The organism is Alicyclobacillus hesperidum subsp. aegles (assembly GCF_027923525.1).
In the GTDB taxonomy this organism is placed as follows: domain Bacteria; phylum Bacillota; class Bacilli; order Alicyclobacillales; family Alicyclobacillaceae; genus Alicyclobacillus; species Alicyclobacillus aegles.
In genome coordinates this window covers 1-57671 of the sequence record NZ_BSBJ01000014.1, presented here as the reverse complement: position 1 = coordinate 57671, position 57671 = coordinate 1, and the positions used below count along the sequence as shown (strand labels likewise).

The following is a 57671-nucleotide window of genomic DNA, read 5'->3' as shown; positions in this document are numbered from 1 at the left end:
ATCCTGACAAATGGGTTGGACATCTTCCTCCGCCGACACGATGTTGTCGACGATGGTATTGAGCGCGATGGACGCGCGGGTGCCAAGTTCTTCTTCAAGCTGCGCTCGTTTAATGGCGCGGCGAACGTCTGGGGGCAAATTGGTTGAGGTCTCTGTAATCAATGCAAGTAGGCTTTCAAACGCTTTCGTAGTCACCAGAAATATCCCCTTTCGCAAACGGCGCGAACCTTATCTCCACCCACAAGTATATCACTTGCGGACAGAGACAGCGGGATCGCCCGTATGCAAAAGCCGGAAATTCTGTCATGTGCGCTTTGGTAACGGTAAGTCCCGACGCACTAAGTCAGCCCAAGTCTCGCGTTGGACGACGAGTTCCGCGCTACCGTCGCGGACAAATACGACCGCGGGTTTGGGAATGCGGTTATAATGGCTCGCCATCGAGTAGGTGTATGCCCCTGTCGCAAAGACGGCGAGGATATCTCCCGGTTGCGGATTGGGTAACGCTGCATCCCAAATGAGCATATCGCCGCTTTCACAACACTTCCCTGCAATCGACCAAGTGTCTTCCGGTGCAGCATCGGCGCGGTTGGCATAGACCGCATGATATTTCGCACCGTATAAGGCCAGCCGGGGATTGTCGGTCATACCACCGTCGATCGCGAGATAATTGCGAACACCAGGGATCTGCTTTTGGCTGCCCACGCGGTAGAGGGTCACTCCCGCCGGGCCCGCGATGCTCCGCCCTGGCTCAATCCAGATGGTCGGCACTGGCATGTGGCGGCTGCCAAAGGCCATCTTGACGGCGTCGATCACGGCCGCCAATATTTCGGTCGTCGGCGGCGCATCCTCGTCGGTATACTGAATGCCAAAACCCCCGCCGACATTGAGAATGCGGAAAGGCAGCCCCAGCTTTTGCAGCCCGTACTGATAAACTTCCGCCAGACGTTCAATCATCAACTGAAAGCCTTCGATATCGAAGATTTGTGAGCCGATATGCGCATGCACACCGACACAGCGCAGAAATGGTAAGTCTGTCAACTGGCGAAGCGCCGTTTGCACTTGCCCGCTTGCGAGGTCGAAACCAAACTTGCTGTCCTGCCGACCAGTCGCAATAAAATCGTGCGTATGCGCTTCGACGCCAGGCGCCACGCGGAGTAAGACGTCGACTTCGCGCCCGTACTCACGGGTCAGTTCATCGAGCAAATGGAGTTCGTAGAAGTTGTCGACGATGATGGCTCCGATTTCCGCCTCGAGTGCGTAGCGCAATTCCTCGACGGTCTTGTTGTTGCCGTGCATGTGGATAGCCTTTGCGGGTACGCCTGCACTCAGCGCCGTGTGTAACTCGCCGCCGGACACGACGTCGATGCCACACCCTTCCTCATAGACCAGTTGACACATGGCCAACGTGCAGAACGCTTTACTCGCATACGAAATTTGATACGGTACCCCCGCCTCGCGAAAGACGTTGTGGAATGCGCGAATCGTGCGACGCATGACGTCCTCGTCGTAGACGATAAGCGGTGTTCCGTAGCTGTTGACCAATTCCACAGCATCGCAGCCGCCGATGCGCAGATGATGTAGGGCATCGATCTCGACGTGCGCATCGACCCGCGTCGGTATCGTTGTCATGTCCTGAGCCACATTCTCCACTCCTGTCATGGATGTCTTCTTATTTCTCTATAAAAGCCCCCGCCACGGTTCGAAACTCTGCATAAAGATTCAGACATAAGTATAGTCGCATCTTCGTGCAACCGCCATAGCTAAGTCATGCTATCCGAAGATTCCCATTGCATACAAACGAACGGTCTCGATCACGCTATGCTTGTGCGGCGCTGAACTAGTTGGGGGGTGTACCCATGCGTTGGAGCGCGATCGACTGGATCGCTTGGGCGCTTATCATCATTGGCGGTTTGAACTGGGGACTCATCGGGTTTGCAAACGTGAACGTCGTTGACGCATTGTTTGGAACCACCACCCTTTCGCGTTTCGTCTATGGCGTGGTAGGGCTCGGAGCACTCTGGCAGCTGTTTTCGGTGCTCGCGAAAAGTCAAACGCCAAGAGCCTGACGATTTTGCGGCAAAATCGAGAGGGGCTGTTCCACGTATCGGTTTGGAACAGCCCCTTATGCTTCATAGCTTTGGCGTATCCTTTAGTACCCTGACGACGAAGTCGAAGTCGTGGTGGGATTCTCCAACTGGGTCAATACACTCGAATAAGTCGGATCCAGAATATTCACCTTGTCCGACTTGATGAGCTGGGCGACCAATTGAGGCTCGGACTCCGCGTTCTGTTGCTTGATGTCCTGAATGATGGCCGAACGTTCTTCTGCTAATGACGGCGTATGCGCCGGGTTTACGGCCGTACATTGCACAATCTCATAGCTACCGCTTACCGCGATGGGCTGACTGACCTGACCCTTGGCCAGCTTAAAAGCGGCCGTCGCGATGGCCGGTTCCGAAGCTGAGAGTTCGGCTTCGGAAAACGTCCCCATAGCTCCCCCCTTGGCCTTCGTCGATGAGTCGGTGGAATACGCTTTGGCAAGTTGTGCGAATGACTTCCCTTGCCGCAAATCATTTTCAATCTGCTCTGCCTTCGCCTTCGTCGCCACGACGATATCAGATAGCGCACGTGTCTCGGGAACGGCAAACGACGACTTGTTCTGCTTGTAGTAATTCTGGATCTCTTCGTCCGTTACATTGACCTTGGATTCGGCCAGCTTCTGCTCGAGAACCGAAACGCGAATCTGATCAAGCAATTGCGCTTTCGTCATATGATTCTGCGCGAGAACCGACGTCAATTCGGAATCGGAAGTAATGCCATTTTGAGCTTCGAGTGCGGCCAATTGCTGGTTGATTTCCGATTGCGTGGCCGTGATGTTCTTCTTCGCAGCCGCATCCTGAATCAGTTGGTTAGAAATCAACTCCTCCAACATGGATGCGCCCGCGTAGGCTTGCGTCTCGGCGAGCAATGCGGAACGCGTGATTGGTTTCCCACCTACCATCGCGATCACGGAACCAGATCCATGGACGATATATGTTCCAAACCAGACGCCCCCGACGATGACCGCACCTGCAGCTGCGCCGATGGCCGGTGATATCCACTTTCTTGCGTTCTTCATCTACGTCCTCCTCAGACTGACCATTCATCACCAATACTGTAACAAGGATGATTCTAAATTTGCTTGAAGCTCGTCCCGTATTCATACGTTGAAAGCTGCAAATCCAACGGAACCTTTGTGCCGCAAGCGACGGCGGCCCATGCAACATACGCGGACTCTGCATAAGGTGTACAGAGGAGGGAGACGTATGAGGCGAATCAGACTGGAACGGCTGCGCTGGCTGCCGATGCTTTTGCGCGCCTACTACGAGGCAGAACGCACAGTGAAGGCACAACCAAGTGAACAAACAACCACCGCGACGCATTCTGAAAAAAACAGCGGTCGCCAACTGCTTCGCCAGCCTGCAACCGCAAGAAAAAACAAGATCCAACAAGCACCGACAGTGCAGAAGCCGCCATCCAAACCGCCAGTGCGTCCTTCTCGCAAACCGGCGGCAACGCCCAATACGACTGCCCAACTCTATAGGGAATTGAAAGAGGCAAATCGGCGATTGGAGGAACTCGCCGCCATGCAGCGCCAACTAGAGAGCATCGGTGCCGCCATGGAGGATGTCAATCGAAAGATAGAGGCTCTCCGGTCAGAGGCGGATCGCACTGAACGAGCGAATGCAAAGCCACTTAACGCCCTTGAGCAGTCTCCGCCTCGTCCTCCCCAGACGTGGCTCTAAACGGCTATGCCAGCATATCGCGCGGTTCAATCTCGCGCAAGATATGCTTTTGTACCTTCCCCGTCGCGTTGACTGGGAGCGATCTGGCGATCACGATTTGCGACGGGCACTTGTGCTTTGCCAAATGTGTTGCGCAGAGTTCATGCAAACTCTCCCGCAACGCCTCGGCCTGCACTCGATCCGGATCTTGTGGCACGACCCAAGCGACAACACGCTCCCCGTACATCGCGTCAGGCAATCCTACAACGGCCGATCTCGCCACGTCCTCATGCGCATTTAGCACATCCTCAATCTCCCGCGGACTGAGCTTCTCACCGGCACGATTGATAATTTCCTTCGCGCGCCCTGTGATATAGACATACCCGTCCTCATCCTGATAGCCGAGATCGCCCGTGTAGATCCATCCTTCGCCATACCCCTCGTCTGGGGAAGGTTCCATCCCGACATACGCTTCGATGACGTTGTTGCCTCGAATTGCAATCTCGCCCAACTCATATGCCGGTAGCGGCCGATGGTCTGCATCGACAATCGCGAGTGACAGCCCATAGGGCTTGCCAACCGATCCGGATTTACGGACGCCTGGTGGAAGAGGATTCACGCAAATTTGTCCTGCTGCTTCGGTCATGCCATACGACTCGATCACCGGCACGTCGTACATCGCTTCGATCCTCGCTCCAATCGCTGGCGTGAGCGGCGCCGATGCGGATCGGAAAAAGCGCAGGCGCTTTGCCTCTTCCTTCGACGCATTCAACTTTGTGAGGATAGAGAGAATCGTTGGTACGCACGACACCCAGGTCACGCCGTGCCGCCGAATATCCTCCCAGAACGACGACGCGTGGAACTTGTCGCGCATCACCACGCGTCCCCCCGACAGGATTGTCGAGAGCAGAACAATGACCTGTGCATTGATGTGGAACAATGGCAAGATGCAGTACGCCACATCTCGCTCGCTCAATTCGTGACTGCCGATCACGTTGTTTGCGGCGGCGAACAAGTGACGGTGTTGTAACAACACACCTTTGGGCTTGCCGGTCGTGCCGGACGTAAACATCAGCACAGCTGGCGTGTCGTCGGACGGCTCCTCCATCGCGCTCAGACAAGGCTCTGCTTTTTGTGAAGACCAAGATTGAACCGAAAGCCGGGATAGACCGTCTGTATGATTGGTTTCGCACTTTACGAAGCCAGAGGCTTCAAGTTCGCCAGCCCAGGCGTCGCTCGCTCCTGCCACGACGAGCGCCGCCTGCGCTGTGAACCGTTCCATGACACGCGACAGTTCGGCTGCTGGGGTCTCCGGATTGATGGGTACCACCACCGCTCCATGGTACAAACAGGCTAAATAGCTAACGACGAACGCGTACGAGTTGGGCACAGCAACCATCACCTGCTCGCCAGAGGCGACCCCCATCCGAAACAGGGTTGCCCTTGCCGCTGCGATGTCTGCCTTTAATTGACCTGCGTCGTGCCAACGCTCCAGGTCAAAGACCTTGGCCACACCGTCGTTTTGCAGTGCGTCATCTAAAGCTCGTAGTAGTCTGGACATGATGGAACACCTCATTCTGTTTGCCGGTGGCAAACGTGAAATTTGCCGATTCGATGCGGCTAAAAACAAGGTCAAATCAAACGACATTAGATACTGGACGGCTCTTTTGCACGCGCGGCCAATTGGCCTTTTCACCGACGATATACCCGAGATACGGAATCTTGCCGATACAGTACGCTGCCCCGCCCGACAACACATACGTCAAGGCAATCCACAGCGGGACGAATGCAAAGTGTACAGCCAAGGGCCCGCGGACGAGCTGGCTCAACTTATCAACAAAATGCAAAGCGATAGGGTGAATTAAGAAGATACCAAAGCTGACGCCACCAAAGAAGCGAATCACTTTGCTCACGGCGTGCATATTCGGCTCTTTACTCACGTTCTGCCACTTGAGTCCAAGCAACCAAAGAACGAGCGCGACCACGAGACTATAGGGAACCATGATGGGTTGCAACGTATCAAGAACGCGCTGACCGACGAGCGCAAACGCAAAACGATTGAGAAAGTAGAATCCAAACAACGCGAGCCAAGCGCCGCACAGCACGGCAACAACCATTCGCGCATGGCTGAGAGCCCAAGCCTTAATTTTTGTATAATGAATAGCCATCAAGGCACCCGCTATAAACCAGAATTCGTACGTAAAGATAATGCGATCGCGATAGCGGACAAGGTCGCCAAGCCACGCAGGCAATTGATAAATATTCACAAACTGCAATGATGCCTGATTCCAAATCATAATGGCGATTTCAAGTGCAAAGCTAACAGCGAATATCCACACATGGAAACGCTCAAAGCGACGCATGAAGCGTACCATCAAAGGAAACAGAACATAGAGTTGCATGGACACGAGCAGAAAATACATGAAGAACTGATTGGCGGTGAGCAACCCGCCGGTAAATTCATGTATCAAGTATGAGCGCGTCCATTGGAACTTTGTCAGATACGTGCCCTCAAACAAAATGTAAATGGTGGTCCACGCCACATAAGGAATGGCAATCAGGAGCAGACGCTTGCGCCAAAATGACAAGACCGAAAACGAACGGTCGTAATAGGTGTAAAACAATACGAGACCGGTGATAAACATAAAGGCTTCACGGGTAAAGTGAAACGTCATGATAAGAATGCCAGAGGCGATATTCAGGCCCGAATTCGCTGGTGTTTTTACGTTAAAACCAGACAAGACGTGAACGCAGATAACCCCCAGGATAATACATGCACGCATCAGATCAATCTCATACAGGTGCGGCTTTTTCAGTTGAACCCCCTCCTTCCGCCTGCCGAGACGTATGACGAACCGAGTATATGGGATGGACATTGAATTGCCGTTGAAAAACATCAAAGTTTTATCAAAAACGATACACCAAGTTTACATTGGATCCAGGTCCATGTGCCACAATACGACGTGCAGGCAAGATCAATCGAAATTCGCGAGATGAACTTTCGACGTAAAAACACAATTTTAATCCGAATTTGAGACAGTTGTGTCAACCTAATGCTTAGGTAAGGTAACCTAAGCGCGATCCCGCTGCGCAGGAGGCACTTGAGCATGAAGCAGACATTTCGGAATTGGGCATTGACCACTGGCCTTATGGCCTTCGCAATCCTGGCGCCCATGCGTCTTGTGCATGCTGCCGAGCCTTCGTCGACGCCACCTGAGCATGCGTCGGCATCCCTCCCATCAGGTCCTTCCGCATCGAATGCAACGGCACCTGCCGCCCCTAACAACGCGGAGGCCATGCGCGTTCTCATCATTGGATCATCCGTCGCACGCGGGTGGAAGGACAATCCACAAGAGGGCGGCTACCTTCAACGTGCGTTTGACGCCATGTCCGTCCTGACGCCAACCACCTACGAAGTCATCGACAAGGCACAACCGGGCCGCGGCGTCCTGACCATCCGCGACTCGTACGTCGACTGGTTGGATACATACCGGCCGAATTTTGTCGTGATCGCATGGGGAGGACTCGACGACTTGGCGCAAAAAACCCCGTTCGCCGTGTACGACGGTGAGATTCGCTGGCAAATCAGCGAAGCACTTGCGCACCATGCAAGCGTGCTGCTTGTCACGACACCGGTTTCAAAAGCCTCGTATACCACCTACCGCGTGGCACAACAAAACCTGATGAACAGCGAGATACAAGTGGCAGACAGCTTCCATAGCCCCAACGTGTACGTATTTAACGTATTCGATCAGATGAAGCAGTATCTGTCGGCTCATCATGAAAGCATTGTCTCGTACATGGGCGACGGTTGGCATCCAAATGCAAACGGCCACGCTCTGGCTGCACAACTGCTCGTCCGCGATATGATGTCGAAGCTTCCTGTTGCGTCCCCTGTCGTCATTCCATCGAAACATTCACAAACGACAACCGCGTAAATCGTACAACATTATTTATCGAAAACGAAGATCGATTTCCGACCAGCGCGCTATAATAGATGGAAATCCAACAGATGGGACGAAGCCAATGAAACAACGGCATAACGCGCGCTTTACGGCCGTTGTAGTCGCGTTGACAGGGGTTATCTGTGCGTCTTTGACGGGTTGTGGGACTTCCCAGCAGGCGGCGCCATCGACGCGCGTGCACGCGACGCAACCGACTACAACGCTGAACACAACAGGCAATCCAAAACCAGCCTTCACGGGTCCAACTGCCCAGCCAATCACCGTCATGGCGGTGGGGGGATCGGTCGCGCACGGATGGGACGACAAAACGGGTGGCGGATACCTCGCCAGGGCATTTCAAACGTTGACTGACGAAGGCCCTGTCTCCTTTGCATTCGTCAATAAATCGATTGAAGGCGACGGCCCAACACAAATGGCTGCGAAGTACCCTGGTTTCCTTGCGGCACTGCGACCGCGCGTGGTGGTGATATCGTGGGGAATGCTGGACGACATCGCGAACAAGACGCCGATACCAGCGTTTAAAAAGGCCATTCAAGACGAAATTAGCCTGGCGCTCAAGGCAAATGCGGACGTGATCGTCGTGACGCCGCCGCCGACAGGCGCGTCGTACGGTCATGATGTCCAATCCGAGGCCAACTTGATTAACATCGAGGTTTCACTCGCGCGAAGCTTCCACAGTCAACATGTCTACGTCTTCGATCTGTTTACGCAAATGAAACAATACCTCGCATCGCACCATCAATCCATCAATCAGTACAGCGCCGACGCTTGGCACCCGAACACACTGGGTCATGAACTCGCAGGAGAAATCCTCGCAGGCGATTTGGCAACCCAGTTTGTCAAGAGTACGAAGTCGAATTCTGCAACCTCCCCGTAATCGCAGGGCGGCCAGCCGGCTTTACACATGGGCCGATTGCGCCGCCCCCGCTTCTTTCGCGGACTGCACCATAGCGTAACGCGAGAGCACGTCAATGCCACCGCTTCCCACCCAATCAGGGAACTGTTCATGCAGAGGGCCATCTTCACATAGCTGCAACCAGGCGTCGACACACACCGGATCAAAGGCAAGCCCCCGATTGTCTGCAAGATAGTTCATGGCTTCCTGATGCGTCCAGGCCCGACGGTACGATCTCGCTGACGTCAAGGCGTCGTACACGTCGGCCACTGCCGTAAGGCGCGCAAAAAACGGAATCTGTTCTCCGGCCAAACCGTCCGGATATCCCGTACCATCCCATCGTTCGTGATGATGCCTTATGACCTGCAGTTCTTCCTCTCGAAACGCCAGCTTGGCACACATGCTATGTCCAATCTCCGGATGTTTACGAATGATGAGCAACTCTTCAGGCTCCAAACGATCCGGTTTGTTCAACACGGCGTCCGGTATTGCAATCTTACCAACATCATGCACGAGGCCAGCTCGAAACAACGCTTTGCGCCCCCGCGAATCAACGCCCAATGACTCGGCCAACCGCAGAGCGTAAAACGCAACTCGCAAGCTATGCCCAGCCGTATAGGAATCTTTCGATTCAATGGCGACGACCAGGCTCAGCACGGCTTCTGGCACCGTGACGTCAAGCCCAGTCACCGAAACGCGCCGCGCTCGTTTCGCTTCATACATGCGAGCATCGGCCGTGCGGAAGAGGGCGGGCAGATCCGTCCCGTCGGTAGGTCCCACCGCGATGCCCACGCTTAACTCGACAACCGGATCTCCCGGTTTCGCCACGAGCGCCAGGTGTGTCTCCGCCCTGCGTACAGACTGCATAAGAACGTCAGGATCGCCCACTCGCGTATCGACAATCACCCATTCGTCCCCACCAACCCGGAATAACCTCGCCGACTTGGCAAGCGTTTGCCCTAACGCCTCAGCGAGCGCTTGCAGAATCTGATCTCCTTTAAAGTGGCCATATTTGTCATTGATCAGCTTAAAGTTGTCGAGATCGATCACGGCCACGCAGCCGACAAAAGGAGCATCACCTGCATGGCTACAAAGCCATTCCCACGCATAACGATTCTCTGCCCCAGTTAGCCCGTCGGTCGTCAAGGACTTTTGCAACTTTTCAATCCTTGTATAGCGTGCAACCGCCGCAAAGCTGGAGAGCTGGAGGACGGCTGCGAGCGCAATTCCGACTGTGCGTAAACCCTGTGGAATGAGCGCGACAATTAATATCATGAGATATGTACTGAAATATCCCCAGTGCAACTCGCGAACGACTTTGCCAAGTTGTTCCCAAAGTGTGCGCCCTTCGCGCAGTGCTACGATCATCGCCGATACCAGGCGATTGACAGCAAGATGTACCGCCAGTGCGAGGAACGCCGCCAAAGCTCGGCCGAATATCGACGGAGCCAAGGCGTCGGTCAGCCGCCAATAGACCTGTGCAGCAACATATAGGCCAAGACCGACATGGGCGTACGTCTGCGGGTACTTCCACCACTTCGCCCGCTCGCGTGCTGTGATCATTGTCAGGCTCGGCAACGCGACAAGCGCCGTAAACACGGGGTTGGCCATAAAAATGCTAAGCATCAAAAACGGGAGTCCCGGGCGCCACGAAGCACCGCTTGGCATTTTCACAACCCATGGCGCAATGAACATCGATATGATAATCAACTCGAAATACGCGACGGGATCCGCCATGCGGTGAATGTTTAGCGCGTCGAACAGGTTGTCTACGATGAGCAAGTTACCGACGATCACGATGGCCAACAAAAACCAGAACAACGGTCGTCGGCGACGAGCATTGTCATGCATGCCCAGCCCTCCCAGCGAGCGGCCGGATAGTCCATAAAACCGCATTTCAACTTGACTTGTCCCCAAATGATATGATAGATGAGCAAGATTCGTTTGCCAATGGCAATCCCCACTTGGCAAGATCCTGTGGTATTGTGTTTGTAAGCGCCATCATCAGAACATTCCAACCTCAGTCTCAACGTGAAAGGAAGGGAGTTCATGCCCTCAGAATTCATGTCTGGCGTCAACCTTGGAGGATGGATCTCGCAATACTGGCAAGCAAGCAAAGAGCATTTTGATACCTTTATCCGCGAGGAGGATATTGAACGCATCGCGTCGTGGGGCATGGATCATGTTCGCTTACCTCTCGACTATCCAGTGATTGAAAGCGACCTTCACCCTGGCGTCTACCTGGAAGAAGGCTTGCACTATATCGATAAGTGCCTGGAATGGTGTGAAAAGTACGGGTTGGGTCTTGTGCTTGATTTGCACCGCGCGCCTGGCTATAGCTTTGGAACCCTTGACACCAATACGTTGTTTGACGATGAAACGGATCAACAGCGTTTCGTCGCATCTGGGAGATGTTTGCAAAGCGATATCGAGATAAACGCGACCAACTCTGGTTTGAATTGATGAACGAAGTAGTCGATGCGACCAGCGAACGTTGGAATCGGCTCGCGCACCGAGCGATTGAGGCCATTCGCGCGATCGATCCCGAGCGCATCATTGTGTATGGAGGAAATCACTACAATTCAATCGACGAATTGCGCCACATCGAACTCGTTCCCCACGATGAGCGCATCATCTATACGTTCCATTTCTATAAGCCACACTTGTTCACACACCAAAAAGCAAGTTGGTCGGAAGTGACCAAGTTGTACAATCACACCATCAGCTATCCAGGTCGCTTTCCCGGTCTCTCCGAATTTCTTGACGGCCACCCCGAATTCGGAGGGGGCGAAAATGACTTGGCAAACACCTTTATGGACAAAGCGTTACTAGAGCGGTACCTGAAGCCTGCTGCGGAGTTTATGGAACAATCCGGACGCAAGCTATACTGCGGAGAATATGGCGTGATCGACGAGGCACCGTTAACCAGCCGAATCGGTTGGCACCGAGATGTTGTCGACCTATTACGCAAATTAGGGATTGGCCGAGCGTGCTGGTCGTACAAAGAGATGAATTTTGGACTGGTCAACAAGGCTGGTCGCGTTATCGATCCAGAATTAGTTCGCATCGTAAGCGCCCGCTAAACAGGTTCGAGGCCCGGTGGCAATCACCGGGCCTGTGTACATTCGGGGAGATGAACGTCCAACGCCTGGGCGAGCGCAGAAAAATCGTCCCACACTTCTTCCGAAATCGGGATGCCTGTTGCACGCCGAAGCTGTTTGGCAAGAAATCGACGCTCGCCAGGGACGTATATCCGTTCGCTGCCCTCCGCCAGTGGCACAGCGTGCACATCATCCATCAGTCTCTGTATGCGCTCAACAAACGCCGCTTGACCAACGAAATGTTCAGGGTTGATGGCCAAATAAAAAAATCCATTACCAGGAGGCTCGTCGCCCTCCCCGAACATCGACCCTACTTCGTCACCAACGCGGGCACCGGATAAAACGCCTGCCAATACTTCAATCATCATCGCCAGGGCGTAGCCTTTCGCTCCCGCCATGGGCAAGAGCGAACCATCCAGAGCCGCCTTCGGATCGATCGTGGCACGCCCTTCACTGTCAACGGCCCACCCCTCTGGGATCGCCTCGCCGCGCCGAGCCGCCTGGATGATGTGGCCGCGAGCGACGACGCTGGTGGCGAGATCGACGGAAAGCGAGTATTCGGCATTCGTCGGAGCCGCGAAGGCGATGGGGTTCGTTCCAAAAAACGGTTTACGCCCACCCGTAGGTGGAACAGCGGGATGCGTATTGCAACAGCACAGCCCAATCATGCCGTAATGTGTCGCCCATTCTGCGTAAAGAGAGAGTGCTCCCGCGTGATTGCCTCGATACACCGCAACGGCACCCAAGCCTGCGGTGCGCGCGAGATCGACTGCGAAGTTAGCTGCCAGTTTCGCACTGACACAGCCAAGGCCGTTGTCGCCATTTAGAATGGCAGTCACCGGCCCTGTTCGGTTCCATGTCATGTGTGGTCGGGAATTGATTTTCCCGCTCTGTAACCCCTCGATGTAGGCCTTGAGCCGCATGGTTCCATGCGTACTTAAGCCTTGCAAATCAGCTTCTACCATCGCAGTGGCTGCCCAATCCGCATCGTCGTGGACAACGCCGACTGCCGAAAAACACGCGCGAGCAAAGTGCCGCAACGCAATTGGCGACACGGACAACTGCAACGTGCATCATCTCCTGTGCCACTTCGGCTCATTGCTCGACCGCTTTGGCCAGCAGTGACGCATAAAAGGCCGCGCCCTGTGGGTTTAAATGCACCCCATCCGGATAAAAGTACGCGTTGTGACCCGCACTCGCTTGATACCAATTGACCAAGACCGTATGAGGAAACGTCTGTGCAACTTGCGCCAACGTCTGATTGACCACATTTTGCCACGGTCTGGGAACGCGCGTATTCACCAAAATAATGCGCTTCACTGGGCCTAGCGACTGTAGCAACGAGACGAGTTGTGATTTGCTAAAGGGACCGTTGGTGCCCAACTCGATAATGACGACGTCGCCCAGTTCACCTCTTGCCTTCAGCTGTGCAACCGCCTCCGGTGCTTCATACATCTGTCTGCCTACCATACCATCACACACAATACCGGGAAGCAATTTCTGCAAATACGGCGTAGCGTCAACCATGACGGAATCGCCAATCGCACTGACTCCGACACCGCTTTCTACTTTCGGCACTCTCGCCGAGATCGGCCGCGTTTTTTCATGTTCGTTGGTAGCGGCCGTCGTCTTGTCGATCGCTGTTCCCACTCCAGTGCTACCATGTGCGGCACGGTTGATAGCTTTCCCCGAAGCGTCCGCGCCATTCCCGACGGCAGATTTCACCGGTTGCGTGCTACGCGTATCCGTCTGTGCCCCGCCTTGCTGATCCAATTCCCGCACGTCGTTCCCTAAAGTCGCGACAACCGTTGGAGCATATGCCGTCATCCCTGCACAAAACAGTACCACCACGGCCGCACCGCTGCCCGCCAACGCCCATCGGCTGGGGTGGCGTCGCCGAACGCGCACCGTCCGATCTGGGGCGTCCGTTCTTTTACGGCTGCCAAGACGCCGAATCGGTTCCTCCAATAGTCTCCATGACAACGCAGCAATCACGATGCTGGCAATCACCTGAAGTGCAGCTCGACCAGCATTAAACTGGTTCGCGTCCATGAGCGGAGTTGTCAATACGATAATTGGAAAGTGCCACAAATAGATACCATAGGAACGCACGCCGAGCCACCGCAACGGATGCAAGCCAAATAAGCGGCCAAGGCGCGTATCCGGATGGGCGAGACAGGCCACGAGAACGGCCGTCGCGATCGACAGAAGAAGCAATCCACCGCGATATAAAAAGTTCTCGTACTCATTCGTCTGCCAAATCATCCATAGGATCGCTAGTAAAGCGAGAAATCCAACGATGTCGAGCCAGCGCCGCGCGGATACAGACAGCCCCCGCGAAAATTGGCTGCTCGGCCAGACAAATGCGACACATGCGCCGATGAGCAAGCCAAATGCCCGGGTATCCGTACCGTAATAAACGCGGCTGGGATCCATACCAGGCTGGTACAAGATGCCCATCCAAGCTGCGGACGCCAAGACGAGTACGAACGTCGCAATCAGCATGCTGCCACGCCGACGCAAAAAGCGTAGACCAAGCATGAGCACAAGCGGCCAAAGTAGGTAAAACTGTTCTTCAACTGCCAGCGACCAGAGATGGCCAAGCGGTGTCTGACGCCCAAAGCTAGCGAAGTAGGACACCTTATGAAAGATAAACCACCAATTGCTTACGTAGCAAATCGACGCAACGGCATCTTGCCAAAATTGCGTGAACTGTGTTTTATCCTCAAACCAAACCCAAACCATGACAGCGACGAGCATGGAGAACATCGCTGGCAACAAGCGTCGCGCCCGTCGCAGACAAAAGTCCCCGAGCAGAATCCGTCCATTTCGCTTCCATTGTGCAATTAATAGATCAGTAATGAGATAGCCCGACAAGACGAAAAAGACTTGCACACCCAAGAGACCGCCGGGGGCCCAACTGAGGTTCAAATGATACGCAATAACGGCGAGCACCGCGAGTGCCCGCAACCCATCGAGACCTGGCATATAGCGGCCGTTGCCACCCATTGGCTTCGGCATGTCGAAACTCCCCCTGTCGGCGCTGTTCGTGTCGAAATCCCTCTAAAGATTATACCTAGCTGACGATTCTCGTGGGCGTGATGTTTCATGGAAATTCTGTGGATAGGCCATGAATCTCATATAACATACCTTTTGTGAACCATCACCCTTTCGGTCGAAAAATGACAGCTGCCAAAAAGGCGAAGACAATCGCTGCCGAGATACCCGCACTCGTTAACTCAAATATGCCTGTGATGACCCCGAGCAGACCATGAACCTTGCCTTCCGCAATGGCCCCTTGCACCAATGCGTTGCCAAATGAAGTGATAGGCACCGTGGCACCGGCGCCGGCAAAGCGAACAATCGGTTCATAAAGGTCAAACCCACTGACAATGGCGCCAGCGACGACAAGCGACGAGACAACATTGGCGGGTGGCAATTTCACGACGTCCATAAGAAATTGTCCAATTAAACAAATGAATCCACCCACGAGAAACGCCCAAAGATAAATCATGACGATTTACTCCCCTCAATACGTTCCATTGCCGCCGCATGTGCAATACAGGGAATGGTCTCCTTCTGCTGGTAAGAGATTGGTGACAAAAGTGCTCCGGTTGCCACCATCAACACTTTCTTCAAGCTACCCTCTCGCAAACGCCGCTGCACATAACCGTACGCCACAGAAGCGGAACACCCACATCCACTCCCGCCCGACCAGACGTCCGGTATATCGCCATAGACCATCATGCCTGCGTCGGCAAAACGATCGCGCGGAATCGGCACGTCATGTTGCTCGCAAAGATCAACCAGAATGCGGTGACCTACTTTCCCCAAATCGCCAGTGATAATCAAGTCATAATAATCGTAAGGGAGATCGAAATCGCGAAAATGACTGACCAAGGTATCGAAGGCTGCAGGTGCCATCGCAGCACCCATATTAAAGGGATCGGTCAGCCCCATGTCGACCACGCGGCCGACCGTAGCGCGCGTTACCACCGGATGGTTTCCTGAACCGTCATTGGCCGCAATGATCGCCGCGCCCCCAGCCGTCACTGTCCATTGGGCAGTCGGTGGCTTTTGCGCTCCATACTCCGTTGGATAACGATAGTGTTTCTCAGCGGCCGCGTTGTGGCTAACCGTACCTGTCATAACATAGAGCGCGGAATCTGCGTCGATCATCAATGAGGCCAACGCGAGCCCTTCCATGGAAGTCGAACAAGCGCCGAAAATGCCCAGGTAAGGCATCGACAGCGTGCGTGCCGCAAACGAGGACGAAATGATTTGATTCATGAGATCCCCTGCAATAAAAAAACTGATGTTGTCCTTGGACAGCCCTGCTTTTTCAATGGCCTTTGCGCACGTTTCATCAAGCAGCATGCGCTCCGCTTGCTCCCAGCTTTTTTGTTGCATGCGCAAATCACTGTGCAACAGATCGAAATCGTCCGCTAACGGCCCCCTGCCCTCCATCGGCCCTCCGATGACAGCGGTGGATAGGATCATGGGGTTCTTCGGAAATGCCCAACTCTGATAACCGACAAGCATGATTTACCTCCCTATGACCAGAAGCGTGCGAATAAGCCCGATGAAAAACGCCGAGACAACCCCCCAGACGATGACAGATCCGGCGAGCTTGAACATATTCCCGGCCACGCCGAGCACAAAGCCTTCCGTGCGATACTCCATCGCAGCCGACACCATTGAGTTTGCAAACCCCGTCACAGGTACCGCAGTCCCCGCTCCCGCCCAACGGGCGAACTTGTCAAACGCCCCTAATCCCGTGGCCATGGCCGTCAATGCTATGAGCACGGCGACTGTTGGATTCCCAGCATCCTTTTGACTAAATCCAAACACGTGGACAAACAAATCCTGTATCGCTTGTCCCAACACACAAATCAAGCCGCCCACAACAAAAGCTACAGTCAAGTTGCGCAAGATGGGGCGTGCAGGTTCGCGCGCTTTGGCAAACTGCTGATACTTTTGCATCGTAGGCGTGGCCTTTTTTAGCTTTTGATTTGCCATCGCCGTCCCCCCTACCGCGTGAGGTATGGACCGACCTTGTCAATCACTTGCTGAATACGTTCGGCAGCCTCCGTATACATACGTTTGACCTGTACATCCGCGGTCGCAAGTGCAAACGACTCCAGATCGGCCTGTGCCTTTTTGAGCGTGATATTTGTGAGTGGCAAGGTTTGCGGCTCAGGAATTTTAAGCTTGTCCTCGTACACATCGATATACAGTTGACCAGTGGCATCCACCTGTGCGAGAAAGACGTTTTCGACTGCCACGCCTTGCTTTTCTAACTCGGTTTTCAGCCATGCACGATTAAACCCGATGGTCGCCAACGCCTCGTCCATAATCTGCCCATCCATGATCACGGCCTGCGGCTCGACTTCTGGTGGGACCTGTAGCCCCATGCGTTTTGGCGTCAACGGTTGTTGCTCCGACTTCACCAGGACATTGACCGTGCCATTGGATTCCATGAGTGCAAATTCAACGTCGGCAACTTTGAACACATTTTTGCTTCGAAGGTGCTCCAGCAACTCATCCGTCGACATGCGCTCTTTCTTCAGATTGTCCTCTAAAATTTTGCCGTCCCGAATCAATACGCGCGCGTGACCTTCCAAAAAGTCACGTGCCGATTTACTTTTTAATGCCACCCAACTGAGTGCTATCGGCAAAGCCGTGTAAACCGCCATCGGCAGCAGGCCATGGTATAAAGGCGCATCCAGTTCATCAGGGATAATCGCAGCCATATCGCCTATAGCAATGCCGACTATGTATTCGAAAAACGTAATTTGCGACAGCTGACGCTTACCGATCAACCTTGCAAATACGAACATAGCGCAAAACGATATCAGCGTTCGAATAATGATGTGAACCCATTCCGGCACTTCGATAACCCCTTTGAGCCAGGAGGCATGGCCTCCTGGCTGCATTTGCGTTGTGTTTTTGTGATTTTAGAAACCTTTGTATGTCGGCTCTTCCTTCTCGAGCTGGCCAACGCGCTGTTGCAGTTGATCGACGACCGACTGCGTCGTTTGCGCCGCCTGCGTGTAGACCTGTTTGGCCTGTTTGTTTTGGGTCGCGAGGGCAAACGACTCGAGGTTCGCCTGCGCACTCTTTAGGCTTGCCAACGTCGTCTTAACCTGCTGTGCGATGGTCATGAACCACTCACCTCCATGCGTGATGAGAGTAATGTGGCGTTTGGACCACCCTCCTATGCCACAGCCTTCGTGGAAATTCGTGTATACCATGGCACGACAACCGCCATACTCGTGGTGGCGATAAGGAGAGTGGACAATGAAACGAACGCGACTTGGGGCATTCCTCTTTGGCATGGGACTTACCGGCATGATCGATGGAATCGTCTTTCACCAGTTGTTACAGTGGCACAGTACATACATGTGGACTACGCGGCATAATCAGATCGTCAGCGATGGTTTATTGCATGTGATCACCACGGCATTCATGGTGGCAGGCACCTCTGTCCTATGGCTGGATGACACACCCAACAAGACCTTTCGCAACCGCAGTTTTTGGGGAGCACTTCTCTTTGGAGGTGGGATTTTCAATCTATTCGAAGGCGTCATGGATCATCACGTCCTCCAGATCCATCACGTGCGTCCCGGACCGTTGCAAGCAGAGTATGATATCGCATTCGATCTCGTTGCATGCTGTCTGGTGATTCTAGGCATCGCACTCTCGCGAATGCATCGACTCACGACAGAGTAATCAGATTCCCGACAATATGCGTTTATGTTGATTTGTGTTTGTTTATTTGTTATGATGCGCTTGCACTGAGCTTTCTATAAATTCCTCTGCATTTTGCGATATGATGAAAACGTTATCTCTACTCTTGGCAGGTCACTCGACAGGTGCCGCGTTTGTCATTCCTGTTGCCTTATCGACGCACCTAAACACTTGGAGGTCTGTCCGATGAAGGTCAGTCTGTTCATCACTTGCGTTGTCGACAGCGTTTTCCCCAATGTTGGCATCTCAATGACACGTATATTGCAAGCGTGCGGTTGCGAGGTCTCATTCCCGCCGCAGCAGACATGCTGTGGACAACCCGCGTTTAACAGTGGCTATACCGATGAAGCACGAGATGTCGGCAAGACGCTACTGGAAGCGTTCCAGGATAGTGACGTCGTTGTCAGCCCCTCGGGCTCTTGTGTCGGTATGATTCATCACTACTATCCCCAGTTGTTTGCAGACGATCCGCATTTGCATCAAGCTGCTATCGATTTGGCAAATAAAACCTATGAATTCTCGCAATTTATGGTGCAGAAATTACAGATGACGGATCTTGGTGCCCGTTTTCCGCATCGCGTGACTTATCATCCATCCTGTCACGGTTCAAGGTTACTCGGTGTCAAGGACGAGCCTATGCAATTGTTACGAGGGGTTCGTGAGATTGAGCTCGTCGATTTGCCCTATGCGACCGATTGCTGTGGCTTCGGCGGCACGTTCGCCGTCAAAATGGGAGAAATTTCGAGTGCAATGGTCGAGGAAAAGGCAGCAAATGTCGCGGACACCCATGCGGAAGTACTCGTCGGCACGGACATGGGGTGTTTGATGAACATCGGCGGGCGACTACGACGCACAAATCGGCCTATACGCGTGATGCATCTCGCGGAACTTCTACTGGAAGGGATGCAACTGGGAAGGGCGGTGAAAGCATGAGCACAACACATGGCTCGACTAACGTGCACGATCGCGCACAGCACGCTTTGACAGACGACTTTCTGCGGCAAGCCGTCCACTTCACGACGGATCGTCTGCGCAACAAAAAACAAGCCGTTACTGGGGAATTCGGAAATTGGGAGGCATGGCGCGAGCGTGGACAACAAATCCGTCAGCACACCATTGCCAACCTTGACTATTACTTGGATCAGTTTACACGCAACCTGGAGGCACACGGTGCACACGTACATTTCGCTGCAACTGCTGATGAGGCGATCCACGCGGTGCGAGAGATTGCAACGGCTCAAAACGCCAAACGTGTCGTCAAATCCAAGTCGATGGTCACAGAAGAAATTCACCTAAACCATCATCTTGAGGAGATGGGGATGCATGTCGTCGAGACTGATCTCGGCGAATACATTATACAACTCGCCGGCGAGACGCCGTCGCACATCATCATTCCGGCCATCCACAAAAATCGCGAACAAATTCGCGACCTGTTTGAAGCCGCCGGTGGCGAACGACTTACTACGGAAACGCGGGATCTGGCGGCATTCGCGCGGAGGACGCTCCGCCAAGCGTATCTAGCCGCCGATATCGGAATCACAGGATGCAATTTTGGCATTGCGGAGACCGGCTCTATCGCGCTATTCACCAACGAAGGCAATGCCGATCTCGTCATGAACATGCCCAAAACACATATCGTTTTCATGGGTATGGAACGCATCCTGCCCACCATGGCAGATCTCGAGGTTTTCGCACACCTTCTGCCCAAAAGCGCGACCGGACAGAATGTGATCACGTACATGTCCGTCATCACGGGCCCCCGGCGCCAACACGAGACAGACGGCGCACGCGACATGCATGTCATCATTCTCGACAACGGACGCTCTCGCCAACTCGGCGATCCCGATTTTCAAGCGGTGCTTCATTGCATTCGATGCGGCGCATGCCTGAACGTGTGTCCCGTGTATCGCCAAATTGGCGGCCATGCGTACGGATCGGTCTACCCTGGTCCCATTGGCGCTGTTCTTTCCCCCCTCTTAAACAATGGTGAACAGTATCAAGATTTGCCCTATGCCTCAAGTCTGTGCGGGGCTTGTTATGAAGCATGCCCCGTCAAGATTCCACTCCATGACATGCTTGTGCGCGAGCGCCAGCGATTTGTCGCATCGGGCCGCGTCAAACCCACGGAGAAGGCAGCGTTCCAGGCATTTCGGCAACTGTTTGGCAAAGCTGGACGCTACCAGACGACGATCCGGATCGCACGCAGACTACAATTCCCGATTGCCCATGATGGATATATTCGCGCTAAAATTGGTCCACTTGCCGGATGGACGATGAGCCGTGACTTCCCTGTCCTGCCAAAACGAACATTCCGCGAGCTTTGGCCTGAGCTTACCAGAAAGGGGAATGGGCGTGGATAAAGCAACATTTCTCGAGCGAATTGCAAAGCCTCTGGGCCGCATGCCTGGCGATCCCGCCTCACCTCGAACCGTGGTTGGCGTTCCCTCGTTTTGGGCGGATCGGCCGTCTACGCCGGCCTTGCGCACTGCATCGTTTATCGAACGGTTCACAGGGTTGGCTGGCGAGATCGTGCAGTACGCGAGCGTTGAAGAACTTCGCATCGGCCTTGATCATGTGCTAAAGGACATTGGCGCCGCCAAAATTGGCGCATGGGGCAAGCAGGCGCCTTGGTCTGTAGACGTGGAGGATGTGCTTGAGCGTTGGCAGGCATTGCGTTGGCATGCGCAAACGGAGAGGCGCGCGTTTGACAATATCGAGGTCGGCGTTACCAGTTGCGCCTGCGCCATCGCCGATACGGGGACCATTGTGATTGCCAGCGGGCCGGAAGCAGGCCGCACAGTCCACCAGGTTCCACTTATCCACATCGTCATCCTCCGCGCGTCACAACTGGTACAAAGTCTCGGCGAAGCCTTGAGGGAACTTGCGCAAGCGCATGAACGCGGCGAGATAGCCGCGTCAAATCACTTTATCAGCGGTGCCAGCAGGTCGTCCGACATCGAAAACGACCAGACGATTGGCGTTCACGGACCGGCACGCGTGATCGCACTGATGTTGCAAGATATGACATGATGACGGGGCAGAGGCGACTGGCAGTCGCCAGCCGCCTCTGTACGACGACATGATGATGTCACGAGATACAGTCCCTTGCGTGTAGCGTCGACGGCAAGCTCCCAAGGTTTACTTCACCGTGACATGAACTTGCCAACTGGCCAATCCGTCTCCCACCGCAATGGTATAGACCCCTGACTTCGCAAAGGTTGTCGTAAAGGAGAACAACCCTTCCGAATTAGTGAAGATGGTTTTCTGATTTTGATTGGGGAGTCCAAGCACGCTCAGTTCGGCATGCGGAGCGCCGACCCCTCCTACCAGAACCAACTTGCCAGAGAAGGTTACCGTTTCCCCAACATTCACCGTGGTGGGTGCCGCAATCAATTCAATGCGGTTCACATCCTGCGGCGCCGCAATCACCCATGTTGCTCCACCCCAAGAAACCCCCATCAGCAAGCGCTGTTGTAAAAATAGGTCAAGATAATAGATAGGCACGTATGTGGTTGGTTTGCCCGTTTCCGGGTCGTTTGCAACGAGTTTCGGAGCACGTAAGAAGCCATCCTGATCGCTTCCAATGGCAAACTGCATCTGGCCTTCAGGGGGCGTTCCAGGTTGCGGCGCCCCGCTTACATTGACATGCCACCCGGAAGGTATCGAAGTTACATCCAGGGTGTTGCCGTTCCATGTCGTTTGCACGCCGTCCAACTGTAGATCTTTTTGCAGATAGTAAATCGGGTACCAGCTCGTTGTTTTGCCTGTCCACGGGTCATTTGCAACGATGTGCTGTACCGAAATAGATTCCTTACCCGATACTTGAACGTTTGTAGCAGCATATTCGACTTGTGTAGAAGCGTTGGCAACCTCGGGTTCCAACGCCTGCAGGGAAACTGTCGTTACGGTGATAAGTCCCATTAAACCTAACTTGTACTTCAACCCAGTCCATCCTCTCCAAGCAAGTTGTCGATTCTCGATGTTCAACATGAAAGACGAAGCTAGGCCATATCGCGTGACGCATTTGTTATATGTAAATTTGTTCAAACTCGATTTGTAGTGGATTCGGATTAACCGCGAGGAATGAAGGGCGCAACACAATGCAGAGGGACGAAAACGCGGCGCGGGTTACTGGATACCGCAGTTTCATTTGGCAACAAAACGCGGTATCACCGAAGGCCGCGTTTTGTTGCACGGTTACACGATAGGGCATTTGCGATACGTAGTCTTCACCCGTGCGAGATGCACGGGGATACCAAGTATTTTACGGTCTTTTTGCAGGTATCAAGTATGCGTTCAATCAGCGCGCAAGACCCGTAAGCCAAGCTGTTCGAAGGCCGTGAGATCTGCCTCGTTCGTTTCACTGTCCGTGATCAACATGTCAACTTCCCGTGCATCTGCGACATGCGTGAAGTCCTGAACCTGAATTTTACTGTGATCCGCCAGCACGATGACGGTGTCGGCAATGTCAATCATTTTACGTTTGACTAACGCTTGCAACGCGTTTGACTCGGTGAAGCCGTGCAGCGTATGAATACCTTTACATGAGAGGAAGGCTTTGTTGACGTGAAACTTCGACAACGAATCTTCCGCCATGGGGCCGACGTAAGACAACGAGCTGGATCGCAAAATGCCACCAGTGGAGATTACCTCGATTTTTTCCTTCCCTGACAACTCGAGAGCCACCTTAAGCGAATTGGTTAGGACTGTCAAAGGCATATCTGGCAATACATTTGCGAGATGCAGGGCCGTCGTGCTCGCATCAAGGATAATCCGATCACCGATACCGATAAACTGCAAAGCCGTCTTTGCAATCACTTCTTTTTCAGGTACGTGTTCAGATTCGCGAATCAGGTATGAAATCTCGTTTGTCATATCCTCATCGACACGCACTGCACCGCCATGACTTCGCCGAAGTTTACCTTCCTCTTCGAGCATGTGCAGGTCCCGTCGAACCGTTTCTTCCGTGACATCAAATAATTGACTCAACTCTTTGACACGAATACTCCCGCGTGCATGAAGATGCTGCAAAATTGCACGGTGACGTTCCGCAGGCAACATATTCTCACTTCCTCTTGTGAGCAAGGAGAGATTGGTTCTCTCCTTGCAAACGCAAATCAACAGATATCCACATCATATTAGCCTGGAAACCCCATTGTCGTAAACAAGGCTAAAGGAGCCTGTGACGTATCCATGCGCGAGTGCTGAACAATGATAGGTTTTGAAGAACGGATTCACTCCCGTAAGCGTTTTCCCTATACGTGTTCTCATTCCAAGCAAAATGGCCCGTTGCCGCGGGTGGATTACCACCCGCTTCCCCCGACTCCGCGCTCGCGGATCTTCTCGGCATAACCGCTCTCGAGATACGCACGCATCGGATCTATGGGCAAACCTCGTTCCTCACGCATCCTGTAAAGAAGCGGTGCGACATCAAACTCGAACGCAGTGCGCAGCGTGTTTTCAGCGCCTAGAACGTCGTTCTTCGCTTGCATTTCTTGCAATTCCTCGTGTTGGATCAGCAGAGCCTTCGCATACTGTGTTTGAATGTTGCACAGAGAACGAATCATCGCAGGAATCTTCGGCTCGATCACGTGGCTCTGGTCGATCATGTACGCGATTTCATGAGCCGTTCGCGACACCGTCGAATCCGCATCACGCGTTGCGTCGAGAATCTGATAGAAAATCAGGAACAGCTCATATGGATTCATCGCACCGACAATCAAGTCGTCGTCCGCATACTTACGACTGTTAAAATGAAACCCGCCCAACTTTCCTTCATCCAACAAATAGGCGACAATGTGCTCAACATTGGTACCCGGTGCGTGGTGTCCTGTGTCAACCAAAACTTGTGCCTGTTCACCCAACTTGTTTGCAGCTTGGAAAGCCATACCCCAATCTGCGAGATCGGTATGATAAAAACCGGGTTCAAAAAACTTGTATTCGATAAGCATGCGCATCCCTGGGTCAAGCCGGGCATACACTTCCGCAAGGGCCTCTTGTAACCAACGTTTGCGTCGACGAAGATGTCCTTGTCCCGGATAATTCGTGCCATCGGCAAACCACAAACTTAATACGTTGGAGCCGACCTCGCGCATAACATCAAGACATTCCAACATGTGAGCGACAGACTTTTTGCGAACGGCAGCATCTGCATTCGTCGCACTGCCGAGCATATATTCGTCATCTTGGAAGAGGTTCGGATTGACGGCGCCAATGCGCAGGCCGCGCTCCTCCACATGATTGCGCAAGGCTTTGTAATCTTCGACTTTGTCCCAAGGGATGTGAATGGCAACCGACGGACATGCGCCAGTCAGATGGTGAACGACGGCCGCATCGTCGATCTTTTCATACGGATTGCGCGGGACGCCCACTTTCTTAAACACCTTGAAGCGCGTCCCAGAGTCACCGTACCCCCACGACGGCGTCTCCACGGCGAGAGCGGACAACCGCCGTACGGCGGCGTCCACGTCAATTCCTCGATCGCGCTGTTGCATCTCAAAGAGTGTATAAGCCTGGTCACTCCATGCCTTCATTCAAACTCCCCCTTGCCGCATCAACGCGGGAATGCCGCAGCCACACCGCCGTCGATGGTCAACATACAGCCAGTGGTCTTGGCGGATCGGTTGGAAGCAAAGAACAAAATCCCTTCTGCAATATCATCGGTCGTGATGTTCACGTGGAGAATGGTGCGTTGACGGTAATGCTCTTCCAATTCTTCCGGAGCGATGCCGTACGCGCGAGCCCGTTCTTCGCGCCAAGCTGAGTTCCAAATATTCGATCCTTGCAGCACTGCGTCCGGCAACACCGTGTTCACGCGAATGCCGTGCACGCCGCCCTCTACCGCGAGGCAACGCGCCAAATGATTTTCCATCGCCTTCGCCGCGCTGTACGCCGCCGCATCCTTGCCTGCATAGATAGCGTTTTTGGATGTCACAAACACAATGGATCCACCGCGCCCCTGTTCGACCATACAGCGAAATGCCTCGCGCGACGTCAGGAAGTAGCCTGTTCCAAGCACGCTGACATTGCGGTTCCAATCCTCTATTGTCGTTTCCACAATAGGCGACGAGCTAGCCAGACCGGCGTTCGAAACGAAGACGTCGATCCCGCCGTAAGCCAACACCGCTTCTCTGAACGAGCGAAGAACCGCCGCTTCATCCGTGACATCAAGCGGTACACCAACGGCAGTACCTTCGCCAAATTGCGCATTTAGTTCCCGAGCCAAGCGATCCGCCGCGTCGGCAGCGAGATCGGCCACAACGATGTGCGCACCCTCAGCTGCCATGCGCCGTGCAGATGCGCTGCCGATGCCACCAGCGCCACCGGTGATGTAGGCGACCTTGCGTGCAAGCTCTTTCTCCGGAGGCGCAAGGGTCAACTTGTACAGCTCCAACGGCCAATATTCAACATCGAACGATTCTTTTTCATCGAGGGACACAAAGTTGCCTAGCGTGGTCGCACCGCGCATGACCGCGATGGCACGACGATATAAATCCACCGCCACGTTTGCCATTTTCTTGTTCTTACCGGTTCCGATCACGCCCAGCCCAGGTACAAGGATGACCCGCGGAAATGGATCGTGCATGGGTACGTCAAAATCGACATGGCGTTCATAATAGGCGCAATACTCATCGCGATAGGAAATCAGTCCTGCCCGCAACTTTTCCTTAAGGCCATCCGTACCGTCCACATTGGGATTCCAATCGACAAAGAGCGGCTTGCGTTTCGTATGAACAAGGTGATCCGGACACGCGGCACCGATCTGTGACAGCGTTGGCGCGTCGTGACTGCCCGCGAATGCCAGAAATTCGGGACTGTCGTCGAACGTGAGCACCGCGCCTTGCAACTCTGTGACAATACCGCGTATAAAAGGTAGAACTTCTGCGGCAACGCCCCGTCTCTCCGCTTCCGGCAAGGCCTCAATTCGCACACCGCCGAAGACGCGAGCGCGATCGACATGCTGTTCGATATACGCCGCCGCCTCTTGGATAATCCGCAGCGTGTTCTGATAACACTCGTCAGAAGTATTGCCCCATGTCAAAAGACCGTGTTTCTCCATCAAGACCAATTCGCAGTTGGGATGGTTCCGTACGGCCTCGCCAATCCGTTTCGACAGTGCAAACCCCGGGCGCATATAGGGAACCCAGACGGCACGGTCGCCGAAGAGTTCCTGCGCAATCACACGACCATTGTCACTGCAACAAATGGCAATGATGCTATCCGGATGCGTATGGTCGACGTGCGAAAACGGGAGGAACGCGTGCAACAGCGTCTCAATTGACGAACGCGGATGTTTACTATCCATCATGCAATGTGCCAAATAGTCGACCATTTCCTCATCGCTCATCGCGTCGCGCTCCATAAGCGGCAGGATCTCGTCAAGGCGCAACGCCGTAAAGTTTTTCTCCGTAGCTTCGGCGAGATCGGAACCGCTGCCTTTGACCCACATGACCTGCACTTCGCGTCCTAGGTGATCCCGCATCGTCGTTTTCGCAGATGTGTTGCCGCCTCCCCAATTGCATACGCTGCGGTCTGACGCTAAACGGCGAGATCGATCAACCAGTTCCTGCAAAACGGTAGAATCTTGTGTCGCGAGCATGTTTCGTCCTCCTTTGTATTGGTTAGATGACCTGTCTGGAAGCCGCCTGGCGACGGACAACTTGTTGGAACATCGAATACTTCTCCTGCCATGCCTCGGCATGTTGCGGGACATACAGCGATGGTGCAACCGAACGCAAGGCGACTTCTCTGGCTTCGGAGACGGAGCTACATTCGCCAAGTGCAACAAGCTGTAGCATCAAATTGCCAAGCGTACTCGCCTCCGCAGGGCCCGTGATCACGGGACACCCCGTCGCGTTCGCGGTAAACTGCGAAAGCAACGCGTTTTGCGATCCGCCTCCGACAATGTGTACCCGAGAAAAGGTCCACCCTGTCACCTCTTGGAGCTCCAACAACACCGTGCGGTACTTGAAGGCTAGCGACTCAAGTACACCACGCACGAGATCGCCGAGTTCTGTCGGCGGCCGCTGACCTGTGCGCACACAAATCTCACGAATGGTCTGCATCATGGATTCGGGATGTAACAGAAGTGGATCGTCAGGATCCAACACGAACGGAAAGGGTCTGGCCTGTTGTGCCGCATACAGCATCGTTTGAATGTCCACACTGCGGCTCCGAGCAAGTAACTCACGTTGGATCTCCTGAATGATCCAGAGACCCATAACGTTTTTTAGGAAGCGATAGTTGCCGATGCCCCCTTCGTTCGAAAAGTTGTAACGCTCCGCCAGTTCCGTTGTCACGGGCCGTTGGACCACCGTCCCCACCAATGACCACGTACCCGAACTAATATAGAGGCAGGGATCCTCGTGTTCCGGAACGGCAGCGACCGCAGAAGCCGTGTCGTGTGAAGCGACGTGCACAACCTTTGTGTTGCGCAGGCTTTCATGCACATTGCGCTGCGCCGGTGCCAAGTGCGACAGCACAGTGCCCGGTTCTGCAATGGTGGGTAGGAGGGCCGATGGTAGCCCTAGTTCCTGCAACAAATCGCTCATCCACGATTGCGATTGGGCCCGAATCATCTGTGTCGTCGTGGCATTCGTCCATTCTGCACGGATCTCGCCCGTTAACATGTAGTTGAGCAAATCGGGTAGCAATAAAAGGTTTGCGGCGCGATCGAACAAATTTGGATCTTCCATGTGCAGGCCGTACAGTTGAAAGAGCGTGTTAAACGGGAGAATTTGAATGCCAGTCTCCTGAAACAAGCGATGGGTGCCAATTCGCTCCACGACGACTTGCATCGCTTTGGCGTGATGTTCGTCGCGGTAATGTCGAGGCTGGTCGATAAGGCTACCGGATCGATCAATAAGACCGAAATCCACAGCCCAGCTGTCTATGCCAACGGCTGCTATGCCACCAACTTGTGTGGCGGGGTGCATGAATCCACTGAGCATGTTCTTATAGATGTCCTGAATATTCGTTTGCAACCGTCTCCCATTGGATATAGGAAGCGTAGAAAAACGCCCGTGCTCGGTAAGCGTCAAAGCACGACCATCATACTGCCCCACCATCACCCGTCCACTGGAGGCGCCAAGATCAACGGCAACCAAGTTCAGCATAAGCTCACCTCCTCGCGTCTCCACGGTCTTGAAAGTGCTATCACGACGCAATTATACATCAACGATCACGGTTTGTGTTTATTTATTTTTGTTTCTGTTTGAATTATGATGGTTATGGGGATATACAACTATAAGGAGTGTCCGTTGACATTGAAATCTTGCCGGGATGGAAATGCGTGTATCAGTGGGAATTCGGACGATCTCGTCGCTGAAGCCAATCTGTGAACTTGAAATTCCAGAGGACCATAAACAATAGAACGGGATAGCATAATCCGGAATACCACAGTTTCCAGTGATGATAATAAAAGAACTTCGATTTTAGTGCCGCGACTTCGTAAAGTAAACAAAACGCAGTCCAGCCAATCATGTAGAGCAGCCTCGCCCATTTACTCGCTTGGTACGGATAGTAGTTCAAGAAAATCGTGTTAACCGGGGGATACAGCAAGATTGGAAGGAACCCCGCCCATTGATATCCCTTGGCGAAGTAACCAAACAGATCCAATTTCCCATCCAAGATCATATCTGACAGGCACTCTGTCACCAAGGAAAACAGTGAGGCCGACCAAATCTGAAGCTTGGAGATGTGTTTGGGCATGAAGATAGCAACGATGTAGAACACGATAAGGGAAATCGTAAGAAAGGCCATCGACTATCATCCTTGCCCCATGTGAATTCTTCAAACGGGCGTTTTCCGTTCATAATCAGGATCCCCTTTATATCCCATTCTGATGCAACGAGATATCTTATCAAGGAGCCGCGCACCGCGGGTTATTGGTATACAGTTTGCACGTGATGGTTCGTGTACAAATCGATATCGGATCACAAATGAAAGCAGTGGAGAAATGCCATTGTATTATTAGCCATATGGCTATATGATGAACTCGACAAAACCGTTGGCGGATGGCAGGAAAGGTCAGTGAAAGTGATGGACGCCAATGCATGAAAGCGTCTTTAAGGCAATGTCTGACGGCACCCGCAGAAAAATTATTGAACTGTTGAAAGAGGGCCCGAAAACAGCCGGAGAAATCGCAAGCCACTTTCCACACGCTCAGCCGACCATTAGTCGCCATCTGAACGTACTACGAAACGCGAACTTAGTGGTCGATCAGCGTGAAGGGACGTACATCATTTACAGGCTCAACACAACTATTATGCAAGAGTGGTTGGCTTGGCTCCTTGAACACTTTGGCAGTGACAATCATGGCATATAGAAGCGAGCGCCTTCTGACTAATTCAGGTTCCGTTTCGTGCGTTTTGCAACGCCTAAGGCGCTCGCCACAGTCAAGATCATCTTGGTGGCGATGCTGTCGGCTTGGTGGCATCGGCGATTAAGGAAACAAACCAAATCTGCCTTGTTGGTTTCTATGGTCAAACCGTCGCGAACGATAGATGAACCCACCATTTTCACACCAGTCTTCACAATGAAACTCTCCATCCTCATCACAATATACGCGGTTCGCTATCACACTCCGCTTCTCCCACTAAGCAAAACCCGTGTAACTCCAAAACGAGGGCGCCCCATGCAAATCTCAGGAAACGCCCCACGAGATTTATAGCGATCGCGTTAACCCTGAATTCACGAGCCTTTTAAGCCTCAGCCGTTGCACGAACAATGGTTCGATGGTTCCATGAATAAGTGTCCACAGCATTTCCAGAGCGAAATATGCCATCGCCAAACTTGATAGCGTGAAAACGGCCCGCAAAACTCTTTCACCAATGAATTTTCTTGACCATGCAACCACTGCCGAGATACCAATACACCATACAAAGGCCCCGACAGCAAAACCAAAGAATAGAATTAATAATTTATCCATCACTGACATGCCCTGCAAACGAGAGGCAAATCCACCGCCTATACCTCCCCAAAAGGCGATACCAAAAGGATTAGCTAATGAAAAGATGATCCCTGTGATGAAGTCTCGTTGTTCCCGACCTACGTTCGCCTGCAAGTCAATGGGTTTGCGGGCATCCAGAAATGATAACCACGCCATACGCAGCAAAAAGGCTACACCGGTGATACCTAAAATGATTTGTACAGATACAAAATGAAACACGAGTGCAACACCTGTCAGACCGATGATTGCCCAAATCAAGTCACCCAAAAGGGCCCCAAGCTGGACGAGAAATGCTGGCACAAATCCCCGTTGCAATCCCCTGCGTAAGGCTTCGGTATTTACCGCTCCAGGAGCCGCACTGTACACAAAACCAAGCATACATGCTGCGATGAGTAATGTAACCAACCACAAAACCCCTTTCTTAGTTGTGGATACCAATGAGCAGGCAACACTTGCGTATTCAAAATCGGTCTCTTCGACTTGCTTCATTCTACACGCAGATCCAACCTTGTGATAACAATCGTGACTTGTGACCCTTCCATCCCCCTAGCTCACCCTACTCTTTTACCACTGCAATGCACAGACAAATATGACATTTCAGAAGACTACATTCACTGTTTGGACGTACTAACCCATCAAAAAGTTTAGATACTTAGATCAAGTAGTTGTGTATTTATAGACCCATTGCCAGGGCATCTCGGTGTTCGGCTCATACAACACATATTGGCGTCCATGCTCAGTAAACGTCCAAAGCCGCCCGTCCATGTCTCCATCAACAATACCGATTGAGTGCCAAAACGGTATACGTCTTGGCACTACTATTCCTGATTTATCCCCAGGAAGAAGCTTTGAAACTAAAATCAATTTGGTTGTCCCTGATACCAAATTTCCCTGCGCATCTTCGTGGAAATGTGGTAGCCAGAAGATGAAGTGTGCCCACCACAAAACCACCGTAAGAATTACAGCACCCATCAACCCAATGATCAATTTTACTACTTTTACCATCTATAGTGACCCATCCTTCGAACACCTTCTATTGCCACGGTGTATTTAACACCAGAGTTGCATAGTAAAACGCACAAACTCAAAACGACAATGGATCTCTTGGTCTTACTCATTCGGATTCGCTAGTACAAACGTATTGCCGTCAGGGTCTTTAAAAATGGCCTCGATTCCGCCCCAATTGGCTCTCTCTGCATCCTTCACAAAGTTAACGCCACGTTCTTTCAGCAACTTACAGGTACCAACCACGTCTTCACATGTAAAAGCGATATTTTGATAACCTCCGATGCGCTCTTCTTGTCCAGGAGGTGTGAACAGTACGACGTCTGTTTGCGCTCCAGGTGGTCGAAGCTGAATCCAACGGGTACCGTTTCCGAATGGTTGATCGGTCACAACCTCAAAGCCCAGTTTTTCCGTGTAAAATTGCAAGGCAACATCCTGGTTCGAGACAGGGATACTGACAAAACTCACTCGAATCATGTTCATCGTCCTTTCATGTTGAGTCCTTTCATGTTGAAATTGGTCGGCTCAGTTGCCCAGTCGTATCGTTTATGCCTGGTCGAATCTCAACGCCCTTACTGGCTTTATGTCAAACTCCTGCTTCATCGGTATTTCACACAACAGGGTGCAGACCGGCGTTAGGTCATCTGCCTCAACCAACAAATAGAAAACGTGATCAGGATGTCCCGCCACCGCGAAGTGAACTTTCACTCCTAATTCCTCACAGCGGTTTTGGAGGGATGGCATAAACTCCTGTAGTGCCAGTCGAATGTCTTGGTTGTATATACCGCAGTGATTCACATCGTGCCTTGCAGTCACATGAAACAGCATACTTGTCGCCCTCCATCTCACTCTATACAACGAAGTATACCATTCCAGAACTTGTTAGGCGGCAGCAGAGACAGAGACGTTGCAACCGATGCAATAGCGATATAGAGGAAAGGCGCGGTCATGCGATATTACATCGACCGTGGTTGCTCTTCCGAATTTGCACAAACGAGATTTGTAGCAATGACACTCCCTGGGCTATGGTGAATTACGTGAACAAGTCGGTTAGCTCAACGGAAAACCCATCGAGAACACTTGACCTTGCACTACCCGTCGCCTGCAAACTATCCAGTTCATATTGTCCCTTGTCATTTAACTTGTAGATAGAACACCGATACTCATTGGATTGACGATCCAGTATGCCTTCACCCCATATTGCATGTAGAGATTGAGCTTACTTACGAGGTCGCGCGATTGATGCGTGTGATTGAATAAACTCAGTATCTCGATGATAACAGTTGGTACGCCAACTTATTTTTGATCCGTTAGACCAGTCTTATCGCGAATCACAATGATATCTGGGATAACAACCTTGTTCCTAGTGATTTCGTCTTGATGTAGCTCGACATCAAATGGTTCGGAAAATACCTCGCAATGCTTGCCTTGGAGAAATGCGATAAGAGCCGAACTCAGGCGCATTGAAATGCGTTGGTGTTTCGTTAATGAAGGCGGTAACATGTAAACAACACCGTCAATGTATTCGAGTAACTCATCAGACGTTTCCCTCATTTGTTAGAACGCCTCGATAGAGATACATCCTCTCTGTAGTAAACTCATACCTCCCACCCGTTTTCACCGGATATAATATTACCATTTTATCACACTTCAATTGGCGCTATCTGACGGACTGACGTCAGGGTCCTGACGTTGGGGTGGCTTATGGTCTCAAAGTACGCAACAACGTATCGACGACATTTTCCCACCCATACATCCATCAGCGACTTGAAGGATGTATGGGGTTCATTTTCGTATGCCATTCGCATACAAACCGACCCTAGCCCGGCCCACCTCCTTGACGTTGGAATGCAACCTGTAACCGCCAAGCCAAACCTTGACGTTCAGTCTGGGGAAAGCCCCAATTTAGACCCCACATGGCGTTCGTCTCCCGCTGCTTGAACATATCCTCGTCAAGCCACGGAAGGGTTCTTGCATGCGGCAGCACATGTCTGACCAAGAACGCCGTGTGCTTTGGGGTGAGCGCATCACCGCCTTCTGCGACAACAGCCTGCTATCCGCTGCCCAGTTCTGCGCCTAACACGGCCTGCTGCTTGAGTAGCCGAAGGCGCATCAACAGTGCACGTCTATTCTGCCATTTAACGGCTTTATGCTGTTTCTGCGACAGTGGATATTCATTTTCGCGATCGCTATTGACCTAGCGACTTAGTAACCCATGCGGACGTAATCTACTCATAACCACCTCATCCACAAATCTTCCTGCACTTTTGATTGCACCCGTCTTTTTTCCTTCAACAACAAACCCATGTCGTTCATATAGAGCTTGAGCCCTCGAATTCGTTACCAGAACGCCAAGTTCCACTCGTTCTAACATTAGCCAGTTATCAGCTAAATCGATAATCTTCGTTATCAATGCGGTTCCAATTCCTTTGCTGTGATAATTCGAATCAACGGCTATATAAAATGTGCCTACATGAGACCTTCGTGCGGATAGCTGAACCACCCCCGCATGTCCCACAACATTTCCATTTAATTCGGCAACAAATTCGTGGACATTCTTCGGTAGAGTCCGATATCGCTCTTCGAGTTGCTCGAGGCGGTCACTAGGCAGCGAAATTATGTGCGGCATAACCTGATCCTGCATACAAATTTTATAAATGGCTTCAGCATCGCTAAGGCGAACAGGTCTGATTCGTAGCTCCATGCTGGTCATCCTCCTAGAGTCACTGAATATTTTTGCATTTACGCCTCTGTTAGCAACAGAAGGAATTGCTACTGCAATTATAAATTTAAAGCAAGTCGAATCATGTCGCGGCACTGTATTCCGTTCTCATAAATCGGCTCATCATAGTGGATAGTGAAAAAATCCCTGTCTACGCCAACGATTCGAAAACCGCATTTTTGATACAAAGCCAATTGTCCAACACTGGAGTTTCCTGTTCCCAGTTCAATCGTTTTATATCTCATAGACCTTGCAGTCTCAATTGCATGACGAACCAGTTGCTTCCCTATCCCATTATCATGTTTCTTTTCCACGACAGAAACATTCACAATCTCAACGGTTTGCGGACGCGTATCAATCAGCACATACACCCCAATAATTTCACCGTCAGATTCGGCCACGAAACACTGCCCACGGTGAATGTAACTTTCAACCACTTCTTTGGAAGGATCGGCAAGCAAAAGCAATGACATTGGGAATTGTTCATCTTCCCGTAATCGTCTAATTTGTATGCCTTCCACCAAAAAATCACGCTCTCCTTGCCTTCGACATTCTTGTTTGTTTATTCACTATAGAGCGGACACCCTAGAACAGAGAAGTTGTAAGTTTTAATATTCCGACATGACGACGATTGTTGCTCAGCCCGTTGCGTCTCTGACGGACTGGTAATATCTTCTCTCGGATTCAACCAGCGTTAGATAACCGATGGAGGAATGTACCCGCTCCCGGTTGTACCAGACCTCGATGTATTCGAAGATCTGCCGTATCGCTTGTTCCCTCATTTTGAACTTTTCCAGATGAACGAGCTCTCGCTTGATGACGCTGTGAAACACTCGATACACCCATTGTCAAAGCAATTACCCTTGCGGCTCATGCTACCAACCGTCCCGTACTCTTGCAGCTTTTCCTGGTAGTCATGAGAGACGTACTTGTAATGGAGTCGACAATTCAAGAACGGTACTCAAGATTGAGCGCTAGCCAATGGCATTGATTTTCTGCGTCCACCAAAATTGATTCTCACGGGGAGAGCGTATCGGCATGATTACATATTCGTCGGTGACTTCAATCAAATCGTCTAGCCCTGTGTATACGAGGTCGACCCTCAACCGGAAAGGTCTAGCCTTTCGGTTCATCCGCTGTTCGAACTCCTTGACATATTGCCCTACGTTTTCAGCGGATTCCCAGTGAATCATCGCTATGTTTCCACCGGCCGGCATATGCCACCACTCGCGAAAAGCCTGCCAAGTATCCCGACATGCATGCCCAAGTTCTTGATCCATGGATTCAAAATAGGTTGGTCGATAGAGGTCAGCGTTGTGTTCGTCCAGGGAGCGAACACGAACCAATTGATTCCACCATTCTAGCCACTGAGTTGACAGTACAGACTTCTCTGTCCGTGTTAAGTCAACTGATGGGTTGGTCGAAGTCCATCGCTTCGACTCGCTAAAGGGCCATGATTTCGGAAGCAAATCATATGTACAAGCAACGTAAATGGCAAAGTTAAGGTCTTCAGTTCCCTCGGTGACCACACTCCACGAAGGTTCGTTACTTTGTTTCAACACAAGCACCCCTTTCTCGAATGTGCTAAATTCCGACGTGCCGCTTTTACGGCTTTTCCTCGACAAATCGACCGTGTCCCGTCGCTCCATCAAAAGGCGCTTCACCGGTTGATGATAAGCAACCAAGGAACAAAGACTTCAACTGTGGTGGCCACCGCACCACAGTTCCTCCGGTTATCCCGGTAGCGTGTGACCTTTGTGGTTTACGCGCGGAGGATGCTTGCGTCCTCGCCTTGCCCAATACGCCTCCATATCGAGATATCTGAGCCCCGTTGTCCATGCTTCGTGCATCTCCATGAGTAAAGCGCCGATCAGACGAATCGCTGATTGCGGTTCTGGACGATGCGGATCAAGCTCGACGAGCTTCGCCACACCACCATCTTGCAAAAATAGTCCCATTAAAACTTCAAAACTTCGTCGTCCACGTTCAACTGATATTGAGTCATATTCGTTCCCTCTTGGTGAGCGGTTTCAATCAATCCCGCATCCTACCAGAGAGGACGGAGATGGCTCATCTTTTATACCGCACATGCGCCATCCCTTTTTACACAGCATACTGGACTCAACTGGAACCAAACCACACGTCCACAGGGCTTTTTCAAGCTCTCCTATCCGGTCTTTCTCATTTTCCCAATTCTGATTTTGAAATTTGCACATTTACCTCTTTTACATTTCTAACTATGTTCCCATCAAATAAACCTCTGACATTCCCCCGCGTCTATCCCGCATTCCACCGTCTTCAATTGTGACTTGTGAATATAGTGTCCTGCAAGAGCTTCCCTCTTCACGCCTTTTCACCCGCTTTCAGAGTGGCAGGACTTTCTTCTTGGGAAAATAAAGGGCTGACATAAAACAAGGAAAAGGGTTGAGGAATAAGGGATTGCCCTCTTTCCTCCACCCTTCAATCCGGCTTGTATCAGGTGTTTATTCTGTCTGTAGCAGGGGTTTATTGTTTGAAGCAGAGGTTTATTATGTGGTCACAACACCTGTTCCCATCAAAAAAACCTCTGACATTTTCCCCGCCTCAATCCCGCATTCCACCGTACTCAATTGTGAACAGTGAATATAAAGTCTCGCACGCAGTTCCCTCATTCCGTCTTTTAACCCCTTTTTTTCCTGTCACGACTTTATTCTTGGGAAAATAAAGTTCGGGTAAAAAAGACGGGAAAAGGGCTTGTGGGATAAGGATTTCTCCGTTTTGCCTCACGCCGTTTTCCCGCTTGTATCAGGTGTTTATTATGTCTGGAGCAGGGGTTTATTTGGGATTGCGAGAGAATTTTATTTACCTACATAGTAAGACTGGGTACAGGGGTTAGGGTCAAGGAACTGAAAACTAAATCCCCTTTCCGCCTAAACGGAGTTTAATTCACTCCACTACACAGATAAGGGTTGATGCGCGGGTCGGGAATGCGTCTCACGGTGACTTATCCCCCAACGAACATGAATTCCTATTCTTTCTTGACCTTGGCAGAACCGTGACCGAAATGTTCCGATAAGGGTTCATCACATTCGTGAATGACTTCATCAGTTTCTTTGTCAACTACCTTTTCAAAATAACGATCATTTTCTCGGTCGATGATTCTATGCTTGAAAACCCATTTCTTCTTGACTTTAAACAACTCATCCCCACTGATAAATTCTCGTATGGGTTTTTTTCTACCTTTGACCTTCACCTTACCCTCTACTTGATCGTGTAGTGACAGAGTTTCGGTAAACGATAGTCTATAATCGATGTTCGTAGAACCACAATAGGTACACGCCGAAAAATCCGCATGTACGTCTTCGGTGTTTAGAATTTCCCCACAATCTCTGCATTGAACAATTCTGCTCATGGTGATCACCTCTTTTTAACCCAATAGGACAATCATAACACGCGGCTTGCTCCGAATTGGACTGGTCTTAGTCCGACTCGACAGTTTTTTACAGGAAATTACATCGAACACGTCGAAAATGTCTAAAACTAACGAGCGGCGGTGTTCGGAATGGCAATCAATTATAGAAGAAGAACAGATGGCGACGAGACGTAGAATAGACTCAAGGAATGGGTCAAAGGGCAAAAGTCGGCAGAGAGGCTGTCAGGTCGCATACTTCAATCTGAGGGATTCAGTTCGATTGATCCGTCACACCCTTTAGGGGGCAGAGACGGAGGTAAGGACTTCCTTTGCTTGAAAGAGGGATTCAAATGGGTTGGAGCAGTTTATTTTCCCAGAGGACAGCAATCCTTTAACGCCATCAAAACGAAGTTTCAAGCAGATTTCGACGGTGTAATAAAGAATCAAGCTGACGCTTTTGTGTTTGTAACCAACCAAGAGTTAAGCGTATCTGAACGCAAGGAACTCATGACGCTCCACTTGGACTACAGGATTGAAGTCCACCATTTGGAGCGTATTGTAAATATCCTGAATACCCCGTCTAACTATGAAGTTCGGTTGGAATTCTTAGATATCGAAATCACGCCAGAAGAGCAACTCGCGTATTTTGCGGAACGTGACAAAACCTTTCTTGCAATGATGGAGAAGTTTGATAAGTTTACGGAAGCTCGGATGATGAGACACGATGACGAAGAGTGCGAAGGTAGAACCGTCGAAGAAATTAGCGGTGCTAATACAGAACTGTTGGACAAAATATGGTACGACAGACACCTCAGTTTGAAATATAGAGTAAGAACGGGTCAGGAAACAGTCGATCCAGAGATATGGAAGGGTGCCTTAAAATCTGCAAGAGCAGTTGTACGAAGATACGGGAGAGAAAACCTTGGTCCGTGGACTGACTTCGAATGGGGCATGTTAAACGGAAAGCTGTCAGCATTACGATGGGTTCTCGGAGATGACTGGGATATGTTAGATACATAGAGTAAATGATCGAAATGGTGGGGATTTTTCGTTGGCTTAGATTCGGCGTTCATTATCCCTTGTCACAAACATACTCACCCACCAAATCTTAATTTAAAATACAGACTTCGCATGCTACTCCGAACATGGGATTGACACAAATAGATGTAATCATGATACGATTGATATCGCCCTTCGATATCATATTTCGATAATGGAGTGAGTATCATCGAGGATCGAGTGCTTAGAAAGCTGTTCTTGGGGTTCATACAAATTCACATCTTGCACCACGCGAACATGGAACCCATTTACGGACTGTGGATGTTGGAAGAGCTTAGTCACCACGGATATAGCATGAGTGCTGGTACGCTCTACCCCCTGTTACACACCATGGAAAAGGAGGGGCTTTTGCTTAGAGAAGATCGGCTTGTGGAAGGGAAAATCAGAAAATACTACAGCACGACACCGCTTGGAGCAGAAGTCCTTTTTGAAGCCAGAAAAAAGGCATACGAACTGTTCAAAGAGATCAAAGATTAGGGAGCATATGGAGGGATAAGTGGTGTCCGTTGAAGCGGTTATTCTTGTAGTAATTGTTCTCGCATTTGCGTGGAGTATCGGTGCCCACTATACAGGTGCATGCATGGGTATGCCTTATGGGTCGGGTTCAATTAAGCTCGTGCCAGCCCTGGTTTTGATGGCTATTCTGGCACTTATCGGCGCAGTGTTCGCAAGTCACCGTGTCGAATCTACTGTGGGGCTGAACATTGTGAGTGCATCTAAAGTGACGGTTGTTGGAGCACTGGTGATTATCATTGCGGCTTTTGTGTTAACCACCATATATACAGCGATAAAAATCACCACTTCCACGATTCAAATTCTCGTTTTTTGCGTGGTTGGCATGGCTTTGGGTGCAGGTATTCAAGTCCATTGGCTAACTATCTTGAAGCTGGCAATTATTTGGGTAGTCGCACCACCCATTGCTTTCTTTCTTGGCTACCTGTTCACTCATGGATTAGACCGCATTGTAGGGTTCCAACCGAGTCAGCGTGACAAGCAAATGGCTGTCATTCGTACACTGAGCATGATTCTTGTTACGGTCGGCGCGGTAGCTTCGTTTGTCATGGGAGCTAACGATGTATCTAACGCAACGGGAGTCTTTATCATGACGCATCTGTTCAATGTATGGATTGCTGGTTTAATCGGTGGGATTGGGTTATTGATTGGTGTTCTTACGTGGGGTAAGCCCCTGTTGAAAAAAGTTGCGTTCGACGTTGTGCATGTAGACCTTTCGATGGCAAGTGCGGCGCAGTTGGTTCAGGCTGTTGTAGTGTTCTTAGCAGTCGCTTTCGGTTTCTTCACGTCAATGAATCAAGCCCTCGTTGGTGCTATGATGGGCGCAGGCATAGCGCGAGGAAATGGCACGATTCAGTGGAAGGCGATCTCAAATATCGTTAAGGGATGGATTATTGCTCCAATCTCAGGTATTGTCATTACATTTTTGCTTGCGAAACTGTCTGGGATTTGGTTTACGCTTTAACAAACGCATACACTGTTTGGAGGATAGACCATGACTGAATTCATAAAACCTGTTGATTTGCAGGAAAGGCTTAATTCGGATGATCGACCTTTAGTCATTGATGTCCGTTCGTCAGATGAATACAACGAAGGACATGTCCCAGGAGCCGTCAACATACCGATTGACGACTTGCCCAATCGGCTCTCTGAAGTTCCAAAAGAACGGCAGATTGTCTCTTATTGCAACATGCATCATCGCGGGAATTCACGCGGAGAGCGAGCCGCCCAATACCTTCGAGAGAATGGCTTTAAAGCAATCGCCATTGACGGTGGATTTGTTGATTGGAATAAAACTGGGCTACCTGTAGAACGCGGATGAAATTAACCTATTGTGTAATAAACCACGGGTTTATACCCGTGGTTGTTAGTATTCATAATGGAATAATGTATCGCACAGCCGTGCCATAACAACGATCACGTTTGGTAGTTCCTTCGTCTTTTTCAACACTCAATCATGGCAACATCCACAACCACATGCATCCTCTTTACCACGCGCTTCTTGTACTGCTTCCCAACCTTCTTTGACGACATAATACACAAGTGCCAGTGCCGCGATAGCGTCAATCCACCACCAACCGAGCAATGCCGTTAATATCACACCCGCCAATAAAATCCACGACATATAAGCACATACCATACTACATGATCCATCTGAACGAAGTGCCTTACTACCAATTTCGGATCCAATGCGTTTTTTCGTCCGTGACAAATACGGCATGATAATACCAGAAGCAATCGCCAAACCGATGCCTGTGAAACTCGTTTCTGCTCCTTGGTGTGTAAATAGCTTAACCAGCGACACCACAACGATATAAGCCGCCAGACATAAGAGGGCAATCCCAACTACCCATGAAGATGTCTTCTCTGCCCGTTTTACCCGTGCAAGACTCGCCCCGCGTGCTTCAATGGTCAAGCGCCATAACAATACACCGCCCGCGACAAGTTCAATGATGCTATCAGCACCAAAGGCAGTGAGTGCAATTGAATGTGCAACAATCCCTGATCCGATTGCCACTACAGCTTCAATCACCATCCAGATGATCGATACAATTTCGATATTTACGCCTTTGCGAACTGATGTCGTATGCGAACCAGCTTGAGCAGTAGCCACAATTCTCGCCCCCTTTATTCATCGTTTGAGCAGTAATTCACGCAATCAGCAATACGCTGTGCATTATCCGCCACCACTTCATCGGCAACATTCAACAAATGTAATATCTTTTCATCAGCAATACGGTAGTACACATGTCGCCACTCTTGGCGATTCAGCACCAGTCCACAATCCTTCAAACAAGCCAAGTGGTTAGATACATTGCTTTGTGAAAGACCTGTTTCCGCGCTCAACGTGCTAACAGTTTTCTCCCCTTGCCGAAGTGCCAAAAGTAATGCCAAACGTGAAGGGTCAGCCAATCCGCGAAAAAACTTGGCTCTGACGGATAATGCGGTGTCAATCGTCGCGCTCACATCTCTCACCTCACATCATCATTTCATGACTTAATGATATGAAAACACCACTCATTTTGCAATGGGCTGATAACATGCCGATTACCTTTACTACATTTCAACCATCCTCAAGGTTATCGCTATTCCACAATCGTCACTCGCCGAGTATTACGCTTGCCATGAATATGAAGTGGAAAACAGATGGAATACCACTTGCAGACTACATAACCGTATGGTTATATTGTTTACCGAGGTGATTATATGGAATTTGACCAACTTGCAGAGGCGTTGAAGGCTCTCGGCGACCCAACTCGTTTAAAGATTGTCGCCCTCCTTCAGACTCGTGACTGCTGTGTGTGTGAACTTGTTCCGATGTTCGGGATTTCACAACCAGCCATATCGAAACACATGAGTCGTTTGAAGACTTCGGGTCTGGTTAAGGAGACGCGAAAAGGCATGTGGGTGTTTTATTCCTTGAACAGAGAACGTTTGAATGAAATTGGGTTGTCTCTTGCGAATCTCCCCGATTTGTCCGAAGAACTACGGCAACTGGAACAAAAAGGTATGCTCGTACAGTGTGAATAAGGGGCGTGTGAAACAATTGGTTAAGCGGTTATCTTTTCTCGACCGTTACCTCACTATCTGGATTTTTGCGGCGATGGTGATCGGGATTGGTTTGGGGTATGTAGCCCCTCATTTCGTAAACGGACTAAATCAATTGCAAGTCGGAACCACATCCATTCCCATTGCCATTGGCTTAATTCTGATGATGTATCCGCCACTTGCGAAGGTACGGTATGAAGAGATCGGTCAGGTGTTTCGAAACGGTAAAATCTTAGGGCTTTCTCTCCTCCAAAACTGGGTCATCGGACCTGTTTTAATGTTCGTTCTTGCCCTGGTGTTCCTTCGTGGATATCCAGAATACATGGTTGGTCTGATTATGATTGGTCTGGCGCGTTGTATCGCGATGGTCATTGTCTGGAACGATCTTTCTAAAGGCAATGCCGAATACGCGGCGGGTCTCGTAGCGTTTAACTCCATCTTTCAAGTCCTGTTTTATTCAGTTTATGCCTACATTTTCGTAACGATCGTTCCGCAATGGCTCGGATTTCACAGCATGGTCATTCACATTACCATCGCCGAAGTAGCAAAGAGTGTGTTCATCTACTTAGGCATCCCGTTCTTATCGGGTGCGATTACCCGTTACATCTTCGTCAAAGCAAAGGGGCGTTCGTGGTACGAGAAGAACTTCGTACCAAAAATCAGCCCGATTACACTCATTGCACTGTTATTTACCATCATTGTTATGTTCTCTCTCAAAGGGAACTTGATTCTTCGCTTACCAATGGACGTCGTTCGAATTGCGATTCCGCTCCTTATCTACTTTGTTGTCATGTTCCTGGTGTCGTTCTTCATGGGTAAACGTGCTGGAGCCGACTATTCGGTGACTTGTACCCTATCATTCACAGCGGCAAGCAACAACTTTGAACTTGCCATCGCTGTTGCCGTAGGTGTGTTTGGCATCAATTCAGGAGCCGCCTTTGCCGCAGTCATCGGTCCTTTAGTGGAAGTGCCTGTGATGATTGCACTGGTGAACGTCGCACTCAAGTTCCAACAGAGATATTTTCAAAAGGCAACAGCCTAAACGGAGGGAATTCTCATGACAAACAAACCGTTCATTTATTTCTTGTGCACGGGCAACTCATGCCGAAGCCAAATGGCAGAAGGTTGGGCAAGACATCTCGGTGGGGATAAGATTGAGGTTTACAGTGCAGGAATTGAAACACATGGTCTCAATCCAAGAGCCGTCTCTGCGATGAAGGATGCGGGTGTGGACATCTCCCATCACACGTCCGATTTAATTGACCCTGAGATTCTGAACAAAGCCGACTATGTAATCACCCTTTGTGGTGATGCCAACAACAAATGTCCCGTCACTCCACCACACGTCAATCGCTTGCACTGGGGATTTGAAGACCCTGCGAAAGCAACGGGGTCTGAAGAGGAAATTACCGCGAAGTTTCATGAAGTGCGGGATGCCATTAAAGAGCGCATTGCAAAATTCTTGGAGGAGGAAATCAACCGATGACCATTAAACGCATGCACGTTGCCGTGAATTGCACCGATTTGGAAGCATCCTTGAAGTTCTACCGTGCCTTTTTTGGCGCAGAACCAACCAAGGTCAAGGATAACTACGCCAAGTTTGAACTTGATGAACCAGCCCTTCACTTTTCCTTAAATGTTCGTCCATTCGAGAAAAACGGTGTACTCAATCACTTGGGTTTTCAAGTCAACAATACCGAAGAAGTTTTGGCGATGGGCGAACGCCTACGTCAGAACAATTTAGTGTTGATCGACGAAATGAATACCACCTGTTGTTACGCCGTTCAAGACAAAGTGTGGGTGTATGACCCTGACGGAAACGCATGGGAAATCTTCTATACGAAAGAGGACAGTGAGCTTGAAAGTGCAGAAGACGCTCGCCATAACCTTGCCCTTTGCTGTGCACCACCCGCACAACCGAGCTTTATTCAAATTGACGTTCCCGCAAAAAGCAAGTAACGGGAGTGGAGAAACATGCGACAAGTCGTTGTCGTTGGAACTGGACCTGCAGGACTGACTGCCGCGATATATCTTGCGCGGGCAAACCTGAACCCACTCGTCATTGAAGGCAATGAACCAGGTGGTCAGCTAACACTCACTACTGAGGTCGAGAACTTCCCTGGCTTCCCAGATGGTATTATAGGTCCCGAACTGATGGAAAACATGCGGAAGCAAGCAGAAAAGTTCGGAGCAGAATTTGTTCGTGGGTGGGTAAACAAAGTAGACCTTTTAGGGGATGTATTTAAACTTCACGTCGATGGAACGGATGAGTTGGAAACTAAGACCCTGATCATCTCAACAGGAGCCTCCGCGAAAATGCTTGGTATCCCAGGTGAGATCGAAAACGTGGGGCACGGAGTCAGCACTTGCGCTACATGTGATGGGTTCTTCTTTAGAGGGAAGAAAATCATTGTGGTCGGTGGTGGAGATTCAGCGATGGAAGAGGCAATCTTCTTGACGAAATTCGCGTCAGAAGTTCGCATCGTCCACCGCCGCAACGAACTGCGTGCATCGAAAATCATGCAGGATCGTGCACGCAACAATCCCAAAATCAGATGGAGCTTAGATTGCAAGCCTGTCGAAGTCGTATCGGAAGCCAATCGCGTGACGGGGCTGAAAACCCAGCGCAACGAAACGGGTATTTCAGAGATTCTTGAGACGGACGGAATATTTGTTGCCATTGGACACAAGCCCAATACCTCCTTTTTGAACGGTCAGATTGAAACCGACGACCTCGGATACATTGTTGTGAAACCTGGGACAACCGAAACCAATATTCCTGGTGTCTTCGCCTGCGGCGACGTACAAGATCACAAGTTTCGACAAGCCATTACCGCCGCTGGTTCAGGGTGCATGGCGGCGTTGGAGTGTGAGCGGTATTTAGAGAACATTGGGGTACATGAAGGGAGTGCGGTATGATGCAGATCACAGACGCAGGAAAAAGATTTATCGATGGTTTGTTAAAAGAACATCAGTCCGAAGGCATACGAGTCATATTTGCTGGTGCGGGCTGTTGTGGTCCGAAACTCGGTTTGTCACTCGATGAACCACATGACGATGATATCGTCGGAATCGTCAATGGCATCAAAGTTGCCATCGAAAACCGTGTCGTTCCGCATACACAAGCTGTTACGTTAGATTTTCAAAGTACGGACGCTGGATCAGGGCTTGTGCTGGTTGGACAAAGCAGTTGTTAAGTTCCCTCTTAATACAAATGCGCCACGCTTATTCCAGAGGAGGCGCATTTCATTTTGGGTATTTTACCCTTAGGATTTCAATGCATACCTGACTCCCGCCAAGCCTCGCACCATAGGTTAAAGTAAATGGATTAGACCGTCTGCAGGATTTCCCGTAGCCCGAACATCACCTTTTTAGCAACATGACGAATACCCCAACCAAGCAAATCCCCGCGCCAATCCATTCGCTCAGATCAGGAATCTTTCTATCGACAAGCCAGCCCCAAAGTACAGCCATCACGATAAAGATACCACCGTAAGCGGCGTAAGTCTTACCAAACGAGAACTCCTGGCGAGTTGCAACTACCCCATACACAACCATAACAACTGCTCCCAGTATTCCAACCCAAAGTGGTTTCCCGTTCCGCAACCATTGCCAGATAAGATATCCAACACCAATTTCATCCACCCTCGCCATGACAAACAGATCCATCGCTTTAAATAGCATCAAAATTCATACCCCTTGTTCTCATTTAATGTGTATGCCTATAACTATCAACACTCACCCCGCCTTCTCAACCTTACAAGTGACAACTAACGTTAGAAAACCATTGTGCTAACGTCCCAATTTTAGATCTGGAATGTAGTTCACGAAAGCTAATTAAGGAGACAAGTGCCCGATATCCACAATTCTGGAAATCAGTTTCGCAATTTCTTTGTTATCCCCGCCAAATCCTGCCCGCAACTGGATTTTGTAGACCGTCAGGCTCACCCCCTCACTTTCAAGCTCACTAATCGCCCATTTGATTTTTCTGATCCGATATGAATTGATGTCCTCCGTGACCTGCTGGATAAACTGCCGCGTACGCACAAGTTTTTGATTATCAAACCATCGCCTTACGCCAATTTCTTGCCGAATGGTTGAGGGTAACACACGAACTGGTTTTCCCTCCCGATTCAGGATAGACTCAACCGCTTGCTTCGCCAAAGCTAAACACTCTTCGTCCCTCTTCGCCCAATCAATCACGGGGGTACGCTTCTTCCGTATCCGAACCCTCGGTGTCACCTGCTCGTACCAGTCCCTATCATGCTTATATATCCAGGTATGCAGTCCTTTCCCAACTGCTTTCAGTTGACTTCGGTTCAACCCTGGATTGGCTTCGATGATTTTCAACCAAGCATTTCGCCGCGCTTCGAGGTCAAAAGAGGGGGCATGGTTCACTCGTACCGTAAATTTCCCCAATGCAGATTGTTCATGAAAAAACTCTTCTGCGCTGACCCCAAGGAACTGCAATACCAGAAGATGCCGTAGCGGGCTACGATTTTTGCCGTTGTGCCTAACAAACAATCTTAACCAGTTCGCCTTCTGATTTAAGTTCACATCGCTTTGCATCAACGACAAATAGTCAGAAGGATAAAAGCGGAGGAACTCATCTACAAAATCCTGGACGTAAATGAATCCCCTTGCCGAAGCAAACCCTCTCTCCCGTAACCGATCCACATAAAAGTCAACTATATCGCGGAGTTCCTTCTTCTTATAATCACCACTCATCAAAAACATTGTGTTCTGTATGTACGCTCGATTCAATTCTTTGACTCTCTGGTTACAAGGATCTTCCTCAACGTCAGCACTACACACATCACCGTCCGCGCACCAATATTCTGCATACTTCTCCGTTGATGGCACGATTGTACTTTTCAGCGATATCCTATGAATCGGGCAATATAACACACCTGGAACCTGATGAAGTCTCCGCCAAAAACTTTCTCCGAACTCCCCGATATCCTCCGAATAACACTTGGAACAATACCTGAGTCGGCTATATGGCTTAACCTTCCCGCCGCTGAATCCCAGAAAATTCTCGATACTCTTACCACAGCCATCGACCATCATACCATGGATATTGCCCGACAATTCCTTAGAAAGAAACGCTGTATAAAAAGGATACATTGTATGATTCCATATAAGTTCGCTGACTGTAATCTTGGAATAAGGAGGAAGGTTCTCCCGTAAACAGCCAAGATACTGAGGTAAAAATATCGAGGTAAGCATCTTACCTTCTCCGTACATATCCCTAATAAATGCCCTTCTGCTCACCATCCCGCACATTCGTTTGTATCGCGCGAGGACGGAATAAAGTAATTCGTCGCTGTAGATTTGCGGGATAAAATTCATCATAGCTTGCCACCCTCTGTCCACACTTTCATGTCGTCAATGTATCCCTCACGCTCCAGAACAGTCTCAGGGGCAACATTTTCTTGCTTCGCTACCCGAAAGCACCTTCTCAAATCTCCATCCCTGTAATCAACGTTTCTCTTTGGTTTCTCTATAATTGGGGGTGGGTTCGTTGCTTTCGTTTCCTTTTTCACACCGTTCGTCCTCTTTTGAACTGGCGGTGTGGGATGTGGTGATGATGCCCGTTCCTTCGCATCCAGTATTCTCAGATCATCAAATTGGGCAATTTTATAAGGATTACCCGTCTTCAACGCATCGAGCATGGGTTTCATGAGCCTGAAGTGATCCTTGGCAACCCTTCTTATGATTTCGGGAGTAATCACCTCGAAGCCACGCTCAATAGAGAACTGTTGGGCATAGAGGTATAGCTTTATCACCAAATCCGATATCCCCTGTGTTTCTTCAAATATTGCCAAAACCAGTTCATCAGAAAGCGGAGTATAGTTCCTCAACCACTGGTAACGCCAGATCCCCTCCAAAAACAAGCGAAAAGTTTTATCGTTTTTCATTGCATTCCATAAGATTTCCTTATTACCTGTAAGCCGACGTGCGATACGAAATTCACCTTCAAAGAGCGCATACGAGGAAGGGGTGCCTATAAGCAAGATGCTTAATCCGCCGTTAATCAGCGACACGAGAAAATCAACGAGTTGACTACCACCTCGCTTGGAGAGGAATTGCGATTCATCCAGAACTAAAAGTCCCAACCCGACGTTCCTGCTGGATTGTGCGATGTAGGGAACCATTGCATCGACCGAAAGGTTCCTGGAGACCAGTTTCTTCAGGTTATTCGTACCTAAGATTTCGTCCAACTGGGTAAAATACTGCAGGCACAATGCTTTCACACTCGAATTGTAAGGGGTTTCTAATTTCATCCACACCAATTGGATCTGATCGAAACGCTGTTGCTCATACTCATTGTGAATGATAACCTGCGGAATGTGGCTGAGAACGCGATTTACTGTGGTCGTCTTCCCCATACCTGAAACCCCGATGAGAGTGCCAGCGCAAGCAGTCGAACGGTAGTTAAGGGTCGTGTGCACGTTGTATTTCCGTTCGATAATCTGTTTACCCGTGCTGGACACAAATTGCTTATAGGTCGCGTCAAATGGGTTCCTTGACACGTAGCTCTGGATTAAAAGCGAGTGTACAAGCTCCCACACTTGGACATTGATTGGGAGTGGTGTATACACATCGAATAAGCGTTGAAGCAAATGAACCCGAATTCCAGCAGGTAACATTCGCTCACTTGGATTAAAGCGCGGCATGCGAGTCATCTTCTCAATGATCTCAGGCTTACTGACCATTGGCGGCAAAGCTTGAATCAGCGGATTACGGAATTCGTCTATCTGAGGTTCATGATAGCCCGCCATTTGAGCTTCTGTACCATTGGGCAGGTACACCTTATTCTCCATCTAAGCCACCCCAGTTCCGCTCTTGAACCGTTCTGAATAGCTCCAGGTCATCCCCGTCATCATCGTGGAACGTCAAAATCGACGGAACGTCTTCTACCTTCGGATTGTCACGCATCTTCTCTCGCTCCAATTCCCGTTCTCTCCGTTGATTTTCCTTGATCCCTGAAAGCCGCTTCGTCTTACTTATCGTGGTATCCCTTTCGGCTTCCGTCTTTGCCCTGGCATCCTGGACAATACTGTCGATCTCAGCAAACAGTTTGATTTTCTCTTGCAACTCCCGCTCTTTGCTTTGATTGGTTCGCTCGCGTTCGAGTGCCTGGATTTGCTCGACCTCTTGCTCGCTTTTCATGCGATATTGCTGTAAATGCTCCAATAGCGTTAGCTTGTGAACCCCAAGCCCATCTTCATCGCGAATGTAAATATGGGTCATATCCATTGGATTGTAGCTGACTTTTACCTTCCAACTGCCCTTCGCCCGTGCTCTCTGGAACCACCCTTGACTGAGTGTGTATTGTGATGCGTAGAGAAGCCCTCTAAACGATATCCCCCTGCTCCCCACGGTAGCCTGATCGCTTGGATATAATGCCATCCGCACTGTATCTGGTGGTAGTCTTCTAAGCTGACCCTTTTTATGCTTCAGACCATGTTCCCAAAGCTTAATAGGGATTTTCTCGACCCCTTCTTCAATCATGCTCGCATCCAGAGGGTAATCGTCCAAAACGTGATGTTTATTGTGGAAAATAATGAGCTTTAAGATGATTTGGTTCATCGACTCCAATGTCAAATTACCGCGTAACCGATAATCGACTTCTCCTCGCTCTCTTGGGCGGTTCCCCTTTACAACTACCCCGTCAGCAAAAGGTTTGATCTTCAGGTGAATTTGATTAAACATTTGCTCAATGACACCCTTGAGGTCTGCGCGGTAAGGCGGACTGTTCTGAATCGTGATTCCAAGTTGTTCGACGGCATTCTCAATGTGAGTGCCAATTAGCTCTCCGCGATCTGCCAATATGCGATTTGGAACACAATAGTCCCAGTCCTCATCGGTGATGTTGATCCCTAATTGAGCACAGAAGGCGACTTTGCTGGTCATTGACATTGCGAGTGCCAACATCGCCGAAGAATAAGCATTTAGCGATTCATACGTTAGCGAAAATCCCATTATCTTACGACTAAACACGTCAGTACACAATATCAAACGCGGTCTTCCACAAACTACATTGGAATTCAAAGATGAGACGAGCCATACATCCAGAACTGTGCTGTCGATTTCCCATAAGTCGGCACATCCCAGGTCAGCGTCCATTGTGGCATGTCCAACAATAGTACGACTGCCCTGTTGATACGCACGCGCTCCATGTCGTGTCATGATCTCACGTTTCGGGTCATTCCACTTCCGTGCCCAATAGAGAAATTGAGCGTATGACGGTATTGACTCCAGGAGTACGGGATACGTCGTCCCATCGTCCCGCACTTGCCGTGTTGAAAAATAGTCTCTAAGAGTTAACTCGTATGCCACCCGCAAGCTGTTCTGCCTCTGGCTGTAATAGTGCTTGTTTAATCCAGCCCTAATCGCTTTTTTCATTTTGTCATCCACATTGACTCCTTGGTTCCCATCGCGGATACGAGGTCGTCCACGTTTCTTATCTCCAACCTTTTTATCCTGCCCTGGTGCACCGCAATTTGCAAACCGTGGAAGTACACCATTCTTGACCCCACCTCCCGACCAATATCGAACCAAGTACGTTTTCACGGTGTTGTAGCTGATGCGGAACGCTTCGCATGTTTGCTTGATCGCTTCCTGTCGATAGCGTGGGACAAACGCATACTCTTCACCTTCTACCTTTTGAAAAAAATACTGGACAACTTCCCACGCGAAATCGCGCTTCTCCCTTTGTACGTCGCTCAATTCTTCATCGGAATCCAATCTCACCAGGTTGTCCTCCTCAACAATCTGCAGTCCTCGACCCTCGGCAAGAACCTGTAACTCCTCAAACGTCATTGGTTGGGGAAACTGGTTCTTGCCCACCTCGATGACGTAGACCATGGAAGTGACCTTATTTATGTGGACAATCCTTAGGAGAACTCCGTTTCTGTCTCTAAACAACTGATTCACAGCCATCTGCATTATTTTTTCTCCTACCTTCATCGAAGAACGTCTCTAATTTTCCTTGTTACCTGGACACTTTGGTTCATGTCGACACGAATCAACTTCTTCGCGATCAGATATCGAAACAGGTAAAGCCCCGTTCCCTGAGAGACCCCTTCTCTATGGTCAAAGGCGTTCAATACATCGTTTAGCTTTAATTCGGGGTATCGTACCAGATCGTTATGCAATAATGCGGCTTGTTCCGCCTTCTGTTTGGCGTCTATACCGTCGTCCAACAAAGTCTCTCGTACCCACATTACGTTTTTGGCAAATTGCTTCGGGATTTGCTTGTCGGTAATCACCTTCCAATCAACCCCTTTTGTCTGCCAGTATCGACGCTCGATTTCCAGCTTCTCGAACGTTAAACTTCGCTTCAATTCGGAGGCGTTTTTCACGCTTCGTGCGACAAAGGTCTCCTTCCCCTCGGCATTTCGAATAGTCAATAGGAAACTGGTGGTCAGCACCAGCGGAAAACCAGTCTCCTTGTCGGAGAACTTATCAAAGCGCAGGTCGTCTTTGTCACCAACCACTTCCATGACATCAAGCAGGGGAAACGACTCTCGGATATCGACGACTGCATCACACCACTCAAATATAAGAAAGCACCGTAATTGGTTATCAGATTGGAGATGGTAGATCCTCGGAATCTTAACCCCAAATATGCGGGTGGCTCTTCCCATTGATGGAAAGTCGCTGATTTTGGTCCATGGCACGTAGTCCTTACCCGTACCTCGCCCGCGTTCCCGTATCCATTTGTTCATCTTCTCTTTTGTCCATGGCTGTTTCGACATGTGTATTACATCCCTTTCTACAGACAAAAAGCGAGCGTCATTGCCTATAAGCGATGCATCTCCGTTTTTTTTAAGGAGAATCGCTTGGCAAAACGCTCGCCTATTCGATGTATTCTCATGTAATAGAACTATTTCAAACCAGCGACTACGTAAGTTGCCGCTATTAGGATCACTGCGTTGATCTCAGCAGGCATCCTAATTGGATATCTATGAGCTAAATATAGCCTTTCGGTACGTCCAGTACCAGACCATCTCTACATTGGGGGCACTCAAACTCATCGTACCACCGTTCGTCTTCTGGTGTATCTGGAGCATCCAAAAGGTAGGAATAAACCAACTTCGCACCACAATCCTGGCATACCTTGGGGACAAAAAACGGCTCGTCGTTAGGTCGCCTGTCCGCTGGTCTCTGTGGCTCACTCACAAACAAGCCACCTCCATGAATGGTTGTAGATGCATATCCGCCATTACATTATATTCTGAGTAGCCTACACCCAAAACAAGGCTACAATAACTCCGCCTTCCTTTTCATTTCCTCCCGACTTGGGTTGGTGTAGATCAGCGTGGTCTTTAAGTCCCTGTGCCCTGCTTGCGCGGCTATCTCGTGAATCGAATAACCCGATTCCAAGCAATGGGTGCAAAAGAAATGACGAAGCATGTGTGGTGTGATGGTATCGCTAAACCGCTTGAACAGTTTGTTGATCACCGTCCTGTCAACCCGCTCGCTTTCACGAGAGGCAAAGAGATACTCGCTATCGGACTTTCTTGTCCTTAGATACTCTCGCACTGCAGTGACAATCTTGCTATTTAGGTAAACGAGTCTTTGCTTGCCTCCCTTACCCTTCCGAACGACAAGCTCTTTCATCTGCAAGTTCAAATCCGAAAGCTTGATGTCCAGCGCTTCACTAATCCGTAATCCTGCATATGCCAATATCGTCACCAAGGCGTACAGACGCTTATCTCCAGCCTCCAGAATCATTTGACGGAACCGCTCAACATCCGCCTTTTGGATTGTGCATGGATTGGCATATTCGATCTGGACTTTAGCGAAGTCTTCCTTATCGACAACAACATCGCTCTGGATCCCTTTGTTAATAAGAAATCGGTTGAAACTGCAGAGCGCGCTCAATCGGCCATTGATGGTTCTTGCATTGAGATGCCTGCCCTTATACTTCTGTACATTTAGCAGATATGCTTTGTAATCGAGGATATTTTCCCGATGCAGTCTCCTACATTCCATACCATATGTGTCCGCGAACCATCTGAGATACTGTTTGACGTTCAGGGCATATGTCTGGATAGTATTCTCACTTTTGCCTGATTGAATGAGGTACACTGAAAATTGTTCTATTAGATCTTCCATATGCCCCCTCCTCAATCGGCTGAGAATTCTGTTGCATTCAATCCGTCACTGAAAGTGCAGAGTTCCGTTGCACTCACAGACAAATTTTAACTCCAGGTTCGGCTCCAATGCAACACAATCATCGTTCTGTTGATTGGCGATAACCATACCCAACCTAACGATATGGGCTGGACTTATTCGCAAGGAGCGGTGTGGAACACGTCACTCTCACCGATATGGTTGACCTTCTTCCTATTAAATAGCGTTGCTTCAAAACATAATCGATGTTTTGTTAATAGACGATAATGGTATCCACCGAACAGTAAGGGCTGGAGTCACACTGACTGACCCAGCCCCATAATCATATTTGATTCTTAACATTATCTGGGATCTCAATATGTGTGACATCTTTCTGTTATCTGCTCACCAGTTGGCGTGATATAGACACACACTTCGTCTAAGGAACATTCCTCTTTAGGGTTGTTACATGGTGCCATCCAGGATTTATACAGAACATTTTGCCCAGAACTCTTAGCTTCCCTTATACATTGTTCCAATTGCAACTGCTCTTGTTTTTGCCTTTCTTGAAATCGCCGATTTTCCTCTCTCTCAGCTTCTTCTCGTCTTCTTATAAGTTCAAGTCGGACAGTAGCGTACTCTTCTTTCACCATGTTATACTCATCTTCCGCAAGAAAATAAAGAGTATCCCAATGATATCCAATTCCTTCACTGCATCGTAGAGCCTCAACGTACTTCACAAGGTTTTTTGTTCTATACATTTCATCCCATATTTTATCAGAGAGCCGCAGTTCATATTCAGGGCTAAATTGGGTAATTTGATGCCCGAAATGTTCGTATTCCTTTTTCGAACAAACATCGACGATCCCAGCCCTAACGACATATTCATAGCCCGACTCGATATTCGTCGTTAAACACGGGATTCGCTTCGGGTCAATCTTCTCAATTTCATTTTTTCTGTTACATTGTTCCGCTTTCAACGCTTCCTCCAATTTTTTAATTTCAGGTACAAAGGATTGTAATATTCTGGATTTCTCAATTCCGATTGTTACATCAACTTTCTTTTCCCCATCGTACTTATGCAACCCTGCTTCATTCGTATTCCAATCATAATAGAAATGATAGTTCGTTAATAAAGAGTGTCTAAGCTTGAATTCCCTATCCTCTGAAACAGGTCTAACCTTAACACCCCTCAACACGTCTCCATAAATATCAAATTCCGAAACCTCAACCATTACCATTTCTTGGCTATCCCCATATTCTACTAAAATCAGTATCTTCTCGTCCAAAAATCGCTTTGGAATTTCACGCATATAGTGAACATCTCCTCTTAAGTATTATCGAATTCAATATCATGCTGGGGCGGTTGCTTTTCTATTGTGTGATACAGGCGTTGCTTGAGCGGACAGATACGTCTTGAGAACGTACCCGCCCGCCTTATGACTCTCTTAACCCTGACACTTATTGATGACGTGGCGGACAAGGAAGTCTGCCAAATGTGCGGCTTCATGTTCAGCATCGACTTCGAGCATATCCTGTGTGTCGTAGTAATGGGTTGTACCGACAGGCTCACCCGTTGGTTGCAGGACGAGTTGACATTCATCGTGGGCTGAGTCAATCAAGGGAATTGCCTTGATCCCGTAGCTTCGTTCCAAAACTGTTGTAATACTATTTATCTTCTCGTAAACCAGACCGATCTGATCTTTCTGCACTGCTAACTTGTCCTTTTCTTTTACACTCATGCTCATGAGAAAACTCTCCTTTACAATTGGTTTCTATCTGAAGCATTGACTATTCAGACCTTGTTCATCTGCCGTACTCCCGCCTTCAATCCTTGCAATGACTTTCTCTCCCCCCAAAGGGGTAGACAGGGGGGATTTCTCACCTGCGTGCCCGCCTGAGATGGCATTAGTTTTCTTGAAGGAATTTCAGAAATGAATCAACAGCCTCATCATTTGAGCTTACTGTGGTCAGTTCTTTTCCTAAAAACTCAATCTCGAAAATTTCCTTACCGCATTCGACCCACAAATTCCAAAGGTTTAGTGCCTCACACTCAGCGTCACATTCAATCATTTCGTCAAGTTCATACTTCTTTGTTACAAGAATACTCCTGTCGATCTTTTCACTCGTGAACATTACGTAACAGCTATTTTCATTCAACCCCATGAAGTAGTCGTACATTTTTAACTCATATTTGCCATTCAAAATGGTTGCAATGTGTGCCATCTTTTCGTTAGCCAATTTCTCCGTCAGGGTCGATACTGTTTTCTCCAAGCTTGCCTTCGTCTGTGTTGTCATCATTCTCTTCATCCTCTCAAATTAGATTTGTTGGCATAAGGAAAAGAAGATACGTTGTATCCTCTCCCTTGTACCAACCGTTATGTTCCAGGGATACCGAACGGGAGCGGCGTTGGGTAACCCTTGCTATTCAGTTGTCAAGGAACGGGTTTGAAAGCTTCCCTTTGGATATAGGCAAAACAAAAAAGCTGGCTTAGTCCAAAGGTGCTTTTCATTTTACTTAGACATCCAATTGTTCTAAGGGCATAGAAAACCCATAGAACCATTGGTGAAGCATTTGTCTAAGTAAAAAAGCACCTCTCAAATAAACCAGCTTTGTCAGCATATTTATGAGAGGAAACTCGCTAAATCTAAAGTCTTTCTATTTGGGGAAAGACTTCATGATTAACTGTGTGGAATAAATCTACCACGGATATCGACTTCTGTCAACACCCTATTTGTCAATGCCGATAGTTTGAACCAATGAGTAGTTATTCCCCAACTACCATCTCCATCAGCAATCTGAACGCGTCCTCCGTCAATGGTGATGGAAACTGCCAGCCGTCATCTCTGCTGAGTACTCTGACCTGATCCAGGTTTCTACACTCCTCCCGTTCCCGCGCAACGCACCCTCTGACCCATTCGTCAAACATGATTTCGTCATCGAGATGAACGCCTTCCCGATCAAGACCTGAGACTTCTCCCATATCCGATCCCTCCTGCTCCGATTATGGAACAGGTGTTCGTAATTGTCGAGAGAACCAGGCAGGGATTGAGGAGGTTAAGGACATGGGATTAAGCGATTTTCGATTTGACTTTCTTAATCATGCCCACCAGCATGCGGATGAGTTCTTCCGATTCTTTATCCAGCTTGGTGTGAGTATCTGCGTCGATATAGCCGAGACGTAAAGACAACTCCAGAAAACATCTTGTTTCTTGAAGAGAGCCAAGTGCATTGGAAAGGAACATTATCTGCTTGCGAGGGTATAACTGGAAAGCGTTGGATTCGCTTATATTCAAGGGGACACTACTACTGGATCGCTGACCCTGAGATCCCAGAGCGTATAGTTCGTGCTTTGGAAATTTTTTTGTCAGGGCATAGATATCCTCACAGAGTCTCATGGATCGTTGCCAAACTGTCAGTACCCGATAATCTCTTGCGATAAAGTCGTCGTTGTCGTTATGGTTCACTGGTTCTCTCCTCCGTCTGACACTGTTTCGTACAAATCATTCAGTCGCCGCATCGATTCCTCCGTACTCTGATACATCGCTTCACTGGCGAAGATGTGGACATTGAATTCACACTCCAAGATGCGGAAGCGTAGATCTTCAAGCTCTTCCACTGCGATTCCAGTGAAGGGCTGATTGAGGAACGACTCTCTAATGTCCGAGATTTCCCCTTGCATATCAAGTAGTTCATCGAGTTTTTTGGGACAAAGTGAGTGTTCAAACACGCTCCTCTCCACCCGTTCCACTCTCGCGTTTAGCTCTTCCATTTTCGTCAATCTGTCAACCACCTTTCATCACTTTTTGTTGCCTTAATGCAATGATAGTCGGTGTCAAGTAGGTCAACCACATAAAACGTGTTCTACCTCGTCGGAGCACAAATAGGGAAAAGTGATAGATAGACAGGGGAAATCATGGGGTCGTTAACGGAACGGAGTGGTGATATGTAGGGAGAACCAGTAAAGCGATGCTAATCAAAAGTTGTTCCAGGACGTTCATAGAGTGAAATCAGAAATCATTATGATAAAGCCGAACCGAAAAGTTGTTCTTGAAACATTTTATATATAGTGGAGGTTCTCAGTCAGAACAACTTTTTGGTTGGTCATAATTTATCTCTGATTTTCCAAATACGAGTAATGACTTACATCTCCACATCCTATGGGTGTCAGGAATCTATGGTTACATTATAACTATCTACGGAAAAGACGCTCAAAAGATGGCTCTTCAGGCACACGAAGCTCTTGTGTAAATGGCCAGGTTAGAATCGACAATAGTGGCCACTAAAAATCGTCATTGATAGGGGTGATAAAAAAGATCCGCACTCCTCTTGTCGAAAGTTGTAGGTGCGAACAAACAACATAGACAAGATGAAGAGGTG

64 protein-coding genes and 2 pseudogenes (1 of these 66 running past the window's edge) are annotated in these 57671 nt (G+C 49.8%); 21 read left to right on the top strand and 45 right to left on the bottom strand.

What is annotated here, in order from left to right; translation table 11 throughout:
* Positions 1-195, bottom strand: partial view of a fumarate hydratase gene (locus QMF38_RS09180; RefSeq protein WP_281759249.1) — the 5' end (the start) only. The gene continues 1332 nt to the left of window position 1, outside the view; 195 of the gene's 1527 nt are visible here — the first part of the coding sequence; it begins with the start codon at positions 193-195; its stop codon lies beyond the left edge, outside the window.
* Positions 196-303: 108 nt separating this feature from the next.
* Entirely contained in the window at positions 304-1629 is a 1326-nt protein-coding gene (gene lysA, locus QMF38_RS09175; protein ID WP_281759272.1) for a diaminopimelate decarboxylase, read from the bottom strand.
* A 227-nt stretch (positions 1630-1856) separates the two neighbouring features.
* Between lysA and QMF38_RS09170 the strand changes: the two genes are divergently transcribed.
* Positions 1857-2066: a DUF378 domain-containing protein gene (locus tag QMF38_RS09170; RefSeq protein ID WP_058095386.1), complete on the top strand. Its 210-nt coding sequence runs from the start codon at positions 1857-1859 to the stop codon at positions 2064-2066.
* Positions 2067-2149: 83 nt separating this feature from the next.
* Here the strand turns inward: QMF38_RS09170 and QMF38_RS09165 are convergent, their stop codons facing one another.
* Positions 2150-3118, bottom strand: coding sequence for a peptidyl-prolyl cis-trans isomerase (locus tag QMF38_RS09165; RefSeq protein ID WP_281759248.1), 969 nt, complete (start codon positions 3116-3118; stop codon positions 2150-2152).
* Positions 3119-3305: 187 nt separating this feature from the next.
* On the opposite strand from QMF38_RS09165, the gene QMF38_RS09160 reads away from it, so the two are divergent.
* Entirely contained in the window at positions 3306-3785 is a 480-nt protein-coding gene (locus QMF38_RS09160; protein ID WP_281759247.1) for a hypothetical protein, read from the top strand.
* A gap of 4 nt (positions 3786-3789) precedes the next feature.
* On the opposite strand, the gene QMF38_RS09155 is transcribed toward QMF38_RS09160, so the two are convergent.
* Positions 3790-5412 carry an AMP-binding protein gene (locus QMF38_RS09155; RefSeq protein ID WP_390854389.1) on the bottom strand — a complete coding sequence of 541 codons (1623 nt, stop codon included), beginning with the start codon at positions 5410-5412 and terminating at the stop codon, positions 3790-3792.
* A complete protein-coding gene (locus QMF38_RS09150; protein ID WP_390854387.1) occupies positions 5402-6640 on the bottom strand; it encodes an acyltransferase in 1239 nt (412 codons plus the stop codon). The genes QMF38_RS09155 and QMF38_RS09150 overlap by 11 nt, the downstream gene beginning before the upstream one ends.
* Positions 6641-6871: 231 nt before the next feature.
* On the opposite strand from QMF38_RS09150, the gene QMF38_RS09145 reads away from it, so the two are divergent.
* Entirely contained in the window at positions 6872-7702 is an 831-nt protein-coding gene (locus tag QMF38_RS09145; protein ID WP_281759245.1) for an SGNH/GDSL hydrolase family protein, read from the top strand.
* Between the two features lie 88 nt (positions 7703-7790).
* Positions 7791-8606, top strand: a complete 816-nt coding sequence (locus QMF38_RS09140; RefSeq protein ID WP_281759244.1) for an SGNH/GDSL hydrolase family protein — start codon at positions 7791-7793, stop codon at positions 8604-8606.
* Positions 8607-8627: 21 nt separating this feature from the next.
* Here the strand turns inward: QMF38_RS09140 and QMF38_RS09135 are convergent, their stop codons facing one another.
* Positions 8628-10475: a bifunctional diguanylate cyclase/phosphohydrolase gene (locus tag QMF38_RS09135; RefSeq protein WP_281759243.1), complete on the bottom strand. Its 1848-nt coding sequence runs from the start codon at positions 10473-10475 to the stop codon at positions 8628-8630.
* Positions 10476-10673: 198 nt separating this feature from the next.
* Here QMF38_RS09135 and QMF38_RS09130 point away from each other — a divergent pair, with 198 nt between their 5' ends.
* Both QMF38_RS09130 and QMF38_RS09125 read left to right on the top strand, forming a co-directional pair.
* A complete protein-coding gene (locus QMF38_RS09130; RefSeq protein WP_281759242.1) occupies positions 10674-11087 on the top strand; it encodes a glycoside hydrolase family 5 protein in 414 nt (137 codons plus the stop codon).
* Complete coding sequence (locus QMF38_RS09125; protein ID WP_281759241.1) at positions 11036-11707, top strand: glycoside hydrolase family 5 protein; 672 nt, start codon at positions 11036-11038, stop codon at positions 11705-11707. Before QMF38_RS09130 ends, QMF38_RS09125 begins: the two co-directional genes overlap by 52 nt.
* A 23-nt stretch (positions 11708-11730) precedes the next feature.
* On the opposite strand, the gene QMF38_RS09120 is transcribed toward QMF38_RS09125, so the two are convergent.
* The 7 genes from QMF38_RS09120 to QMF38_RS09090 all read right to left on the bottom strand — a co-directional run bounded on the left by QMF38_RS09120 (position 11731) and on the right by QMF38_RS09090 (position 17889).
* Positions 11731-12792, bottom strand: a complete 1062-nt coding sequence (locus QMF38_RS09120; protein ID WP_281759240.1) for an Ldh family oxidoreductase — start codon at positions 12790-12792, stop codon at positions 11731-11733.
* A gap of 28 nt (positions 12793-12820) precedes the next feature.
* Entirely contained in the window at positions 12821-14746 is a 1926-nt protein-coding gene (locus QMF38_RS09115; protein ID WP_281759239.1) for an acyltransferase family protein, read from the bottom strand.
* Positions 14747-14888: 142 nt separating this feature from the next.
* The gene (spoVAE, locus tag QMF38_RS09110) at positions 14889-15239 is read right to left on the bottom strand and encodes a stage V sporulation protein AE (RefSeq protein ID WP_006448169.1); all 351 of its coding nucleotides are present in this window, start codon (positions 15237-15239) and stop codon (positions 14889-14891) included.
* Complete coding sequence (gene spoVAD / locus QMF38_RS09105; RefSeq protein WP_281759238.1) at positions 15236-16267, bottom strand: stage V sporulation protein AD; 1032 nt, start codon at positions 16265-16267, stop codon at positions 15236-15238. The genes spoVAE and spoVAD overlap by 4 nt, the downstream gene beginning before the upstream one ends.
* A gap of 3 nt (positions 16268-16270) precedes the next feature.
* On the bottom strand, positions 16271-16744 hold the full coding sequence (spoVAC, locus tag QMF38_RS09100) for a stage V sporulation protein AC (RefSeq protein WP_281759237.1): 474 nt from the start codon (positions 16742-16744) through the stop codon (positions 16271-16273).
* Positions 16745-16755: 11 nt separating this feature from the next.
* Positions 16756-17616: a DUF421 domain-containing protein gene (locus tag QMF38_RS09095; protein WP_281759236.1), complete on the bottom strand. Its 861-nt coding sequence runs from the start codon at positions 17614-17616 to the stop codon at positions 16756-16758.
* Positions 17617-17682: 66 nt separating this feature from the next.
* Entirely contained in the window at positions 17683-17889 is a 207-nt protein-coding gene (locus tag QMF38_RS09090) for a DUF1657 domain-containing protein (protein WP_058095398.1), read from the bottom strand.
* 136 nt (positions 17890-18025) lie between these two features.
* On the opposite strand from QMF38_RS09090, the gene QMF38_RS09085 reads away from it, so the two are divergent.
* The 4 genes from QMF38_RS09085 (at position 18026) to QMF38_RS09070 (ending at position 21505) form a co-directional block, all read left to right on the top strand.
* Positions 18026-18457 (top strand): DUF2243 domain-containing protein, encoded by a 432-nt coding sequence (locus tag QMF38_RS09085; protein WP_281759235.1) that lies wholly within the window; start codon positions 18026-18028, stop codon positions 18455-18457.
* Between the two features lie 204 nt (positions 18458-18661).
* On the top strand, positions 18662-19408 hold the full coding sequence (locus QMF38_RS09080) for a (Fe-S)-binding protein (protein WP_281759234.1): 747 nt from the start codon (positions 18662-18664) through the stop codon (positions 19406-19408).
* Positions 19405-20835, top strand: a complete 1431-nt coding sequence (locus tag QMF38_RS09075) for a LutB/LldF family L-lactate oxidation iron-sulfur protein (RefSeq protein ID WP_281759233.1) — start codon at positions 19405-19407, stop codon at positions 20833-20835. The genes QMF38_RS09080 and QMF38_RS09075 overlap by 4 nt, the downstream gene beginning before the upstream one ends.
* A complete protein-coding gene (locus QMF38_RS09070; protein ID WP_281759232.1) occupies positions 20822-21505 on the top strand; it encodes a LutC/YkgG family protein in 684 nt (227 codons plus the stop codon). Before QMF38_RS09075 ends, QMF38_RS09070 begins: the two co-directional genes overlap by 14 nt.
* Positions 21506-21613: 108 nt before the next feature.
* Here the strand turns inward: QMF38_RS09070 and QMF38_RS09065 are convergent, their stop codons facing one another.
* The 7 genes from QMF38_RS09065 to QMF38_RS09040 all read right to left on the bottom strand — a co-directional run bounded on the left by QMF38_RS09065 (position 21614) and on the right by QMF38_RS09040 (position 29236).
* Positions 21614-22417, bottom strand: coding sequence for a hypothetical protein (locus tag QMF38_RS09065; RefSeq protein ID WP_281759231.1), 804 nt, complete (start codon positions 22415-22417; stop codon positions 21614-21616).
* Between the two features lie 354 nt (positions 22418-22771).
* Entirely contained in the window at positions 22772-23536 is a 765-nt protein-coding gene (locus QMF38_RS09060; protein WP_281759230.1) for a DeoR/GlpR family DNA-binding transcription regulator, read from the bottom strand.
* Between the two features lie 77 nt (positions 23537-23613).
* Positions 23614-23709 (bottom strand): sensory rhodopsin transducer, encoded by a 96-nt coding sequence (locus QMF38_RS14855; protein WP_390854385.1) that lies wholly within the window; start codon positions 23707-23709, stop codon positions 23614-23616.
* A gap of 69 nt (positions 23710-23778) precedes the next feature.
* Positions 23779-25008, bottom strand: a complete 1230-nt coding sequence (gene rhaI, locus QMF38_RS09055) for an L-rhamnose isomerase (RefSeq protein ID WP_281759229.1) — start codon at positions 25006-25008, stop codon at positions 23779-23781.
* 20 nt (positions 25009-25028) lie between these two features.
* Positions 25029-27074 (bottom strand): bifunctional aldolase/short-chain dehydrogenase, encoded by a 2046-nt coding sequence (locus QMF38_RS09050; protein ID WP_281759228.1) that lies wholly within the window; start codon positions 27072-27074, stop codon positions 25029-25031.
* A gap of 22 nt (positions 27075-27096) precedes the next feature.
* Positions 27097-28590, bottom strand: a complete 1494-nt coding sequence (locus QMF38_RS09045; protein WP_281759227.1) for a rhamnulokinase — start codon at positions 28588-28590, stop codon at positions 27097-27099.
* 181 nt (positions 28591-28771) lie between these two features.
* Positions 28772-29236, bottom strand: coding sequence for a CBO0543 family protein (locus tag QMF38_RS09040; protein WP_281759226.1), 465 nt, complete (start codon positions 29234-29236; stop codon positions 28772-28774).
* Between the two features lie 289 nt (positions 29237-29525).
* Between QMF38_RS09040 and QMF38_RS09035 the strand changes: the two genes are divergently transcribed.
* Positions 29526-29801 (top strand): autorepressor SdpR family transcription factor, encoded by a 276-nt coding sequence (locus QMF38_RS09035; protein WP_281759225.1) that lies wholly within the window; start codon positions 29526-29528, stop codon positions 29799-29801.
* 17 nt (positions 29802-29818) lie between these two features.
* Here the strand turns inward: QMF38_RS09035 and QMF38_RS09030 are convergent, their stop codons facing one another.
* The 11 genes and pseudogenes from QMF38_RS09030 to QMF38_RS08985 all read right to left on the bottom strand — a co-directional run bounded on the left by QMF38_RS09030 (position 29819) and on the right by QMF38_RS08985 (position 37543).
* Positions 29819-30010 (bottom strand): hypothetical protein, encoded by a 192-nt coding sequence (locus tag QMF38_RS09030; RefSeq protein ID WP_281759273.1) that lies wholly within the window; start codon positions 30008-30010, stop codon positions 29819-29821.
* 130 nt (positions 30011-30140) lie between these two features.
* Entirely contained in the window at positions 30141-30914 is a 774-nt protein-coding gene (locus QMF38_RS09025; protein ID WP_281759224.1) for a LysE family transporter, read from the bottom strand.
* Positions 30915-31082: 168 nt separating this feature from the next.
* Positions 31083-31430 carry a hypothetical protein gene (locus QMF38_RS09020; protein WP_281759223.1) on the bottom strand — a complete coding sequence of 116 codons (348 nt, stop codon included), beginning with the start codon at positions 31428-31430 and terminating at the stop codon, positions 31083-31085.
* Between the two features lie 105 nt (positions 31431-31535).
* Complete coding sequence (locus QMF38_RS09015) at positions 31536-31907, bottom strand: VOC family protein (RefSeq protein WP_281759222.1); 372 nt, start codon at positions 31905-31907, stop codon at positions 31536-31538.
* Positions 31908-32463: 556 nt separating this feature from the next.
* Positions 32464-32984 (bottom strand): annotated as a pseudogene (locus QMF38_RS14850) (Uma2 family endonuclease).
* A 643-nt stretch (positions 32985-33627) separates the two neighbouring features.
* Positions 33628-34134 (bottom strand): GNAT family N-acetyltransferase, encoded by a 507-nt coding sequence (locus QMF38_RS09005; RefSeq protein WP_281759221.1) that lies wholly within the window; start codon positions 34132-34134, stop codon positions 33628-33630.
* A 77-nt stretch (positions 34135-34211) separates the two neighbouring features.
* Positions 34212-34664, bottom strand: coding sequence for a GNAT family N-acetyltransferase (locus tag QMF38_RS09000; RefSeq protein ID WP_281759270.1), 453 nt, complete (start codon positions 34662-34664; stop codon positions 34212-34214).
* A 126-nt stretch (positions 34665-34790) separates the two neighbouring features.
* Positions 34791-34985 carry an IS3 family transposase gene (locus QMF38_RS14845; RefSeq protein ID WP_390854364.1) on the bottom strand — a complete coding sequence of 65 codons (195 nt, stop codon included), beginning with the start codon at positions 34983-34985 and terminating at the stop codon, positions 34791-34793.
* A 141-nt stretch (positions 34986-35126) separates the two neighbouring features.
* A complete protein-coding gene (locus tag QMF38_RS08995) occupies positions 35127-35711 on the bottom strand; it encodes a hypothetical protein (protein ID WP_281759220.1) in 585 nt (194 codons plus the stop codon).
* Between the two features lie 174 nt (positions 35712-35885).
* Positions 35886-36050: pseudogene (locus QMF38_RS08990) on the bottom strand (IS256 family transposase); the annotation flags it as partial.
* A gap of 1109 nt (positions 36051-37159) precedes the next feature.
* Positions 37160-37543 carry a hypothetical protein gene (locus QMF38_RS08985; protein WP_281759218.1) on the bottom strand — a complete coding sequence of 128 codons (384 nt, stop codon included), beginning with the start codon at positions 37541-37543 and terminating at the stop codon, positions 37160-37162.
* A gap of 333 nt (positions 37544-37876) precedes the next feature.
* Between QMF38_RS08985 and QMF38_RS08980 the strand changes: the two genes are divergently transcribed.
* The 4 genes from QMF38_RS08980 to QMF38_RS08965 all read left to right on the top strand — a co-directional run bounded on the left by QMF38_RS08980 (position 37877) and on the right by QMF38_RS08965 (position 40436).
* Positions 37877-38563, top strand: a complete 687-nt coding sequence (locus QMF38_RS08980) for a hypothetical protein (protein ID WP_281759217.1) — start codon at positions 37877-37879, stop codon at positions 38561-38563.
* Positions 38564-38770: 207 nt separating this feature from the next.
* Positions 38771-39079, top strand: coding sequence for a PadR family transcriptional regulator (locus QMF38_RS08975; RefSeq protein WP_067623289.1), 309 nt, complete (start codon positions 38771-38773; stop codon positions 39077-39079).
* Between the two features lie 22 nt (positions 39080-39101).
* The gene (locus QMF38_RS08970; RefSeq protein ID WP_067623244.1) at positions 39102-40079 is read left to right on the top strand and encodes an inorganic phosphate transporter; all 978 of its coding nucleotides are present in this window, start codon (positions 39102-39104) and stop codon (positions 40077-40079) included.
* 30 nt (positions 40080-40109) lie between these two features.
* On the top strand, positions 40110-40436 hold the full coding sequence (locus QMF38_RS08965; protein ID WP_067623247.1) for a rhodanese-like domain-containing protein: 327 nt from the start codon (positions 40110-40112) through the stop codon (positions 40434-40436).
* A gap of 129 nt (positions 40437-40565) precedes the next feature.
* Here QMF38_RS08965 and QMF38_RS08960 read toward each other — a convergent pair whose 3' ends face one another.
* Positions 40566-41228 (bottom strand): cation diffusion facilitator family transporter, encoded by a 663-nt coding sequence (locus QMF38_RS08960; RefSeq protein WP_067623249.1) that lies wholly within the window; start codon positions 41226-41228, stop codon positions 40566-40568.
* A gap of 14 nt (positions 41229-41242) precedes the next feature.
* A complete protein-coding gene (locus QMF38_RS08955) occupies positions 41243-41581 on the bottom strand; it encodes an ArsR/SmtB family transcription factor (RefSeq protein ID WP_083511786.1) in 339 nt (112 codons plus the stop codon).
* A 240-nt stretch (positions 41582-41821) separates the two neighbouring features.
* Here QMF38_RS08955 and QMF38_RS08950 point away from each other — a divergent pair, with 240 nt between their 5' ends.
* The 6 genes from QMF38_RS08950 to QMF38_RS08925 are packed head-to-tail and all read left to right on the top strand — an operon-like array spanning position 41822 to position 45360.
* Positions 41822-42145, top strand: coding sequence for an ArsR/SmtB family transcription factor (locus QMF38_RS08950; protein ID WP_067623251.1), 324 nt, complete (start codon positions 41822-41824; stop codon positions 42143-42145).
* Between the two features lie 16 nt (positions 42146-42161).
* The gene (arsB, locus tag QMF38_RS08945; protein WP_281178134.1) at positions 42162-43205 is read left to right on the top strand and encodes an ACR3 family arsenite efflux transporter; all 1044 of its coding nucleotides are present in this window, start codon (positions 42162-42164) and stop codon (positions 43203-43205) included.
* A 15-nt stretch (positions 43206-43220) separates the two neighbouring features.
* Positions 43221-43649: an arsenate reductase (thioredoxin) gene (gene arsC / locus QMF38_RS08940; RefSeq protein WP_067623257.1), complete on the top strand. Its 429-nt coding sequence runs from the start codon at positions 43221-43223 to the stop codon at positions 43647-43649.
* Complete coding sequence (locus tag QMF38_RS08935; protein WP_067623259.1) at positions 43646-44122, top strand: ArsI/CadI family heavy metal resistance metalloenzyme; 477 nt, start codon at positions 43646-43648, stop codon at positions 44120-44122. The genes arsC and QMF38_RS08935 overlap by 4 nt, the downstream gene beginning before the upstream one ends.
* 15 nt (positions 44123-44137) lie before the next feature.
* The gene (gene trxB / locus QMF38_RS08930; protein ID WP_281759216.1) at positions 44138-45082 is read left to right on the top strand and encodes a thioredoxin-disulfide reductase; all 945 of its coding nucleotides are present in this window, start codon (positions 44138-44140) and stop codon (positions 45080-45082) included.
* On the top strand, positions 45082-45360 hold the full coding sequence (locus tag QMF38_RS08925) for a hypothetical protein (RefSeq protein ID WP_058095821.1): 279 nt from the start codon (positions 45082-45084) through the stop codon (positions 45358-45360). Before trxB ends, QMF38_RS08925 begins: the two co-directional genes overlap by 1 nt.
* A 166-nt stretch (positions 45361-45526) precedes the next feature.
* Here the strand turns inward: QMF38_RS08925 and QMF38_RS08920 are convergent, their stop codons facing one another.
* From QMF38_RS08920 to QMF38_RS08870, 12 genes are all read right to left on the bottom strand, one after another.
* The gene (locus tag QMF38_RS08920; protein ID WP_067623265.1) at positions 45527-45847 is read right to left on the bottom strand and encodes a YnfA family protein; all 321 of its coding nucleotides are present in this window, start codon (positions 45845-45847) and stop codon (positions 45527-45529) included.
* A 153-nt stretch (positions 45848-46000) separates the two neighbouring features.
* On the bottom strand, positions 46001-47518 hold the full coding sequence (locus tag QMF38_RS08915; RefSeq protein WP_281759214.1) for a TnsD family Tn7-like transposition protein: 1518 nt from the start codon (positions 47516-47518) through the stop codon (positions 46001-46003).
* Positions 47515-48990 carry an ATP-binding protein gene (locus QMF38_RS08910; protein WP_281759213.1) on the bottom strand — a complete coding sequence of 492 codons (1476 nt, stop codon included), beginning with the start codon at positions 48988-48990 and terminating at the stop codon, positions 47515-47517. Before QMF38_RS08910 ends, QMF38_RS08915 begins: the two co-directional genes overlap by 4 nt.
* A complete protein-coding gene (locus QMF38_RS08905) occupies positions 48980-51118 on the bottom strand; it encodes a Mu transposase C-terminal domain-containing protein (RefSeq protein WP_281759212.1) in 2139 nt (712 codons plus the stop codon). The genes QMF38_RS08910 and QMF38_RS08905 overlap by 11 nt, the downstream gene beginning before the upstream one ends.
* A 17-nt stretch (positions 51119-51135) precedes the next feature.
* A complete protein-coding gene (locus QMF38_RS08900) occupies positions 51136-51930 on the bottom strand; it encodes a TnsA endonuclease C-terminal domain-containing protein (protein ID WP_281759211.1) in 795 nt (264 codons plus the stop codon).
* A 505-nt stretch (positions 51931-52435) separates the two neighbouring features.
* Positions 52436-53293, bottom strand: coding sequence for a tyrosine-type recombinase/integrase (locus QMF38_RS08895; RefSeq protein WP_281759210.1), 858 nt, complete (start codon positions 53291-53293; stop codon positions 52436-52438).
* A 371-nt stretch (positions 53294-53664) separates the two neighbouring features.
* A complete protein-coding gene (locus QMF38_RS08890; RefSeq protein WP_072872970.1) occupies positions 53665-54603 on the bottom strand; it encodes a hypothetical protein in 939 nt (312 codons plus the stop codon).
* Positions 54604-54738: 135 nt separating this feature from the next.
* Positions 54739-55038, bottom strand: a complete 300-nt coding sequence (locus tag QMF38_RS08885; protein ID WP_072872969.1) for a hypothetical protein — start codon at positions 55036-55038, stop codon at positions 54739-54741.
* A gap of 160 nt (positions 55039-55198) precedes the next feature.
* Positions 55199-55588 carry a hypothetical protein gene (locus QMF38_RS08880; RefSeq protein ID WP_129583486.1) on the bottom strand — a complete coding sequence of 130 codons (390 nt, stop codon included), beginning with the start codon at positions 55586-55588 and terminating at the stop codon, positions 55199-55201.
* A 470-nt stretch (positions 55589-56058) separates the two neighbouring features.
* Positions 56059-56274 (bottom strand): hypothetical protein, encoded by a 216-nt coding sequence (locus tag QMF38_RS08875; protein ID WP_072872967.1) that lies wholly within the window; start codon positions 56272-56274, stop codon positions 56059-56061.
* Between the two features lie 88 nt (positions 56275-56362).
* A complete protein-coding gene (locus QMF38_RS14840; RefSeq protein ID WP_072873083.1) occupies positions 56363-56689 on the bottom strand; it encodes a four helix bundle protein in 327 nt (108 codons plus the stop codon).
* Positions 56690-56754: 65 nt separating this feature from the next.
* Positions 56755-57072 (bottom strand): hypothetical protein, encoded by a 318-nt coding sequence (locus QMF38_RS08870; protein WP_072872966.1) that lies wholly within the window; start codon positions 57070-57072, stop codon positions 56755-56757.
* Positions 57073-57671 lie beyond the last annotated feature (599 nt).

Bases quoted from the DNA above. Each gene is read 5' to 3' on its own strand.
- lysA (WP_281759272.1), bottom strand. From the start codon at position 1,629: ATGACAACGATACCGACGCGGGTCGATGCGCACGTCGAGATCGATGCC.
- QMF38_RS09170 (WP_058095386.1), top strand. From the start codon at position 1,857: ATGCGTTGGAGCGCGATCGACTGGATCGCTTGGGCGCTTATCATCATT.
- QMF38_RS09165 (WP_281759248.1), bottom strand. From the start codon at position 3,118: ATGAAGAACGCAAGAAAGTGGATATCACCGGCCATCGGCGCAGCTGCA.
- QMF38_RS09160 (WP_281759247.1), top strand. From the start codon at position 3,306: ATGAGGCGAATCAGACTGGAACGGCTGCGCTGGCTGCCGATGCTTTTG.
- QMF38_RS09155 (WP_390854389.1), bottom strand. From the start codon at position 5,412: ATGTCGTTTGATTTGACCTTGTTTTTAGCCGCATCGAATCGGCAAATT.
- QMF38_RS09150 (WP_390854387.1), bottom strand. From the start codon at position 6,640: ATGTCCATCCCATATACTCGGTTCGTCATACGTCTCGGCAGGCGGAAG.
- QMF38_RS09145 (WP_281759245.1), top strand. From the start codon at position 6,872: ATGAAGCAGACATTTCGGAATTGGGCATTGACCACTGGCCTTATGGCC.
- QMF38_RS09140 (WP_281759244.1), top strand. From the start codon at position 7,791: ATGAAACAACGGCATAACGCGCGCTTTACGGCCGTTGTAGTCGCGTTG.
- QMF38_RS09135 (WP_281759243.1), bottom strand. From the start codon at position 10,475: ATGCATGACAATGCTCGTCGCCGACGACCGTTGTTCTGGTTTTTGTTG.
- QMF38_RS09130 (WP_281759242.1), top strand. From the start codon at position 10,674: ATGCCCTCAGAATTCATGTCTGGCGTCAACCTTGGAGGATGGATCTCG.
- QMF38_RS09125 (WP_281759241.1), top strand. From the start codon at position 11,036: ATGTTTGCAAAGCGATATCGAGATAAACGCGACCAACTCTGGTTTGAA.
- QMF38_RS09115 (WP_281759239.1), bottom strand. From the start codon at position 14,746: ATGCCGAAGCCAATGGGTGGCAACGGCCGCTATATGCCAGGTCTCGAT.
- spoVAE (WP_006448169.1), bottom strand. From the start codon at position 15,239: ATGATTTATCTTTGGGCGTTTCTCGTGGGTGGATTCATTTGTTTAATT.
- spoVAD (WP_281759238.1), bottom strand. From the start codon at position 16,267: ATGCTTGTCGGTTATCAGAGTTGGGCATTTCCGAAGAACCCCATGATC.
- spoVAC (WP_281759237.1), bottom strand. From the start codon at position 16,744: ATGGCAAATCAAAAGCTAAAAAAGGCCACGCCTACGATGCAAAAGTAT.
- QMF38_RS09090 (WP_058095398.1), bottom strand. From the start codon at position 17,889: ATGACCATCGCACAGCAGGTTAAGACGACGTTGGCAAGCCTAAAGAGT.
- QMF38_RS09085 (WP_281759235.1), top strand. From the start codon at position 18,026: ATGAAACGAACGCGACTTGGGGCATTCCTCTTTGGCATGGGACTTACC.
- QMF38_RS09080 (WP_281759234.1), top strand. From the start codon at position 18,662: ATGAAGGTCAGTCTGTTCATCACTTGCGTTGTCGACAGCGTTTTCCCC.
- QMF38_RS09075 (WP_281759233.1), top strand. From the start codon at position 19,405: ATGAGCACAACACATGGCTCGACTAACGTGCACGATCGCGCACAGCAC.
- QMF38_RS09070 (WP_281759232.1), top strand. From the start codon at position 20,822: ATGGGCGTGGATAAAGCAACATTTCTCGAGCGAATTGCAAAGCCTCTG.
- QMF38_RS09060 (WP_281759230.1), bottom strand. From the start codon at position 23,536: ATGTTGCCTGCGGAACGTCACCGTGCAATTTTGCAGCATCTTCATGCA.
- rhaI (WP_281759229.1), bottom strand. From the start codon at position 25,008: ATGAAGGCATGGAGTGACCAGGCTTATACACTCTTTGAGATGCAACAG.
- QMF38_RS09050 (WP_281759228.1), bottom strand. From the start codon at position 27,074: ATGCTCGCGACACAAGATTCTACCGTTTTGCAGGAACTGGTTGATCGA.
- QMF38_RS09045 (WP_281759227.1), bottom strand. From the start codon at position 28,590: ATGCTGAACTTGGTTGCCGTTGATCTTGGCGCCTCCAGTGGACGGGTG.
- QMF38_RS09040 (WP_281759226.1), bottom strand. From the start codon at position 29,236: ATGGCCTTTCTTACGATTTCCCTTATCGTGTTCTACATCGTTGCTATC.
- QMF38_RS09035 (WP_281759225.1), top strand. From the start codon at position 29,526: ATGCATGAAAGCGTCTTTAAGGCAATGTCTGACGGCACCCGCAGAAAA.
- QMF38_RS09025 (WP_281759224.1), bottom strand. From the start codon at position 30,914: ATGAAGCAAGTCGAAGAGACCGATTTTGAATACGCAAGTGTTGCCTGC.
- QMF38_RS09020 (WP_281759223.1), bottom strand. From the start codon at position 31,430: ATGGTAAAAGTAGTAAAATTGATCATTGGGTTGATGGGTGCTGTAATT.
- QMF38_RS09015 (WP_281759222.1), bottom strand. From the start codon at position 31,907: ATGATTCGAGTGAGTTTTGTCAGTATCCCTGTCTCGAACCAGGATGTT.
- QMF38_RS09005 (WP_281759221.1), bottom strand. From the start codon at position 34,134: ATGGAGCTACGAATCAGACCTGTTCGCCTTAGCGATGCTGAAGCCATT.
- QMF38_RS08985 (WP_281759218.1), bottom strand. From the start codon at position 37,543: ATGAGCAGAATTGTTCAATGCAGAGATTGTGGGGAAATTCTAAACACC.
- QMF38_RS08965 (WP_067623247.1), top strand. From the start codon at position 40,110: ATGACTGAATTCATAAAACCTGTTGATTTGCAGGAAAGGCTTAATTCG.
- QMF38_RS08950 (WP_067623251.1), top strand. From the start codon at position 41,822: ATGGAATTTGACCAACTTGCAGAGGCGTTGAAGGCTCTCGGCGACCCA.
- arsC (WP_067623257.1), top strand. From the start codon at position 43,221: ATGACAAACAAACCGTTCATTTATTTCTTGTGCACGGGCAACTCATGC.
- QMF38_RS08935 (WP_067623259.1), top strand. From the start codon at position 43,646: ATGACCATTAAACGCATGCACGTTGCCGTGAATTGCACCGATTTGGAA.
- trxB (WP_281759216.1), top strand. From the start codon at position 44,138: ATGCGACAAGTCGTTGTCGTTGGAACTGGACCTGCAGGACTGACTGCC.
- QMF38_RS08925 (WP_058095821.1), top strand. From the start codon at position 45,082: ATGCAGATCACAGACGCAGGAAAAAGATTTATCGATGGTTTGTTAAAA.
- QMF38_RS08920 (WP_067623265.1), bottom strand. From the start codon at position 45,847: ATGCTATTTAAAGCGATGGATCTGTTTGTCATGGCGAGGGTGGATGAA.
- QMF38_RS08915 (WP_281759214.1), bottom strand. From the start codon at position 47,518: ATGATGAATTTTATCCCGCAAATCTACAGCGACGAATTACTTTATTCC.
- QMF38_RS08910 (WP_281759213.1), bottom strand. From the start codon at position 48,990: ATGGAGAATAAGGTGTACCTGCCCAATGGTACAGAAGCTCAAATGGCG.
- QMF38_RS08905 (WP_281759212.1), bottom strand. From the start codon at position 51,118: ATGCAGATGGCTGTGAATCAGTTGTTTAGAGACAGAAACGGAGTTCTC.
- QMF38_RS08900 (WP_281759211.1), bottom strand. From the start codon at position 51,930: ATGTCGAAACAGCCATGGACAAAAGAGAAGATGAACAAATGGATACGG.
- QMF38_RS08895 (WP_281759210.1), bottom strand. From the start codon at position 53,293: ATGGAAGATCTAATAGAACAATTTTCAGTGTACCTCATTCAATCAGGC.
- QMF38_RS08890 (WP_072872970.1), bottom strand. From the start codon at position 54,603: ATGCGTGAAATTCCAAAGCGATTTTTGGACGAGAAGATACTGATTTTA.
- QMF38_RS08885 (WP_072872969.1), bottom strand. From the start codon at position 55,038: ATGAGCATGAGTGTAAAAGAAAAGGACAAGTTAGCAGTGCAGAAAGAT.
- QMF38_RS08880 (WP_129583486.1), bottom strand. From the start codon at position 55,588: ATGACAACACAGACGAAGGCAAGCTTGGAGAAAACAGTATCGACCCTG.
- QMF38_RS08875 (WP_072872967.1), bottom strand. From the start codon at position 56,274: ATGGGAGAAGTCTCAGGTCTTGATCGGGAAGGCGTTCATCTCGATGAC.
- QMF38_RS14840 (WP_072873083.1), bottom strand. From the start codon at position 56,689: ATGAGACTCTGTGAGGATATCTATGCCCTGACAAAAAAATTTCCAAAG.